The organism is Staphylococcus sp. M0911 (assembly GCF_003491325.1).
GTDB lineage: Bacteria > Bacillota > Bacilli > Staphylococcales > Staphylococcaceae > Staphylococcus > Staphylococcus warneri_A.
In genome coordinates, this window is record NZ_CP022881.1 from 173,014 (window position 1) to 230,684 (window position 57,671).

Below are 57,671 nucleotides of genomic sequence, written 5' to 3' on the forward strand. Positions count from 1 at the left end.
TTGAAAAATTAATTTTAGATAGTTATCAAACTTTAAAAAGAGAAAAAGATTTATCAGCTAAATATGATCATCTATTTGGTAAACAGTTCGAAAAAGTGTCTAACTATATGAATCACTCAGTTTTAGATAATGAAAATCAGTTATCTAAAAAACCAATATTTGATTTTTACAATCACTTTAGAATTTCTAAAGTGAAACTTTTAAATGCTATATATGATGAAAATATTAAGGTTTACATTAATATAGGACGATATGATTATCAAAAAGGACACGATAAATTAATTGAGGCATTCGAAGATTTATATGAAATTAATCAAAATATATTCTTAGTTTTAGTTTGTCCGCATGGTCCACTAAAAAGTAAAACAATTAATAGGGTTAGAAATTCATCGGCTAGGGAAAGCATCGTCATTTTAGGTGGAATGAATAATCCATACCCACTATTATCGAATTGTGATGCATTTGTATTATCATCAAATTACGAGGGATTAGGATTGGTTGTATACGAAGCATTAGCGCTAGAAACAGATGTAATCACTGTAGATCTTCCAGAAACAATACAATACTTAGAAGATGATCAAGCCATTATTGTAGATAACAATGCGAAAGGAATCTATAACGGCTTATATAAACATAGATATAATCAATATGAAATTAAACCGTTTAATTTCGAACCATTTAGACAATCGTCTATTAAGGAATTTGAAGAAGTCTTTAAATAATTCATATAGACGTACAGGCATTGCTAACCATCAATTAGGGAAGATAAATCTCCGATTATCTAGTTCTTGTTACATTAAATGTATCAATATATTTAATGTAAAGGAGATTGAAAATGAAATTAATTCGATGGTCAGGTCTCGTGTTAATTTGTACGTTAACTGTGATACCGATGAATGGTTCAGCACATGCAAATATGTCATCTGTAAATACTGATATCCATGATACTCAGTTTAAACAATCGGGAAATGTCGGTAATCACGCACAATTTTTACTAGATGAATCATTTCTAAAATCACTAGATAAAGGAACTGTTTCATTTAATGGTTACCAAGTTGTATCAAACGATGATGGAAAATCAACGTATAACAAGCATGTGTTTGATCAAGATATCACAGTTATCGATTCCCATTCAGCATCGAGTGTGAGATTTTCAGTAGCAAATCCAAGTGTGTCATTACAACAGATGAAGGACGTATATGATTCATCAAAGCTAAAACATATCCCACATACAAGTAATGATGCACAATATCCTGATGATGGTATTTATGTTTATCAAAGTGATGCTACAAGGTTACAATTTGTAGTTAAAGAAGGCTATGTATCAACTGTAACAGTCGGTCAAGTGAATGCAGAAGGATAAGGTAAGGGTAAGTCTGCGGTTTGTCTAAAGGTAGATTATTATATAAAAAAAGAACTCTAAATGAAGAAACATAAATATAAAATCCTCAACTTGTGGTATGAATAGTATTGAAAAGTGTGAATCAATCATCACTCTATATTCAATGGTGTTCATCCATTTAAGTTGAGGATATTTTTATATTACTCGGCGTCTTTCATGCCTTTTTGCATAGCGACATAAGCATAGTTACCAAAGTCTGCTTGTGCACTTTCAAACGGAGCGCCATTAACACTCACTACTTCATGATTTTTATCTTTATCATACTTAACAGGTGAGAAATTAAAATAAGCTAAATAGTTAGAATCGTCTTTTTCCTTTTCACCTTTAACTAAGATTGACACATTAGTAACTGGAAGTGCTTCATAATTCATTTGAGCTACACTATATGGTACAGGTTTTGATTGGTTAAGTTTTAATAATTGGTTTAAATTTTTAACTTTAGTGAAATCTTTATTTTCTACAGCATCACTGAAACTTACATGATATAGACCTGGTTCAACAGAAGCATAAATAAGTTTACCGTCTTTATACTTAGTCATGATTTCAGTATAATATTCTGGGTAATTAGTGTTGCCGACTTTTTTACCAGAGCCAGTGACATACCAATAATTAACTTGCTTAATACCATCTTCGCCTGCATCCATTTTTTGACGTTTTACATCTTTTTTATCTTTGAAAAATGCATCAACATCGTCTAATGAAGAACCCTTAGATTCTTTAGTATATTTATAATCAGCAAGCTTTACTTTATCCATTAATTTCTTATAATCTTTCCAACCTTGCATTCCTTTTTGATTAGTAAAAGTTTTATCTGTCATTATTGGATCTAATTTATTAAGCATAGAGATTGGTTTTTGTTTATTATACTTTTTCTTAGCTTCTTCATACGCTTCACTATTGTCATCGTATTCTTTAAAACGTTCACTTTTACTTTTAGCTTTAGATTCTGATTTTTTCTCATCATTTTTATGTGAATCTTTATCATTATTACTATTGCTACAACCTGCTAAACATAATACTAAGGCTAAAATAAATACACTAATTAATTTTTTCATAATAAATTCTCCTTTAACTATGTTTTAAGTTAATGCATTATTATATTTTTCATAAGCCATCCCTTTGTCTTCAAGAACATGACGATAAAAAGGATTTTGACCGATAATTTTAATGTGATCAGCTAATACTTCAACCTCATCTAAATGATGTGTGGTCATAATAATTAAACATTGAGATTTTAATTGTTCTAATAAATGATGGATATCATATCTAGATTCGAGATCGATACCGACAGTTGGTTCGTCTAGAATTAAAATCTTAGGTTGGCTAAGTAGTCCGATTAATATATTGATTTTTCTTTTATTACCACCAGATAGCTTCGAAACTTTAGCTTTAGTGTCATCAAAATTGAGTTGTTTTAAATAACTTTGAATCGTATCTTCTGAAATAGGGTGCTCACAAAGTGATTTAAAAAAGTTAATATTTTCAATAACTGTCATATGTTCAAATAATGCGATGTCTTGTGGTACATAACCCACTAATTGTCTGATTTGACGTTTAGTTAATGCCATTCCAAAATATTGAATGCTACCTGCATCGACCTTTTCAATACCAGCAATTAAGCGTAATAACGTAGACTTACCTGCACCATTTTCACCTAATAGAATCGTGATGAGATTGTTCTGAAATGACATATTTAGTGAATCGAAAATGTGCTTCTTCTTATAATGTTTCGCTACGTTTTGAACGTCTATCATATTTATCACACTCCTTCATAATTGAATCCATATATAAACCACACTTAATATGATGGCATACACAATCGCCATAAATAGACGATGACTTAAGACATTTACTTTAAATAGAAGTAATGCCATACCGAACTCGTAAACTACTAATATAATGATTGATTTCAAGTAAAACCATATACTCAAAGGTTGGTGCATGCCTATACTAATGAGTAATAATACAGCTAATAAAATCAGAACGTGCGTGATGATATAGGTACTGTAGAGTTTGTGCTGACTATTGTTAGTCAGGAATAGTCGATGAAGTGGTGCATCTTGCTTAAGACGTTGATGTAATAGAATTTGAATCACACTGACCCATATCACAACGGCAAATACAATGCCGATAGAGATAGATTGATTGGCATTATGATTGATTGCATGCGTAGTCATTTGTGATTTGGGCGTGTCTTTGTTGTATTGCTTTTGAATGTCTGACATTGTTTTAGATTGTTTTATATCACTTAAATGTTCATATATAATATTTGGAATTTGCTGTTCATATAAGGAACGACTTATGATTTCAATGGCGATACTACCTATGAAATCATCACGTCCATATAACGGCAAGGCAGCTTTTAAATTGTTGTCTTTAAGTTTGCGATCAAAGTCTTTAGGAATTTGTAGGCTTGCCATGACTTCCTTTTTCTTTACTAAATCATCGATATAAAAGTCGTCTTCAGATAATTGACGCACATCAACATATTTACTTTGATTAATTTGATGTATGAGTTGCTTAGATGATTGGGTATGACTCATATCTTGTACTGCTATTGGAATTTTAAACGTTTGGTTTGCAGATTTTTGACCTAACCATAAGGCAGTTAATGTTAAGACAATCGTCAATATCAAGATCAAATAAGCTAGCCATTGTTTTTTAATCACAAGTTGAATATAAGGTTTCATCGGCGATACCTCCAAACAAGTACAAGTATTAACATCACAATCAATACAACCAAACTAGAATAAAAAGCAGGGTGTGTATCTAAAATGTAATTATTTAATGTAATTTCTAGCATCTGATTAGTGACTAAACTAAATGGTTGACTGACTATCATATTATTAAATATATGTTGGAAGAAAATGGTTGGGACAGTGATACCAGAAAATCCAATAATTATGATGCTTAAACCGACTTTTAATAGTAGATTCAACCATGATTTAGCTAATAAATCGATTATGATTAAGCATAAGATCATCATTGTTACAAAGTATAGTAATTCAATAGTTACTGTAGGCCAATTGTAATTTCTAAAGGGACTATCTAGTGTATGATGAATCCAAATAAATCCTATAGCTGACCATAGTAACGTGTAAAACCAAGCGATAAACCCACGGACAAGTGTGAGTTTCTCATAGGAAAAGTGAAACATTTGTAATCGCTCTTTTAATGCAGATTCTTGGTTCATTTTAAGTACAGTATAGAGTGAGAGACATAGGATATATATTGAAAGTAAATAACCAGTCACCACATAATAACTACCAGTATCATAGATATTGATAGGTTCATAATCGAAGGCACCAGTACGATTGAGACCTGTAAATAGCATGTCAGTCATCGTCATTAATGTCTCATTGTCAGAAGGCTTATCCGCAAGATGAGTGAAACTTAGAATGCCTCCCATTGACAACATTAAGCGGTCATACACAGAATGAGTGAGTTGGTTAATGACTACACTTTTAGTGGACTGTTTGTCATATGTATAAACTGAAATAGGAAGACTGCCGTTTTTATAAAAAGCCTTAGTCATACCTTTATCAAAGACAAAATAGCCTTGTAATTTCTGTTGTTGTAATAATTGATGTGCTTGATGTTCGTCATGCTTTTTGAGAGAGACATTTTTACCTAAGTGACTCCCTTTACCGACAGACCCTAAAATAAGTTGAGTTTCTTTGGAATGATCTTTGTCGACGATGCCTATCTTGAAAGATGACTGATCTTGGTTAAGTTGTTGTAGAATTGTTAGTGTCGTGATTAAAGCCATAATCATCAGTAATAAATATAAAAATAAATACCACTTCTTCAATAAAAAAGAGTGGTAGATGTGAAACAATTTTAATGCTTTCATATACCCACTCCTATTAAATGATATGAAAAATGGGGTGGAAATTATGTCCCACCCCGTATGGTTGTATTGGCTACGATATCCTATATTGAAATGGATAGGGGTATGAGCCAATCAATAGTTTGAAAATGCATTTGATATATCATTCTCTAGCTACTTAATCTTCTAATTTTTTAGTTATTTTTTTGAAATTATCTTTATAACTTTTATTGATTTCTTTGGCTAGTTTTTCTTTGTCTTTTTCAGATAAATCATTAAAATCTTTAGCACCTTTTGTATCAAAGTCAATTTTTTTCTTTTAATTTGGTATCTGCATTTAAAATGATGTTAATAGGTTCATTTTCTATTTTAAACTCTACATTAAGCTTCTGTTTTTGTTGATTATTCTTTGTATCAGTATCTAAATTATTTTCATAGTCAATATCATAGTTATCTGTACCATCATCTATAGTTACAGTACCAGCATCTTTACGTTTTGAATCACTTTGGGTCTCTTTATTGTCGATATCAAGTGTATAGCGATCATAGTCAATACTGCTTGTTAATGTGTATTTATCTTTGTAAGTATCATCTTTTTTCTTAGATGTACCTTTAATTTCAAAAGTATTATCATTACCAGACACTTTGTAATCCACTTTTAAATCATCATCAATTTTATTTGTACCTTTGATAGTGATTTTTTTGTCATCTGAATCAGTAATAGTAATATCTCGTTTTAATATTTGGTGCTTTTCTTGATAAATTTTAGATTCGATTTTAGGGAAATCTTTATCTTGAGCATCCTGTGCATCTTTGAGTGCATCTTTTATTGATTTGTTATACTCTTTTTCATTCATGTTTGAAAGTCGTAAAAGTTCTTTGTCATTCTTTGCTTTTTTTAATGCGGCTACTGTTATTTTCTTAGCTTTTTCTCTACTAATAGTTAAAGTAACAGGTTTGATTTTCTTAGTTTCCCCATCAATTTTCACTTTTTCTTTATCGCCTTTTTTAAAGTCATCATCATCTAGCTTATCCGCGATTAAATCTGTATAGCGTTTAGTTATTTTGTCAACATCATCTTGTCGAGTTTGCAATACACCCAGTTGATTATTCAGGTTGAAATTAACATTTGAATAGCCTTTATCTTTAAGTTCGGATGCATCAACATCTTGTAATTCAGCTAATCCATCAATGATTTCGGAGTTTTTGATACTATAAGTATCTTTGAAGAACGGTGATTGATAATATTGATTTTTATCATCAGCACTAGTTTGGAATTTACCGATTTCTTCATCAACGATTGTAGGTGACAAACTGACAGTACTTTTCTTACTTTTAGGATCATGACCAACGGTACCTTTAAGTTTTGTACCATCTACTACAGATTTAGGTAATCCAAGATCTTCGATAAAATCTTTAGAGGCATCTGCAGTAACCTCGAATTTAGATAAGAATGAATTATCGTTATATTTTTCTTGGAATTTCATTTCATTTTCGAAACGATCATTTACATATGAATTTAAGTTCTTAGCTGTTTTCTTTTCACTTAATAAATATGTATTCTTGGGTGTATTAGTAATAAAAGCATATACGCCCCAAGCTATTCCCAGTACAAGTAATAATCCGACCACGATAGGTAAGATGATTTTAAGTTTCTTCGACATATCGTATCCTCCCAAAATTTGCTGTTATCCCCAATTAGAATTGATTTATTTAACAAAAGTGGCCAAATAATTGCGAACAATCTATCCAGCCACTTTACTTGTATTATTTTAACTTGATTTCCTTTTTAGCAAGATTATCGTTGCTATAATCGTTAGGATCTTTAACCTTTAGTGTTACAGGTGTTTTAGTATCTTTTAATTTGTAGAATTTAACTGCTTTAACTTTACCGCCTTTATTAATTTCGTCAGTATCGTTATCGCCGTATTTTTTATCTAATTCACTATCGTAAGCATCCCCAGATCTTAATTCTCTTTTAACATCTTTAGAATCTTGGTAAGCTTCAAAGCTTAGATCGAATGCTGATGATGCCGTTACATCTTCTTTATCAGTTTTCTTTTTAACACCATAAACAATAGCAATATTTGGTTTGTCATCTTCTGCATATTTACTTGCATCAACGATTTCAGTATCTAAAATTTCAATGTCAAAATCTTTACTCGTTAATTTATCATTTTCGAATTTAGAGTCAGATTTCTTTTTATCATCGTCAGAAGAATCAACTTTAACAGAATCAGTATTACCAGAATCTTTCTTGCTTTCAGATGATTTGTTTGATGAATCACTATCTGATGAATCCTTAGAAGAATCATCTTTGCTACCACAAGCGCCTAAGATTAAAACTGACGCAAATAGTAAAGCTAATAATTTTTTCATAGTCACAACCTCCAAAATTTTATAAAAGTAAAAGTATGTAATAAAACATTCAAGTTTTAATATTAAATGTATATTAAAATAATGAATATTTATGGTAAATAGTATAGCATTTATTAGATATAATAGTAATACTTTTATTTGAAAATATTTAGTTTAAAATATATAGATAAACAGTATATTTACATGGATTATGATTAATTAAATTTTTGTATAGTTGTAATACCAAATTGTTTTAAAAGCACAATTATCTAATAGAGTTAAATTGAATTTTGTCTAATAATATTAAGAGTTAGTAAAAAAATAAAAAGTAATGCAGAGGAGAAGCAATGGAAAATATAAAGAAAATCAATAAGCTATTTTTATCTTTTGAAATTATTCCGTTTATAATGACAGTGTTTGCACCGATGTTAGCAGAATTAATGAATAATCGCTTGCAGTACGGTTGGGATTTTAGTGATAAAGTTGCTTTATATTCTTATATTTCAATTATGAGTGTATATGTTATTACCATATTGTTAGAAATTATTTTTTATTTTAAAATACTGAAAAATTATCAATATGATCAAACAAATGTTGAATTAGCTAATAGAGTTAAAGTCACAAAGGTATTGTCAATTCTATATATGATTCCAGGTTTATATGCGATTCCATTTTATTTTAGATTTTTACATGTTCGCTCATTTAGAGAAAATAAAAAGTCGGGACAACCTGCTTATCATTTTTGGGAATACTTTATAAAACCTGATAGAAAACCATTTGAGTTGAAAGACATTTTTACCAAAAACCGTTGATTAAGGAGTTAATAATGGAAAAACTAATTTTAGGTGTTTTAGTTATATTGATAAGTATATTGAATAGTGGTTGTAGTGATAATCAAGAGGAAAACAAATATCAAAGTAAAATAAATAAAATTATGGAAATTCAGCAAGAAACACATAAAGAAATGGTAAAAAAAGATGATGAATTCATACCAGAATTTGATAAAGATAAAGTAAACACATACGTATTTGATGAAGGTAAACTTATTATAATAAGTTATAAAGCATTCAAAAATAGTGGTAATCTATTTTTTATACCTTATGTATTTAAAGATGATAAAATATACTATAAAGAGCATTTCGACGCAGAAACATATGTTAAAGAACATAAAGCTGATTATAAAGATATCAAAGTAAACTGAATTATAGGAGAGAGAAAATGGAAAAATTAATTAAAGTGACGTCTTTAATTGGCGTTATCATTCAAAGCTTTTTAACATTATTGTTTTTATTATTTTTAATTTTATCAGCTACAGGCATTATACAACCGGATTTAACTACAACAGTTAATGGAAAGGAAACATTACAAAGTCCAGAAACAGCTCAAGCAACATTCGTTACGGTATTTGCCGTTTTATTTGTTATTTCTTTAGTTTCAGATTTATTAGGTATTTTCGCTATGAAAAAGTTATTTGTGAATAATAAAATGAGTGGTATTTTGCATATTATTGGAGCAGTGATCAGTGCTAATCTATTAACATTTATTGTTTGGTTAATCAGTGGTATTTCTATCTTAAGTTATAACAAAACGAGAAAAGAAGTGTCGTAGTATGAAATATACTTGGTGGATACTTTTAACAATTGCAGGTATTTTAAGTTTAATAAGTGATTATGGATTTATTCTATGTGTAGGCAGCTTTGGAATGGTAGCACTGAATGTTATGTGGTTATTTGTCTACACACCACATAAAAATTCAAAAGCACTTGAATCTGTTTCAAAACCAACAATATATTTGTCAATCATTGGAACATACGCTGTGATAACGTTGATGTCCATTCTATTTTACTTTGTAATGAAAACTGATTTTAATGATATAGGAACAAAATTATACGGTGAAACTTTTAATACGTTAGGATTACCATTATTTATCATTGGCATTATTTTATTTACTATTGGTACATGGTTTGTATATAAAATACAACAATCACGATTAAGACAATAAAACGAATAGAATGTAGTTTAGGACGGGGTGATGAGAATACTGTCCTATTGGTTTATATATATGTGTTAGAAAGCGACATATACACGAAATAAAGGGGATGAATTAATGGAAGAAAGTTTAAAAAAGTTACGTAAACCAAGTGTTCAAGTGATGAATGTACTTTCATTAGTAACGATATTAATGGCAGGTGTGCAGTACTTTTTTAGTCTAACTATCGAAAGTACACCAATTTATTTATTAATTACTACAGTAATAGAAATTATAATAATATTTTTGGGGTTCATCCAATTATTTGAAAAGAGTGAAAACATTAAATTAAAGACAGCCAAACGTTATCTTATAGTAGGGTGTTTAACTGCCTATTCTACTTTTTTATCTTTTTATAATGTATATTTTTTTATGGCAGAAGAAAATCATATTAAACTTACTAACTTTTGGGTTGTTGGTTTCCTGTTTTTCATAGTTTGTGCAAGTGCGCATATTTGTAGTCTCTTATTAATGAGTAGTACCCCTGTTTGGCTAAAAGGTGATAAATCAATTTGGATTTTAACTTTAAAGATTATAGCATCAACTATTTATATTCAAAAAATTGTAGAATATATATTAATCCCCGATGTTGCCGAATCACACTTTTTAATTATTTTTAATATGATGATGATGTTTGTTAGTAATCTTTTAGTCACTCAATATTTTTTACTCTTTGGTCGAATTTATACCGGCTTAGTAAAAAATAATTATAAAGGAGAATAGTTAATGAGACTTTCTATTCTTTCAAACTATTCAAAAGAAGAATTTCACCATATTATCATATCATAAATGAAATAGATGATTTGAATTGGGTTGATGTAAAGGTCAAAGTGATGGAGGTCTCTAACACATAATGGATATTATACTTGTGATTATCGTGTTTGGTTTATTTTATTTGGTGCATTTTACATCAGTAATGCATTCGGGCGGTCTTAAAGTATTGCCAATAATGACATATATTTTAGCTCTTATTTTATATTTAATACCTGTGATTTTTATAAAAGAAGAAAGTGCAAATCAGTTTGAAAACTTGATGCTCATATTAAATATAGGTGTGTTGTTGTATGGAATTATGGGTGTAAGGGGGTTGTGGTCTAGGCCTTTGAAAGTAAAGATTCAAGAGCTAACAAAGTCATCAGATAAAATGATTACACAACATAAATATGACAAAATTGAAAGTATGAAAATTAATTTAGAAATAGCTAAATATAAGGGCATAATATCATTATTGATCTCATTTATATTTATGATCACAATGTCAATCAAAGCATCATCACAGTATAAAGAAGATTTTACATTTGGAAACATTATCATAATATATATTTTTATCGTAATATTTGTGATTTACATTATTATAGATATCATTTTCAGAATGACAAAAGGACGATGGAGACTCATATCAATAAGACCATTATTAATGGCAATTTGGCTATTTATTTTCATAGTGATATTACTAATACAAAGATAGGTGGATAAATACAGTGAAAAAATTGTTATATATATTAATTGTAATGAGTTGTTGTCTAGTTGGATGTAGTCACAATTCTCAAGATGACTTACCGAAATCAGTGAAGAAGAATGTAGATGAACAAGTTAAATTAGCTAAACAGCAAGGTGACAAGTATACAATCAAAGAAGATTCTGTTAAATATGATAAAAAAAGCAAAACGTTGAAAATGGAAATCGACTGGAAACTAAACATTGATGTACCTGATAGAATTGGTGAAGGTTCTACATACAAATTTGCACATAATGATTTAATTCAAAAAGTGGAATATAAATATGATTATAAAGGAAAAGAACAAAAGCATTTAATGAAGAAAAATAAAGAAGATGAATTTAAATTTGTTAAATAGAAAAATGTAGCGTGAAATATAAAAAATATGATGAAGCCAAAGGTGTTAAATTACTACAAATTTCAATAATTGTAGCAGTTATTATTTTTGTTCTTAATTTATTACCTGTACTTGGATTAAGATGATTTTTTACTATAAACAATAATATATAAGAATGGAGTAGATGAGTTTAAAAGGATTCATCTACTCCATTTTTTGTTATGAAATTCCGAATATCTATATAGAATATTCAACGTAGTTTCACACCAAATCATCAAGTGACACACACACCAAAAGATAGTATGGTAAAGAGTGAAGGTAGTCGAATAAAAGATAGCGTAAACAAACCAAAAAATTCTCCAAATCCAACTAAATGGCAAAAAAGGGTGGGGAAATTAAGATAGATGAGAATGGAACTTGGATTTATACCAATAAGGATGGTATTAAAGTTGCGTATAAAAATGGATATCCAGATTTTAAAAGAGCAGGTCTTGTAGAGCAAGAAGTTGATATTAATAGTTTTAATGACTATTACACCGATTTTAAAAAAGCGGATGCATTTGCTGAACGAAAGAAAAGAATTGAAAATACTTGGCACCATCATGAAGATGGAAAAACAATGCAAGAAGTAAATAAAAAAATTCATCGAGAATTCACCCATAGAGGTGGAATGTCACTAAAAAGAAAAAATTAAAATATTAGAAGGTGAAGTTAATGAAATTTAAAAATTTTGGAGAAATATCTAAAGAAAACATTAAATGGTTAGAACAAAAATATAGCGTTACTTTACCGAACGATTACAAGCAATTTTTGTTGGAGAATAATGGTGCTTTTTTCGATATTGAAAACATGAACAAAATACAAATAGATGAATTAAATGATAATATATATACGGAAGTATTATATGGATTCGATACACCTTATGATGTTACGAACGTCGAATATTGGATGGATGAATATGAATCGGAATTAATTGAAGAATCAATTATAATAGGTAATGATTTGTCACAAGGATTTATAGTATTGATTTTATTAGAAGGATATGAAGGAATATATTTCTGGGATGATGGACATAATTTCGAATCATCCAATGACGAAGAAAACACTTATTTTATAGCTGAGTCATTTACAAAATTCATAGAGAAAATACAATATAAATAAAATATATTTTATGAAAATATAGTGGGAATCACAAATAACTTTGATACTGTGTATAAATAAGCGTAGAAGAACGTTTGTATTCAATAGATAATATTTAAAAAGTGAGAAAATGAGTCTCTCTGCCAAATAAAACTGTTATGTTAATTTATGGAAGTTAGGTAAACAAATTACTTAGCTTCTTTTTTTAACATCGCATAAACAGTATTCATTATCAAGAAGACCCAAAACTTACAAAGGTTGAGTATGGTGACAATTATGAAAAAAGATTTATGAAACCTAAAAAATTGAAAGCTAACATCGAATATACAACACCACATGGACATGTGTATCGAACGGATCACAAAGGTCGTATTAAAGAAGTATATGCAGAAGACCTAACACCTCATGATGGCGGACGTAATCCATACGCGCAACGAACAGTTGGCAGAGAAGACCGATTACCAGATGATGACGGTGGTCATTTAATAGCGCGCGCATTCGGAGGTTCTAAAGATATAGACAACCTCGTGCCCCAAAGTAAATACATCAACCGACCATTTAAAGAGAATGGGCAATGGTATAAGATGGAGAAAGAATGGCGATCAACAATAGAAAAAGGTGGAACTATTAAAAATATAAAAATGGAAATTAGATATGACGATGTTAGTCATAGACCATTGAAGTTTGAAGTGTCTTATGAACAAGATGGAAAACTAATAGAAAAAATAATTGAAAATAGATAGGAGTTTAAATATGAACTTTGAAGATAAGCTTAATAATATTTATCAAGAAATTGCGAATAATGCCAATCAAATAATTCCAGATGAATGGAAGAATATCTTTATGGAAAGTGAAGTAACAGAGGACGGAGGTAGTGTATATTTCTTTTATACATTAAAAAAAGAGGAAGGTTTTTTTATTCTCATGATATTCCGATAAAATTTAACGTTTCAAAACGTATTTATAAAGACATTCTAAATGAATTATATGAATGCTTTAAGGAATTGAGAAAAGAATTTATAAAGAATAATCAAGAAGTATGGACTACATGTACATTTATTTTAAATGATGAAGGAAAAGCGGATATTTCATTTGGTTATATTAACTGGTTAGATAATGATTTTACGTTAGGAACTCGAATAGATTATTTTAAATACAAGTGTTTTGGTGAACTTCCAGAGCAACAACGATTAATAGACGAAGTAAAGCAATTAGAACAGTTCATTAAAGAACAAGAAGAGTAAAATGAATAGAAGATTGAAATAAATTACAGGGGTATTAATCAAAGACCTACAGAGTTTTAAGTAAAATATTGAGGAGTGAGAAAAATGGCATTTGAAGAAAACTTAAATAATATGTATCAAGAAATTGCGAATAAAATCAGTGATATGATTCCTGCGGAGTGGGAACAGGTATATACAAAGGCATATATAGATGAAGAAGGAGCAGAAGTATTTTTTAATTACACTACTCCTGGTAGTGCCGACTTACATTATTATACTGATATTCCTAAAGATTATAATGTTTCTGAAGAAATTTTTGACGAGTTATCAGATGGGCTTTATGATTTATTTGAAAGCCTTAGAGGGATCTTTAAAGAAAATAATCAAGAGCCATGGACATCATGTGAATTTGATTTCACTAATGAAGGTAAATTAAACGTGTCATTTGATTATATCGATTGGAAAAACTCAGAATTTGGGCCTTTAGCTAGAGAATATTATTATGAATATAAAAAATTTGGTATTCTACCTGAAAAAGAATATGCCATAAATAAAGTGAAAAAAGTAGAACAGTTCATTAAAGAACAAGAAGAAGAGTCATTCTTTTGATTACAAAGAATATCCAATTTTTTAATGAAAAGATGGCAATATATATTAAAAATGAGAATAATTAATAATATGTTATAGAAAGTTGAGGATTTATGAATATATCTAAAAAATGGTTGATAGTCATCACAATATTTATTAGCACTGTAATCATTATTATAGGTGTATAGTACTCAATGAAACTTAAAAAAATGAAATTAAAGAAAGCTTTTCAAAAACATTAAAAACTTAAACGATATTTTTAGTCGTCATACAATAAGAACGCCAACTACCACAATAAATCAATGATAGTTGGCTTTTTTGATATTTAACAATAGTAATTAAGACATGTTTCTCAATGATATTATGGCATGGGAGTAAGTTATGTTGCTTTATTTCATTCTATGATGATGTGACGTCGCTGTTAAAGAAGTCGAATAGGTTTTTAGGTTGATCTGTGTTATCGACATTGCCTTCTAAGAAGTCTGAACCTGGTCCGTATGCGTATGTGTTAACGTCTTCGCCAGTATGACCGTATGTTGTCCAACCTGTTCTTGATTTGTCGTTAATTGGTTTTTGGATAGCGTCTTGTAGTTTGCCTTGTTGTTTTTCGATTTTTGGATCGTCTTCGTTTTTGGCTTTATCTTTTACATCTTTTAATTTATCTGCTTCGTCTTTGATTTTATCTATTTGTTTAGACTTCACGTCAAAGCCATATCCGTTCTTGATGACTTTTTCTACATCTTCACCCTCTGCAATTTGTTCTGTCATATGTGCACCTGATTTGTTCATTTTATGAATAGCATCAGGATTCCATTTATATTCTTCCCCACTACCAATTGTCATACCACCAGTTGAATGGTCTGCCGTTGCGATAACTAAAGTATCATCACGATTTTCAGCGTATGACATTGCATTTTCAAATGCTTTGTTGAAACCGTCCATTTCTGACATGACACCTGTGACATCATTAGCGTGGGCTGTTTTATCGATTGAAGCACCTTCTATCATTAAGAAGAAGCCGTTATTATTTTTCTCAAGTTTATTTAATGCACTTTGTTGCATATCAGCTAACATTGGATTTTTCTTAGGTGCATCAATTTGTAGCGGCATGTTCTCTTCCGCAAATAAACCTAATACTTGGTCGCTTTTAGAATTAGCTAATTCATTTTTATTTGATACAACGTCATAACCGTCTTTTTTGAATTTTTTATCTAGGTTTCCATTTTCTTTACCAAAGTATTTAGAGCCACCACCAAGAAGTACATCTACTTTATGTTGGCCGTTGATTTTATCATTGTAAAATTGTTTAGCAATTTCATCTTTTTTATCACGGTCGTCAACATGTGCAGCATATGCAGCGGGTGTAGCGTCAGTAATTTCCGCAGTCGAAACTAATCCCGTAGACTTACCGCTTTCTTTTGCTTGTTCTAATACTGTTTTTTGAGCTTGTTTGTTATTATCTACACCGATAGCACCGTTAAATGTTTTCTTACCAGTACTAAGTGCTGTACCAGCAGCTGCTGAGTCAGTAATATTTTCTTTATCATCATCGTTATGTACGCGCATTGTTCCTTTAAGATAGTTGTCGAAAGCTGTTTTATCCATCTCTTTAGTTTTAGGATTATCAGCGTAGTAACGGTAGGCTGTATTAAATGATGGTCCCATGCCATCCCCAATTAAGAAGATTACATTCTTAGGATTTTTAGTATTACCCATGGCAATGGCTTCGCTATTGTTAGCATTTTGACTATCTGGTGCTTGACCACCTGCTGAAGCTAGTGTTGGATGACTTGTGCTAAATAAAGTCGTCGTTAAAATTGAACCTGCAATAGTCATCTTTCCCCATTTTGAATTTAAAAACATATAAACGTTCCTCCCAATATTATATATAATTGTTACATTAATAGGATAAAATAATTAAATTGATTTGAAGTAATTATTAAGTTAATGTTTTGTAAATTTATATTAAATTCCAGGAGTGTAAATATACATTTGTATTAATGCATCATTTTATATTTGATGATTTTATAAAGAATTTCAATCGTTATAAATATGATTAGACCAATAATATGGATTACTATCATTTAGTAAAGTATTGAAAATTAAACCTACCCAATTATTCGCGTTATCATTGGGTAAGCGTTATAATTCATTTGATTTAAATATAAATGTAGTTTGAGGTGTTTTATATCTCTTGCTTTAAGTAGGCTTTTTTTATGACTCAACCTAAACCAGTCATTGCTGTTGAAGAACATTTTGTTATAGAGGAGTTAGATTCTTTTAAAGATGAAGATCCTAATGGTCCACATGCGAAAGCGGTAGCACCTATCATGAACCGTTTGAAGAACTTAGGTGACAACCGTATTGCTGAAATGGATGAAGCGGGAGTGGCAAAGCAAATTGTGTCTCTAACTGCACCTGGCACACAACAATTAGAGAGAGATGAGGCAATCCAACTGTCTACTAAGGCAAATAATTTACTTGGTGAAGCAGTTCAAAAGCATCCTGAAAGACTTGCTGGATTCGCAACGCTACCCACCATTGAGCCAGAATTAGCCGCACAAGAATTAGAGCGTACTGTGAATGAATTTGGATTTAAAGGTGCGATTATAAATGGTCATACGTTAGGAGAATATTTAGACCATCCTAAATTTGAAATAATCTTTGAAAAGGCTGAACAATTAAATGTACCTATCTATTTACATCCAGCCATTCCGCCTGACAATGTAATCGATACGTATTACAAAGGTAATTATTCAAGTGATGTTGCAATGCAATTTGCTTCTGCTGGATGGGGTTGGCATATCGAAACAGCTATTCACTTAATTCGCATCGTGTTGAGTGGTACATTTGATAAGTATCCCGACTTAAAAATAGTGACAGGACATAATGGGGAAGGTGTATTATACGCACTTCAAAGATTGGATACTTTAATTCCACCACAATTGTCTCATCTAAAGAAAAAAGTCAGTGATTATCTTAAAGAGAATATTTATTATTCAATTTCTGGTTATACTTATGCACCACCATTTATGCAAATGTATGAACAAGTAGGTGCTGATCATATTTTATATTCTAGTGACTATCCATATGTTTCTATGAAAGATACATTAGATTTTGTTGATCAATTAGATATCAGTGAGGAAGATAAAGATAAGATTTTATACAAAAATGCACAGCAATTATTTAATTTATAGAGGAGTATGATATTAATGGATAATCAATTAGAACCACTTAATCCTAAAAAAGTAGCATTTATAGCTGTAGATTTACAGAAAGATTTACCGATGACGTATCATCCCTATCCATATGCTACAATCACTGAAAATGTGGGTAAATTAGCACGTGCATTTGAACAAGCAGGTGCATTGAATGTCTTTTTCAAAGTTGGTACTACAGATGGTAAGGATATGTTAAATCCGATTGCCGATAGAAGTATGGTGGCTAAAGGAGCTGCTGATATGGGTGACCGTCAAAAATTTGATCAGTTAACACCTGAATTAGATTGTATTAAGCACGCGCTCCGTATTACAAAACATCAATGGGGTAGCTTTTATGGTACGGAATTAGATTTACAATTAAGACGTCGTGGTATAGATACTATTGTCTTAAGTGGTGTTGCGACAGGCTTTGGTGTAGATACAACAGCTAGAGAAGCGTATCAACATGGGTATCATATTATTTTTGCTGAAGATGCGATGGGCGCATTGTCAGAACAAGAATATGAGTATGAAGTAAACTATATATTCCCATTCATGGGGCGTGTACGTAAAACAGACGATATTATTAACGCAGGTTGGTCAGAATAACGTCAGTCTAAAATAGAATAATAGAATCAAAAAAAAGTCATTTTTAGTTTTATAGCTAAAGATGGCTTTTATGTGTTTAGTGGAAAATGGCTATCGGGTAGTATGAATGAATAGATGATTCAAATACTAAGGAGAATGATTAATGAAACAAGCACAAGACTTAAAAAAGACATTATTTCAATTAGATGGTCAAAAGTACGGTGCTTATAAACGTATTAAAAATGTCTATGATTTTAATGACTTTCAATTAGCCATTGATCATATACAAGTGGATCCATATGCGCCCCCATCTAAAATAAGATTAATCATTGATAGAGATATTGTAGGGATACCAGATAAATATTTAGATTCTGAAGATAAGCGTGTAGCTGTTGCTGACTTTTTAACAAGAAATGTCGCACAAATATTGAAATCGTTACTTTCTAAATCAAAGGGACAACACAAACTATTGATCGATCGTTGCGGTCAAGAAATGTTGAAAAGAACATCAGTAGTAATTAACAACAATAATATAGAGGTGCGTCTTGAGGTAGGTCTTCCAGCTGCAGGACGCAAAATATTAGGCAAAGCTGCAGCAACAACACTGACCGAACTATTACCTCAACTTGTATCTCAAGCACTTAACTATCAACAAATTGATCAAGTATCGTTAAAACAACAGGTTGAATTAAAATTAAATCAAACTTATATTAGAGCGCAACTTGAGCAACAGGGACTTATCGCATTTGTAGCTAATGGTGCCATATTACCGAGGAAAAGTGGTATATCTGATGGACCAATGTCCAAAGCCAAATCATTTATAAGTCCTAAGTCATTTGAGACGACTATGCATGTGCCGTTTGGTGAAGCGGTGAAGGGTATGGGAATACCTAAAGGCATTACCCTTATTGTGGGTGGTGGCTATCATGGTAAGTCAACATTATTACAAGCGTTAGAGAGAGGTGTCTATGACCATATTGCAGGTGATGGACGAGAATATGTTATTACCAACGACAGTGCCATGAAGATTCGTGCAGAAGACGGTCGTAGTGTTGAAAAAGTGAATATACAGCCATTTATTGATCACTTACCAGGGAAAAAGGATACAAGTCAATTTTCAACGGATGATGCCAGTGGTAGTACATCACAAGCTACAAATGTCATGGAAGCACTTGAAGCACAATCAAAAGTAATGTTAATTGACGAAGATACCTCGGCTACGAATTTTATGATTCGTGATGGCCGTATGCAAAAGTTAATATCGCCCGAGAAAGAACCCATTACACCATTTTCAAATAAAGTGAAACCATTATATGATGACTATGATGTATCGACTATTTTAATTGTAGGTGGATCAGGCGATTACTTTGAAGTTGCTGATCAAGTACTGATGATGGATGAATATATACTCAAAGATGTCACTGAAGAAGCTAAGGCAATAGCGCATTCCACTGGATATGAACGAGATATGATTTCACAACAATCATTTGGTAACATCCCGTCAAGAGTACCACTTACGTCAAGTTTTACTAAAAAGGGTAAAGACGGTCGATTAAAAGCAAAAGGCCAACATGCAGTGATGTATGGTAAAGAAGCGATTGATATATCTGGGTTAGAACAATTAGTAGATGATAGTCAGACTAACTGTTTGGCAATGATGTTAGATTATTTGCAACGTCATAAGGTGAATAACGAGCAGACGATTGTAGAGATAGTCGATGCAGTTTATCAATTGATTGACGAACAAGGGTTAGAGGCGATGTCACATCATCAAGGTCATCCAGGTAATTTAGCTTTACCACGTAAACAAGAACTGATAGGTACGTTGAATCGCTATAGAGGGTTGCATGTGAAATGATATAAATGTAATGATGAATACAGGGATGAATGAAGTATTTTTAAATTTTAACGAAAGGACGGAATAACACGTTGAAATTTTTGAGTATTTTCTTTCCTGTTATTATTTATGTCATCATTTTAGCGTTGCAATATTTTTTATCTCGAACAGGTAGTAAAATATTAGGTTTAATTATGCCAGTTGTATTAGTTGTAGGTGTCTCATATGGTTATATGATGAATTATTTTGAATTAGGATTAATGCCTATCATCTTCTTAACAATTATGGGATTATTTATGTTATTAGGAGAATGGCAACGTGCACAACAAGCTAGAAAATCAAAAATGAAAGAATAATGAGATGCGCATGTATCTAGGAGAACGTGAAGTACTTAGATAACATGCGCATTAATGTATGATAGAAGTTATTTAATAAAAGGTTTGTTGTCATTATATTCTGCTTCAGTCATCAATCTACTTTTTCGTTGGATACCGTAATCTTCTTTGAAACAGTGCTCTCCTACTTTTAAATAGGGTACTACAGTTGCTCTGAATTTTACTTTTTTATAAAGAAGTGAAAAACCAATGTCATAATATTTTTGCCTCTCAAACAACCATATATGGTCAATCATAGCGCCATTAATTTGGACATCTTTTAATAAGATTTTGACATTGCGCAAATATGGAATATCGCGATTCAATTTGTTTTTATAGCCCACATATTCAACTCTACCAGTGACTACGACATTTTTATTACGAAATGGTCTTAATTGTTCCCTAATCATCTATGTTCCCCTTAAAATATCACTTATTAATGAAATAATATCACAAAATTATAAAAAGTGACTAAATATCATTTGGTATAAATAAAAAAGTAGTGCTATTGAAGTGATTTGTGCTATTGATTACATTTGATGTTGTAGGGAATATTAAATTAATTAAAAAAACCTTCATCGGATAAGTTGATGAAGGTCAGTGCGTTGTTATTTTCGAATTAAAGCTAGAATACCAGCAACTAAAATTAAAATACCTGATAAGATACCAAAGAAACCGATAAAGATGAAGTTTAAAAGGCCACCAATAACTAATAAAACACCCATTAAAACTCTTTTCTTATTGATGATACAACTTAAGATTAAAGTGATAATACATGTAAGGATGACAGCGACACCTAGTCCGAAAACTTGTCCGCTATCTGAAGCTTCAAATTCATTACCGATACTACCCACCATAATCGCAAATAATCCACCAAGCATACCGAAAATACTTCCCATAATACCTAGAATCATTTCCGCTACTCGGTTTGTTGGTCTTTCAAACTGATAATTATCCATTATGTCACCTCGTTATTTTTCATAACTTAAATATATACTATTAAACAAATTAAATAAATAGTTTTGTAACAATCTTTTAAATATTAAATACTTAATTTCAACAAAAACATTCAAATCACAAAAAGAAGTTGAACGCATTTTAATAATGTGTCCAACTTTATTTGAAAAACGATTCGTTTTAACTATGATTGTCTTTAAACGCTCTAACAAAATAATAAATACTAATACATGCGATAATAAGAAATGGAATAAATACAGATAAACTAAAACCATGGATAATATTCCAAACAATCATGACAATAGCTAATAAACAGACAATCACACACGCTAACATTTCAATTTTACGTAGCATGATGTATAACCTCCAATGTATTTAAAACATGGTATTGTAAATATATAATGATTCTAATAGTTTAATTATAAAGTAATTTATAATGTTGTTAAAATAATTAAATATGAAAGATTACTCATTAAAAAGTTATAAGGAAAAGGTAGGTCTTAATATGTCATATAACGCATTAATCGTTGAAGATGATATAGATATAGCACATATTTTATCTTTAACTCTTACAAAGATGACGGTACATACAACTATTAATTATTCAGGTCAAGAAGCGCTTCAAACATTAAAAAATAATCAGTTTGATTTAGTGATTTTAGATTTGATGTTACCAGAATTAAGTGGTGAAGAATTGCTCCCATATATAAAAGAAAATACATATAGCAAAGTTATAGTTATATCTGCTAAGACTGATGTAGAAGAAAAAGTAAAACTATTAGATTTAGGTGCAGATGATTATATGACTAAGCCATTCGATGCTAAAGAAGTAACAGCTCGTGTTTCAGTTCAACTGAGAAATTTAGATAACAAACCTCAAATGGAGCAACTTAAATGGAAAAATCTTACTTTGGACATTAGTAAGTATCAAATGTTCTATAAAGATACTGAAATTAATTTAACTAATTCAGAGTTCGAGATTATGAAGTTGTTAATGCAATATCCTGAGAAGGCATTTTCAAAGCAAAAGATTTATGAATCCATACAAGGTATTTATTTAGGTGATGACAATACCATCAATGTACATATATCTAATATTAGAAAGAAGATAGCGCTGCATACAACTGAAACATATATACAAACAGTGTGGGGGATTGGGTTTATGTTGATCTAAAATCTTTATGATTTCTTAATATTTTACTTAAAGGAACTTAAGGAATATTTCGTTATGTTAAGTGTAAGAATAGCGAAGGAGATGATTAAATGAATCCAGTCTTACAAACAAAGCAATTATCTAAAAAGTTTAAACATGACTATGGGTTACAACCTACCGATTTCAATCTTTATGAAGGAGAAATATGCGCGATTATCGGACGAAATGGCGCAGGTAAATCGACGTTATTTAAATTAATTGCGAATCAAATTCATCCTACGAGTGGTAGTATCAAATTGTTTGGAGAAGATGGCTATAATATTAATAATCAGGGGCGAAAAAGAGTGGGATTTATGATTGAAACACCAGAATTTATATCTAATTTTACTGCTTATCAAAATCTATACTATTTTAGTATTCAACGTGGTGTTACGAACAATGAAAAAATAGAAGAAGTATTAACGCTAGTGGGTTTGAAGAATGCCACTAAAAAGGTAAAGCAATATTCATTAGGAATGAAGCAAAGGCTTGGTATAGCTTTGGCTTTATTGACAGGGCCAGATATATTAGTACTAGATGAACCGATTAATGGATTAGATGCACAAGGTATTAAACGTTTTCGAGATTTAATTTTAAAATTAAACGAAGAAAATGGAATTACAATATTAATATCTAGCCATATTTTAAATGAACTACAACAGCTTGCGTATCGATTTGTATTCATTGAAAAGGGTGAAATTATTGAAGATATAAGCAAAGAACAAATGCTCAGTAAAGGGAAGCGTCAATTGATAATAAAAGTTGATAAACCTGAAAGCGCAGTAAGAATATTAGAAGAACATATTGAAAATATTAAATATAAAGTATTGCATAATAAAGAAATTGTTGTAGAACCACCCAATATAGAAAGTAGTGATATTAATCAGTTACTACTTAATAATAATATCGCAGTTGAAGAATTCAAGATTGAAACAACGAATTTGGAAGATTATTTCTTGAATAAGGGAGTGGAAAAATAGCATGATTAATTATATGAAAAGTGAGCTTTATAGAATATTTCATAGTAAAGGATTATATATATACTTAATTGTTTGTAATGTTCTAATGATACTTGCGGCACTCACATTATGTTATTTTGATAAAACGGAAAATAATTTTCCTTATGGTAATGCTAAGTTTTTCTATACTAATGTGATTACAGCTGGATTACTCATCTTGGTTATTGGTGCATCCATGAACATGTTAGTGAATAGTAAGCAAAACAAAGCTTTAAATAAAATTTCAATTTCTTTTGATACAGCAGTTTCATCAATTTATTGGGGCAAATTTATAGTTTATATCCTGAGTTTCTCAGTTTTATCTCTTATTAGTACTGCTGTAACAGTTATATTAGGTATCACATTATTTGATTTTGATCAAACAGCACTCACGAATTATTTAATAGCGTTAGTTAATATGGCCCCTATTGTATTTGGTGGTCTCGCTCTAGCCCATGCTATTAATAGTTTTAAAGCTAATCTTGCAATAGTTATCATTATTATTAGTATTTTTTACTATCAATCTGCAATGATATTACAAGTATTGACGATGATCAGTCATAAATTTGATGTTATTTATGATAATTCTCCAACAGAGCTATTTAATCAAAACTTTAAAGCATTTATGCAGGAGTCAAGTCAGTTTGGGATTCATTATTGGTTAATAGGTGTATTATTAGGATTGATGTTTTTAATGGTAGGTTATTTAATTTATAGAAATAAAGAGTTTATAGACTAATTTAAGGAAGTTATTAAATGATAATCAGTATGATATTAGCACTCATTCTTGTTGTTATAATTTATAAATATTTATTGTTGAAATATGATATGACTCAATTAACGAAACAATTAAAATATATAAAACATCATATTAATTCGAATCAAATTATTCGAACTAATACTCATCATAAACACTCAGTTAACCTGATTAATGAAATCAATGACGTGTTAAATGCAAAGAGAAAAGAAGTTGTGAAATATAAGCAACAGGAATTACTGTTAAATCAAGAGATTACCAATATATCTCATGATATTCGAACACCTTTAACAGCTATTAAAGGATATGCTAACTTAATGCAAGAGATTGAAACGATAGATGAAATCAATCGTTATGCTAAGGTGATTAATAGTAAAACAGATAACCTTATCAATATGGTGGATCTATTTCATGAAATGACTAAATTAAATTCAGGAGATTATGCTTTAAATATACAAGAAATTAATATTGATGAATGTTTAAAAGAACAATTTTTATCGTATTTCAACCAATTTGATAACAAGTCTATTAATGTATTATTTAATGAGGATGGTACGCACTTAGTCAAAGCTGATCGAGTATGTTTAGAACGGATTATCAATAATTTAATATCAAATATTCTTAAATATGGTAAGACATATGCGAAAATTAAAGTTTTCGATAACAAAGACAGGGTGCTTATTGAAATACAAAATGATACTGATGAACCATTAAGTGATGGTGATCAAACTAACTTATTCAAAAGATCTCAAACACTTGATGCCAGTAGACATAATGGTAGTACGGGATTAGGTTTATACATGGTTAAGCGATTAGTAGAAGTACAGAATGGTAGAATTACAGCTGCTTACCAAAATAATCAGTTCAATATATCTATTGAATTGCCAAGAGTAAATAGACAAAAATAATGATAAGATGTCAAAATAAATTAAAACCTGTTCTCAACAATGTCGTTGGGAACAGGTTTGTTATTGTTTAAATAATTTTTTCTTTATCCATGTATTCATGTACTTTGTTGATTTGTTCAAAAAATGAGCCATCAAATCTGTTATCGAAGAAAGCACTACCTATAGTGAAGGACCATGGTGACGCATTTTTAATAAGATCTAATTTATCGTAATTATCAATACTACCAGCTACGCATACAGGTCCGTTTACATTTTTAACAAACGTTGTAATTAATTCATCAGCATCACCAATATATCGATAACCTAATAAATCTATGCCATATACACCTTTGTTTAAATAGTCATTGGCTTCTTGTACCATATCATCAATGTCTCCCTCTAATAGGGAAGGTCTGCCACTAATTTTTCCAACGAATGGCATATATTTTAAATTATTTAATTTACAGAAATTATGAATAGAATCAAAATATGTTGTCCCCATTAAAATGTCGCAACCACATTCAGCTGCAATCTGCGCCCCTTGTAATCCCTTTTCTTCATCGTATTCTACAACTTCTAAAAATGTAGTCTTACCATATGATTTCATATAAGCATAAAGTTGTTTCATTTCGTCTTTAGGTATGCCTTGTTCTTTAAATCCCCAAAATTTAGCTTGTGAATATTTACATGATTCAAAAATATCTGATGCATTTTTTACTGTAAAATCATTATGAGTCAACATAACTGTAAGTTCGCTTCTATTCATTTTATTTCTCCCACCATTTATTTATTAACTATATTAATATTTGTTATTTTAATGTTAATTCTAGGAAATAAAAAGTATTATTTTTAATAAAAAACAATATTTACATATAATATTAGATTGACTTACAAAAGAGTGTCGATTATCATTTGTTGTGTTATTATTAAAATGTATTGCAATATAAAAATGAAATAATTATTAGTGAGGTTGAAAATATTGAATCTTTTATTTCCATCAGTATATTTAGATAGTGTTTATGCGATAGATTATGAAAAAGTTAAAGAATTGGGCTATAAAGCTATTATTTTTGACATAGACAGTACTTTAGTCCCTCATGGTGATGACACAACTGACCAAGTAGATGAATTATTTGCACACATTCACGATGTAGGATTAAAAACATTGTTATTATCTAACAATAGCGATGAACGAATTGCGCTTTTTAACAGAAATATTCAAACTTTATATATCCCTATGGCGAATAAACCTCACAAACCTAATTTTTTAAAAGCTATTGATATGTTAGGTGTTAATCGCTCTGAAGTTTTACTTGTTGGTGATCAAATATTTACAGATGTTTTAGGGGCAAATTTATGTGGCATTGACAATGTATTGGTTAAATTCTTAAAACATAAAGAAGATATCAATATAGGGAAAAAACGCCAAGTAGAAAAACTCATTTTACAAGTTTATACACTTTTATATAAAAAGAGAAAGCATAGACTATCAGATATAGTAGTAGGAGATTATAGAAAAATGGATAAAAAGAAAAAATTGTTCTGTGAAATTCATCCCGCTTTTTATGCGATTTCAGTACGCAAAGGTATATTGAAAAGACACGTTGATAATCTAAGACAAAAAACAAAGTTTGCTCGTACATTTAAAAAAGAACAATTGCCAAATGTGGTTCATAGTTATTCGACACACTTGATTAAAAAAGGTAAAGATATTGATCCTGAATTACAATACAATAAAGCATATAATATTCAACTAGCCTCTTCTAAAATGGATGGGATTACAATAAAACCCGGGGAAGAATTTTCATTTTGGAAGCTAGTGGGTAAGATTAATAAGAAAAATGGTTATAAAGATGGCAGAGTCATTATAAATAACAAAGTACAACCAGGTATGGGGGGGACTTTGTAATTTAGCCAATTCAATCAATTTACTTATACAACATAGTCCATTAGAAGTTACGGAATTACATACACATTCCGATGCTTTATCACCGGATCATGGCAAGCGAATACCATTCGGAACAGGCACGTCTATTACGTATAACTACATTGATTATCGTTTTAAAAATACAACGGATCAAACGGTTCAGATTAATTTATGGGTTGAAAACGAAACCTCTTATGCTGAGCTAAGAAGTGAAAAGCCGTTTCCAGTCAAATTCAATTTGATTGAAAGAGATCATCATTTTACTAAAGTAGATGGTAAATTTTATCGTAAGTCTAATATCTATAAAGAAACAATTGATAAGAAAACGAATAAAGTCATAAAAGAAGAGTTAGTATATAAGAACAATTCTGAAGTATTGTTTGATTATGATTTAATACCGAAAGATTTAGTAGTATAAATTAAACAAAATAAAACCTGTTCTCAACAGCGTCGTTGGGAACAGGTTTGTTATTGTTATTGAGCTTGCAACACACCGTCTTGCATGTGATAGACTTTGTCGCAGAATTGGGTTAATCGCTCGTCGTGGGTAACGATAATGCATGTTTTGTTTCGTTGCTTTGTTTGATGTTCTAAGATTTTCATAACGGCCATCGCGTTGTCTGTATCTAACGAAGCAGTGGGTTCATCGGCCAATATGATTGATGGGTTAGTATAGATTGCTTTGGCAATGGCAACACGTTGCTTTTGACCACCTGATATTTCACTAGGGAGTTGGTTCTCTATTTCGGTGAGGCCTAATTGATTAAGTAAATCTTTATATTCATCTTTATTGAGTACATCTTTTTTATACTTTTTAAGTAACTGAAATTGTTGTTTAACCGTTAAAAATGGTACTAAATTAGTGGATTGTAGAATAAATCCAATTTCTTGAATTCTAATACGGGCAAGGGCCTTTTGTTTTAATTGGGTAATATTTTGTTGATTAATCCATATGTCACCCGTAGTAGGTGTTTGTAATGCACCTGCCATTGTTAAAAAAGTGCTTTTCCCAGAACCAGATGGCCCTACAATGGCGATGAGTTCGCCTTGATTAAACGACAAATCAGTTGATTTAACAGCTTCTATCGTTTGGTTACCATCTTTAAATGATTTTGTGACAGCTTTAAATTGTAACATCTGCATACTCCTTTCTATCCAATTGCTTTCAATGGATCAATTTTTCTAATAGATAAGACTGAAAATAGACTTCCTAATAATGAAATAATGATGAGTACTACACCAAATATAAGTAGTGTAATCATATTAAACTGTATTGGAACAGCATCAGGCAGGATAGTGCTTGTTAATAATGTTAGTATCAGTCCAATTGCCGTACCAATCAGTGACAATATAAAGGTTTGTGCTAATACCATTTTAGCTAGATAGGTATTGGTGAAGCCTTGTGCTTTTAAGACGCCGAATAGATTTGTCTTTTGTAGCGTCATGACATATAAGAACACACCGATAACCGTTGCTGAAATCACAAATAGGAAAGAAATCATAAAGTTTAAAGTTAGATTTTGAGCTTTATAACCCGGTAAATTTTCAATAAATGCATTGATAGATACGCCTTCTAAATCACTATCGAGTTTATGATCTTTCCAATTTTTATCTTTCACGACAATGGCATTGGTTTTATCTTTTGATAGCGCTGGATTGATCTTTTCAATCGTTTTGTTATTAGAAAAAATCACTGGTGATGCATTGTACTTCGCACTTTCTGTAATACCTACGACCTTCAATTTTTCGTCTGATTGTGACAATGATAATGTATCGCCAACTTTAAATCCTTTATCTTTAAGGGTTTGGTCAATCACCACTTCATTAGTCTTTTTTACTTGATGCCCGTCAACTAATTTTGGCACTAAAAATGAATGAGATGTCACACCGAAGAGTAAGGCATTTTCTTCTTTTTGTTTATTAGAAACGATGACACCTTGTTGTTTCAATGGTGTTGCTTGTTTGAAGTCGTCTTTCACTTTGGATTGATCAAATACAGATTGTTCTACAGTTTGATTGGCATCCTTATTTAAAATAATAGCGTCAGCATGCCACTTTTCAAGGCCTTCTGTATTCATTTTGATTAACCCATTTGCCAGTCCAGATAATAAAAATAGTAAATAGCTGATGAGTACTAAAATCCCAATAATTAAACTGAACTTAAGTTTGTTTCTTTTTATTTCATTCCAGGCTAAGAACATTAGGTTGTATCCTCCTTTGTAAATAGATAAGGCCGTTGTATAGCTTATCGTGATTAGATTACTTTAAGATACCATTTTTTACGCTTATTTCATAAAATTTTGGTTGATTTAAAATAATAACAAAACATTGGTAATATTCATATAATTAGTTGAATGTCATATAACCTGTTATAATCAAAGCTCAAATAAGTTAACCTGAGGAGGTTAAATATGAATGAACAAGTCTTGGTCACAGGTGGTAGCGGGTTCTTAGGAATGCGTATCATTAGTGAACTATTAAAAGATGGCTATGAGGTACGTACGACGTTACGTTCTTTAGATAAAAAGAAACAAGTAATTAAAACATTAAATGATCATCACATAAAAACTGAAAAGTTATCATTTGTAGAAGCGGATTTATCAAAGGATGAACATTGGAATGAAGCGATGAAAGATTGTAAATATGTATTGAGTGTCGCTTCACCAGTATTCTTTGATATTCCAGAAGATGAAACGGAAGTCATTAGACCAGCGATTGAAGGTATTCAACGAATTTTGAGAGCAGCGGAGAAAGCGAATGTGAAACGTGTAGTGATGACGTCAAACTTTGGTGCTGTTGGTTTTAGTAATAAAGACCAATCTAGTATCACTACCGAAGAAAACTGGACAAACCAAGATGAACCGGGATTGTCAGCTTATGAAAAATCTAAGTTATTAGCAGAGAAGGCGGCATGGGACTTTGTTAAGAATAAGGATAATGATTTAGAATTTGCGACGATTAATCCTGTAGCAATGTTAGGCCCATCATTAGATAGCCACGTATCGGGAAGTTTTAATATTATTAAAAATTTAGTCGACGGGTCATTAAAACGTGTGCCTAATATCCCATTAAATGTAGTTGATGTCAGAGATGTGGCGCGTTTACACATTTTAGCGATGACTACACCTGAGGCCAATAACCAACGATTTATCGCCACGGCAGACGGACAAATTTCAATGCCAGAAATTGCCCAATTAATTAAACATCAACGTCCTGAATTAGCTACTCAAACATCTTCAAAGAAATTGCCTAATTTTGTATTAGGTTTAGGTGCGAAGTTTAATAAAGAGGCTAAAGAAGGTAAATTGTTACTTGATATGAATAGAAATGTAAGTAACGAACACGCTAAATCAATACTTGGTTGGCGCCCAATTGGAACACAAGAAGAGGCAATTCTAGAAGCGCTTGATAGTATGGCTAAATATAACTTGATTAAATAAATTAAAAAAGCAGTAGTAGGTCAGTGTTTAAAATGACTTACTACTGCTTTTATGTTGTATATCTATTTTCCTAATAATTTAACAACACGACGTTGTTGTTCTTTACCCGTTGGATCAGCCTGTGTTTTGAGTTCGGTAAATGCTTCAGACCAGTCTGATGTACGAGTACGAATAGGTGGTTCTTCCATTTCTAACGTATTAAGTATGACGATAGCGACTTCTTCAGAAGTTTGAGATGACCCCGCGCCATAATTCTCTTTCAGACCACCTAAGTATGAATCAAGTATTGGCTTGTAATCATCATCTTTAAGACCACCCGTAGACTGTAGTTGTGCCATCACATTATTTGTGAATTCTGATTGAATGCCACCTGGTTCGATGAGAGTGAATTTAATATTGAATTCTGGTTGAACGTAACTAGCCATCGCTTCCGTATAACCTTCTACACCGAATTTAGTTGCACAATAAATTTCGTTAAATGGTTGGCCTACAAGACCGCCAACAGAAGATATATTAATGATACGTCCGTCTCTTTGATTTCTCATATATGGTAAGACTGCTTTTGTCATACGAATGACGCCCATTAAGTTTAAATTCAATTGCCACATGATTTCATCATCTGATGCGAGTTCCGTTGTTTTAACAAAGCCAGCACCTGCGTTATTAATAAGGATATCAATACGACCTTCAGTATTGATAATGTCAGTAACGACTTGATTGATATGATCTAAATTTGTAACATCTAGTTGTTTGACTTCTAAGTCTATACCGTCTTGCTGTGATAATTGTATGAGTGCATCTTGCTTTTCTAAATGACGCATCGTTGCGTATACTTTATATCCATTTTTAGCCAGTAGTGAAGCAGTTTCTAAGCCTAAGCCTGTTGAAGACCCAGTAATTAATGCGATTTTTTTATTCATGAACGAATACCCCGATTATTTTTATTTAATTGATTAGTTGCGCTAAGTTTACGTGGTTATCAATGGAATAGCAAAGATTTAAGACCAACGTTGCTCAACTTTTCCGAATTTCCAAATCAGTGTTGAAATCAACCATGTGATTAAGAACAAACCAACCAAAATATAACCTAAATAGTCAAATTGAATGGATTGAATTAGTGACCAAAAGCCACCAGATAACGCCAATTTATCAGCCATAATTTGTAACAACTCTATTAGGCCAATTATTAAAGCTGCGATAACTGAAATGGTTGTAATTGTAATGTTGTAATAGATTTTACGAATAGGATTAAAGAATGCCCAGTTGTAGGCAGATTTCATCACTACACCATCTAAGGTATCTAATAAACTCATACCTGCCGCAAATAAAATAGGTAATGATAAGATACCTATAAATGAAATAGCTTGTTGAGAAGCACCGGATGACAACGCGAGCAATGCAATTTCGCTTGCTGTATCAAACCCTAAACCAAAGAGGAAACCTAATGGTAATACATGCCAACTTTTACTGATGACTTTGAAGTAAGGTCCTACAAATCGAGTGATAAAGCCTCTAGATTCTAATAGCTCATTCACTTCCTCATCATCAATGCCCTTTTGTTTACGTAATTTCATAAATAATTGAACTAGAGATACTAGAATAATTAAATTTAAGATACCAATTAGAACTAAGAAAAATCCGGAAACTAACGTGCCAATCGTACCACCTATGTCTTGGAAATGTGGTAATTCACTTTTAGCCCATTTGACTGAGATACCTAGTAATACAGCCATTAAAAATACGACTGTAGAGTGACCGATTGAAAAGTAGAAACCGACACCTACAGGATCGCGACGTTGTTGTAATAACTTTCTAACTGTATTATCGATAGCAGCGATATGATCGGCATCGAAAGCATGACGTAAACCTAACGTATATGCCAATATACCCATGCCAAATAAAATATGATGATCTTTACCTGCAAACCATAAAAAGCTAAATCCAATAATGTGTAGTAAGATGACAATGCTTATGTATGGTAACCAACTTAATGATTGTCGTTGCATTGATTTCAAAATAATACCCTCTTTCTGATAAACATAATAATTAATCATACTCCGATTAATGATAAACGCATAGAAAATTTTATTAGTGTAACAAAAATGTTATGCCGAAAATAAATTAGTTTTAATTATTATTTAATTGATATTACAACGAAATAAGGTTAATAGATTAAACGTTTGAATGATTATATTGTCAGGTATAGATTAATGACAAGTTTTTAAATAAAGGGGGGGGATGACAAATGGTTGAACATCAAGGGTGTGTTAAATGCGGACATACTGAAGTCGAAGAGGGCACACTTTCTGCAACTGGTTCAGGGCTCTCAAAAGTTTTCGATTTACAACATAATAATTTTATAACGATTACTTGTAAAAATTGTGGTTATACGGAATTTTATAAAGATGATAAGAATAGAAAATCAGATATCATTGATCTCTTTTTCGGGGGCTAATGACTGACTATGAGTCCATAAATAAAATATCTTGAATTATTAATAACGAGTATATGAATAAACATCTCAATTGTTGAATGAAACATTCAATATGTTGGGATGTATTTTTATAAACAAACTATTGTTTTTCTGATTCATTTATTAGTAGACTGATATTATTATAACGATTGAGACGTGTGAAGGGAGGACTTTGATGAATAATGAATATAAAAAAGGCATATTTTTCGCACTAGGTGCATATGTTTTATGGGGCATTTTGCCTATATATTGGGAACTGATTCATCATATTGGTGCATTTGAAATTTTAGCCTTTAGAATTATCTTTTCAGCGATATTCATGATTGTTATTTTAATCATTGGCAAGAATCAGAGGCAAGCATTTATTCGAGATGTGAATCAATTGGTGACACATCCTATACAACTTGTAGCCATCGTCGTTGCTGGTTATGTGATAACGATTAACTGGGGAACGTTTATATGGGCAGTGACGAATGGACATGTATTACAATCTAGTTTAGGTTATTATATTAATCCGTTAGTGAGTATCTTATTAGCGCTCATTTTCCTAAAAGAACGATTTAATAAATTTGAATGGTTAGCGATTCTATTTGCATTTATTGGCGTACTTTACATGACATTGAAAGTAGGAGAATTCCCAATCGTGTCTCTCATGTTGGCATTTTCATTTGGGATTTATGGATTATTGAAAAAGGTTGTCCATATCGATGCGATTAGTAGTATTACAGTAGAATGTATTGTCACGGCTCCTGCAGGATTAATCTATGTTGGTTATTTATGGCAACAACACCAACTTAGCTTTGGTATGAACATGTCATCGTTCTGGTTATTATTCTCTGGTGCGATTACAGCGATTCCTTTAATACTATTCTCAGCGGGCGCAAAACGTATTCCATTATCTTTAACAGGGTTCATCCAATATGTTGGACCAACCATTATGTTTGTTTTAGGTATCTTCTTATTTGACGAACCGTTTGATATCAATCAGTTGATAACGTTTATCTTTATCTGGATAGGTATTGTGTTATACAGTACATCTCAATATTTAAAAATGAAAAGAAAACCAATTACAGAATAAGAAAAATCATCACCCTTATCCAAGCATATGTAGTATAGGTGATGATTTTTTTGATATTGAATTGATTAAAATATACCGATTAATTTCATCCATAATGAGCCTAAGCCAATCCAGATGATAAAGTAGACGAATCCTAATACGATATTCATTGTCCACCAACGTTTTTGTGTGATGTAGCCTGAGCCATAAAGAATAGGCGCTGGACCACTACTATAGTGTGTTGTTGACGCTAATAAGTTACCGAAGAACCCAAGGATTAAAGCGCTGAATAATGGAGGTGCTCCGGCTGCGACTGCCACACCTAATAATGCGGCGTACATAGCACTAACATGCGCAGTTGCACTTGCGAATAAATAATGTGAATAGAAGAAAAATAGTATAAGTAGCACAATGACAATTGGCCAACTTAAACCATGTAAGCTATGTGCAATCAATTGACTCAACCATGGAATAAATCCTAGTTGGTTTAACTGATCTGCCATGAGTACAAGTACTGAGAACCAAACTAATGTATTCCATGCACCTGTTTCATTTAAAATATCTTTCCATGTTAAGACACCTGTAAGTAACAGTAATGCTAACGCGATAAATGCTGTTAATGTTGCATCAACATGGATAAGGCTACCTGTTACCCATAATGCTAATGCCACAATAAAGATACCTGTCATGAATTTTTCAGCAATGGATATAGGTCCCATATTGGCTAATTCATTTTCAGCCCACTGTTTGGCATTGGGTGTTTCCTTTACAGTAGGTGGATACATTTTATAAATAATAAATGGTACGACGATTAAGGATACTAGCCCAGGTACAAGTGCAGCTAAAAACCAATTCATCCACGTAATATGTACATGCGCAGTTTTTTCGGCTAAGTTTTGAGCTAGTGGATTACCTGCCATTGCAGTTAAGAACATTGCTGCTGTAATGAGGTTACCTTGGAATTCAGTGAAGATGAGAAAGGCACCCATTTTACGTTCTGTACCATCTTTAGGACTTGAACCAAATGATTCAGACAGTGATTTAATAATAGGGAACATAATACCACCGGCACGTGCAGTATTACTTGGTGTTGCAGGTGCTAATATTAAATCGACACCCACTAATGAATAAGCTAAGCCCAAGGTCTTTTTACCGAACAGTTTGACGAATTGCAGTGCGATTCGACGACCTAAACCCGTTTTAACAAAGCCTCTTGAAATGAAGAATGCCATAGCAATAAGCCATATACTATTATTTCCGAATCCTTGGACAGCGGCCTTAATATCTACAACACCAACCAATACGGTTAACGTAAATCCAATAATAGATACGGCGCCAATGGGCATAGGTTGTGTGATACAAGCGATGATTGTAGCGACAAATATCGCAAACATATACCATGCTTGAGTATCTAGTGCATCTGGTTTGAAGGGGGTTAATGCCCATATGAGTAAACCAACTACAATAGGAAGAATAAACTTTTTGTATTTTACATTATTTTCCAAGATGAGTTTCCTTCTTTCTTTCTATTAGGAGATTCATTAATACACCACTAGGATAATCCTATTTATAGTGAATGTACAGAGGGTTTGAGTAATTAATTGAGAATCATTTTCGGTGATTTAGGACATAAAAAAGGACCTCACTTTACAAGTGAAATCCTTTAAATATTGATAGCCTGAGATACTGTTTTAACAACCAGACCATCAAAAAGCATTGTTGAATTATTGTTGTTTTATGACACGTGCCATTTCTTCAATTTTACCAGCGTGAAGCGGGATATGAATGGCATTTAACATTAAAAGACCTTCCACTGTGGAGAATCCTGCAATGGGTTGATCTAACGATTGCGCCAATTGTTCATCTGTTAATTGTCTTGCACGTTTAGGAATAGTTTGAATATCTTTTAAAATCTCATCGATACTCGGCACACCACCTTCAATTTGAGGCCAGTCAGCTGGTTTAGATCCAGGCGCAAATAGTTGTCTATAGCGTTCTAAATCAACTACATGTTGATTGCCTTTAGATAATGCATTTTCAAAAACAGTTAATACATGACCGAATTGCCAATGTATATTATTAGGAAATACATCACTATCTTGATCTAAAATATCTTCAACTTTCCAGCTATCATACATATTTACTAAATAATGAACACCCGTATCTATAACATCATAAACCGTATTCGTCATCATCCATCTCTCCTCTGTATAAAAAATATACTTAATCGTTCTAATTGTGTTTACCCAGAATCATCATATCTTAGACATTACAAAATGAGTGTGATTGATAGTGAATATTATGAAATGACTATCTTTTATTGTAAGATAGTTGACAAGAATAGATTTATTGACTATCTTATATTATAAGATAGTAGTCGGAGGCGTTGATGATGTCAGTATCAAATCAAATGATGAAAGGACTGCTAGATGGTGCAATATTAGGACTAATAGCTAAAGGTGAAACATATGGTTATGAAATATTAGAAAAATTGCATGCCCATCAATTTCCTGAAATTAGTGATGGAAGTATTTATCCTGTACTCTTACGTTTGAGTAAAAAAGGATACGTAGAAACAACAGTTCGTAAATCTGATAATGGTGGGCCTAAAAGAAAATATTATACGATTACAGAAAGCGGCAAAGTAGAGTTAGCAGCATTTCAAGAGAAGTGGAAGTATTTAAACTCAGGTATGAATAATTTATTCGGGAGTGAATAGTTATGTTGAGTAAAGAATCGGAAAATTTCTTGGACAAATTAAGAGTCGAACTTCTTTTTAGAGGAAAAGACGAAGATGAAGTGAACGAGATAGACGATGAATTGCGAGATCATTTACTGACTGCTGAACAAAATGGTGAAGATGTACGTCCTATTATTGAGACGCCTGTAAAATCATATGCAGATCGTTTTGCTAAAGAAATGAAATTGACACAGGGACTATATAAATATGTGATGTACTTTATAGTATTCTTATTGGCCATTTTTATGATACCTAGAATGCTTGATCAAGGTACGTTTGATGTGTCAGTATCACTCCTGCTTTATATTATAGGTGTATTCATTTTAGGTGTGGTTGTACAACTCGTAGTGATGAGGAAAGCGTTAGTTCGATGGGGAGATAAGAAAGAATCTTACATTGTGATCATAGGATTTGGTATAGGTGTTTATTTATTGATGATAGCTGGCGAATATTTATTAAGGCATTATCCAATCTATACTATGATTAAATTATCTAATATACAAAGTTTAGCGATTGGAATCATTTTACTCATTTTGACAATGATTGGTTGCTTTATAGTTAAACAGAAGATTTTCGCATTTATTATTTTAATAGTGTCTGCACCTAACTTAATTGCGCACCTTTTCACTGGAAGTATGAGTGGTAATCGTGAAACATTTATTATTATTTCCTCGGTGATACTGTTAATGATTAGTTGGGGATTCATAGGTTATTATATTTATAAGCTCTGGAAATTAAGAAAAGAAGATAAACGTGAATAATTCTATTAAAAGAGGTGGCAGTAGGATGTATAAGTATAAAAAGAGGAATCCTTTTTCTACCCAATCATCTCCAGTTTATGATGAAGGGAACCAACATATTATTGATATACAGAAAGTTTTTCGTAATCCATTTCAAAGAATCGTAAGTATAGTCACATTATCTTTAAGATTTAGAAGATATGAATTGAGGAATTCAGCAGGAGAAATCGTTGTCGAAGCTAGTGCAAAGTCTGTGTTAGAGGGTAAACATTTTGAGTTGTATTATCATGACAAGGGCAGCACACAAAAGGTTTTATTTGATAAGAAAAGTAGTGGAACAAAGGATACGTATGGCATTATTAAATTAGATAATCGAATTTTAAATATATATGCTGATGAAAATAATCAGACGCACATGAAAGATGCTAAATTAGATCGTGATATTGCATATTGGAAACAAGTTGGAGACTACGCAGAAATACGTGGTGGAGAAGATCGGTTTTTTGAAGATCATAAGATCTTGTGCATTGCGATACTTCATATCTTTGCAGTGAATCATGTCTATACACGTCATAAAGGATGGTCAATGATAGGACCGCCTACGATATAAAAATTAGCCAAGAATGATAGTAGTAGGTCATTCTTGGCTATTTTTATATGAATTAATGTGTCTCACCTAAAGCAATTTTGATGTCATCATTTCTGTCAATTGCTTCAATTGCTGCGATTAAACCTTTAACAATTGTGTCCAGTGACAATGAGGGTGATTGAGATGTTGATTCGACTTGTTCTGGAATATAAGGCACATGAATGAATCCAAATAGCAGGTTAGGAAAGCGTGTAGCATTTAAGTAACCGAGTTGATATAAAATATGATTACATACAAACGTACCTGCACTGTTTGATAGTTTTGCAGGGATGCCTTGTTGTTTGATATTTTCTGTCATTCGTTTAACAGGTAAATTTGAAAAATAAGCTGGTGCACCCTTAGGTTGTATAGGAATATCGATAGGTTGTTGTCCGTCATTATCAGCTATTCTCGCATCATCTATATTGATCCCGATACGTTCAGGGGTGATTTCTGCACGACCACCGGCTTGACCTACTGCAACTACAGCATCATATTGTTCAGAATCTAACGCTTGTTGTATGACATTCATCACTTTATGAAAGACAGTTGGCACTTCTAACTTTGTAATATCATGCTGTCCGATATGGTCAGGCAATTGCTTAACCGCCTCCCAAGAAGGATTAACTTGATTGCCCTCAAATGGATCAAATCCAGTAACTAGAATCTTCATACGCCCACCTCAATAAATTAACATTTATTAAATCATAACATGATTAAGTATGGTTTAAGAGTATTATAGAATGAGTTAAATCTGATATGCATAATTGCGGATTTGAATATGAAAAGAATTTCACATCTAACTCTAAAAGAAATCGCTTACAATATAGACAGGAGGATTAAATATTGTTAAGTAACAGACAAACTAAAATTTTGTATTTCTTGTTGAAAACAGAATCATTTGTATCAATTGCCAGGTTAGCTGAAATGTTTGATATCTCACAACGTTCTATACAATATGATTTACAAAATATTGAAAGTTTTCAAGACAATAAACAATTCGTATTAATGAGGCATAAGTCATTAGGCGTAAAAGCTAAAACATTGGATCAAAAAATTTATGATTCGGAACTTGATAATTTATCAGAAATAGTTCATTTAACTAAAAACGAACGTAAGACAAATATACTGATTACACTTTTTGAAGCGACACAACCATTGTCATCTAATCATTTAGCAGAATTAATGAAAGTATCGAGACGAACGATTGTGAATGACCTTAAATTAGTACAACAATGGTTGGCATCTTACCATTTAGAAATGAAGTATATTCAAAACAAAGGATTTATTATCAATGGAGAAGAAGAAGCATTAAGACAAGCTTATGCAAATATAGTTAAAAATTATTTCAAAATGACTGTACCTTATTTTCAAGATAACTTATTTTCTGAAGAAGAGTTAGCGATTGTGAGAAAAACGGTCATAGAAACGTTAAATGAAGAAGATTATCGACTCGTTCAATCTGCAGTAGATGGTTTAGTTTATCATATTATCATTGCTATACACAGATTGAAATTAAATTACTCAATCGATGTTCCAAAAGAAGAATATGAAAAAGTATGTGATACGGTTCAATATCGTATTTCACAAAAATTGAAAAAGAATTTAGAAATTAAATTTGATATTCAATTCTCTGAATCGGAAGCTATTTTTATAACATTACATTTGTTGAGTTCCAAAATTTCTAGTATCAAGGAAAATAATATAAATACTGGAGAACTAGAACAATTTTTAAATGAACTTATTAAACAAGTTAGCGTAGAAATAGGTGTAGATTTAAGAGAAAACAGCAAATTATTAAATGGTTTGATTGTTCATATACAACCTGCAATTCATAGAATGAAATTTAATCTGGTTGAGAAGAATCCTTTGAAAGAAGATATTAAAAAACAATACAAAAATGTTTATGACATAGTGAAGAGAAATATCCATATCATTGAAGAAGCCTATGACATATCATTTACAGAAGATGAAATTGCATATATGACAGTGCACTTTGTATCAAGTATAGAACGCATTTCCACACAAAAAAGTAGTTATATCAAAGTAGTATTACTTTGTGGCTCTGGCATTGGAACCTCTCAATTACTGAAAAGTAAATTAGGCAATTTGTATCCTGAATTTGACGTGATTGATGCATATTCGATTTATCAAATTGATGAAGAAGAATTGTTGAAAAAGGGTGTCGACTACATTATTTCTACAGTAGATTGTCATTTTGATGAAATACCAGTTGTTACGGTTGATACCTTTCTTAATAAAAGTTCAAGAGATCAATTGAACCAAATTGTGAATCAATATAGAGAATCTAAAGTCGTTCAATTAGAACAAATAGGAGAAAACCTTAGAGAACTATTACCAGAACACAGAATAACTAAAACTGAACATATGATTAATAAAGATAGGGCGATATATCAAGTGTCTGATTTATTATTACAAGATAATATTATTGAAAGTAGATATGCAGATGCGATTATAAAGCAAATGGAATCGTTTGGACCTTATATGGTAATTAGTCCTCATATAGCATTATTACATTCTGATACCACTTATGTTCAAAAAGGTGCTGGATTTGCAATGACATATGTAGACAACGGTATTCCATTCGGTCATCAGAAATATGACCCAGTTAAGGTGATTATTGTCCTAGCAACGAAAAAACCACATTTACATCTCAAAGCATTAGGACAATTGAGCCAACTATTAACGGATGATATTAAAAAGAAAGCTTTTTTAGAAGGCAATATACAAATGATAAATCAATATATAAATGAAATTTCAGAAGAAAGGATGAATTGAGTGACTTTAGATATTTTGACAGAGGACAAAATAGTTATAAAGGAAAAAGTATCGACTTGGTCCGAAGCTATAGAAATAGCAGCACAACCTTTATTAGATAATCATAGTATTAATAATAATTATGTAAGTGCAATGATAGAAAGTGTGAATGAAATGGGACCATATATTGTTATTGCACCAGAGATAGCTATTGCACATGCAAGGCCTGATAATAATGTAAAAGAAGTTGGATTAAGTCTTTTGAAACTTCATCAACACATTAATTTTGCTGAAGATAGTCATTATGCTTCACTCATTTTTGTCTTGAGTGCAATTGATAATACATCACATTTAACTATATTACAAAGTCTAGCAAGCGTATTAGGAAACCAAGCAATTGTAAATCAATTAGTGCAAGCTGAAAACAAGGAAGACATTTTAAAATTATTAAAGGAGAATGATTAATATGAAAATTTTAGTAGTATGCGGACACGGTTTAGGAAGTAGTTTTATGGTTGAAATGAATGCACAAGAAGCTTTGAAGAATTTAAATGCACCTTCGGATATTGAAGTCGAACATAGTGATATTATGACTGCTAGTCCAGAAATGGCAGACTTATTTATATGTGGTAGAGATTTGGAAGAAAATGCAGAACGTTTAGGTGATGTATTAGTTCTAGATAATATTTTAGATAAAGAAGAATTACAAAATAAATTGGAAAGTAAATTGAATGATTTAAATATGATTTAGGGAGGTGGACATATGAAAGCCATATTAGATTTTATAGTAGATATTTTAAGTCAACCAGCTATATTAGTAGCGCTTATAGCATTTGTTGGATTATTAGTTCAAAAGAAATCTGCTTCAGCAATTACTTCTGGTACGATTAAGACAATGTTAGGTTTCTTAATTTTAAGCGCAGGAGCTGAAGTTGTTTCTAAATCTCTTGAACCTTTTGGGAAAATATTCCAACATGCATTTGGTGTTCAAGGAATCGTACCCAATAATGAAGCTATTATTTCGTTAGCTTTAAAAGATTATGGAACTACTGCAGTGCTTATCATGGTATTTGGTATGATTTTAAATATATTAATTGCTCGTGTTACAAATCTTAAGTATATATTCTTAACAGGACATCATACGTTTTATATGGCAGCATTTTTAGCTATTTTATTAACTGTAGGTCATATAAAAGGATCTTTAACTGTAGTGATAGGATCAATAATTTTAGGATTAATTATGGCTATATTACCAGCGCTTGCTCAACCAACAATGAGAAAAATAACTGGCAATGATCAAGTCGCATTAGGTCATTTTGGTACTATTAGTTATTGGGCTGCTGGTGAAGTTGGTAAATTATTCAAAGGGAAATCTAAATCTACAGAAGATATTAAATTTCCTAAAGGTTTGAGTTTTTTAAGAGAAAGTACAATAAGTATTTCCATTACAATGGCATTGTTATATTTTATTGCTTCTTTATTTGCTGGAGTAAACTATGTAAATAAAATAAGTGATGGACAAAATTTTATAGTGTTTTCTGTAATACAAGGTGTTACATTCGCTGCAGGCGTATTTATTATTTTAACAGGAGTAAGGTTGATACTAGCAGAGATTGTACCAGCATTTAAAGGGATTTCTGAAAAAATTGTGCCTAACTCTAAACCTGCATTAGATTGCCCTATTGTTTTTCCTTACGCACAAAATGCAGTATTAATTGGATTCTTTGTAAGCTTTATTACTGGTGTTATCGGTATGTTTGTATTGTTTTTATTTGGTGGTGTAGTTATTTTACCTGGAGTAGTTGCACATTTCTTTTTAGGTGCTGCTTCAGCAGTATTTGGCAATGCAAGAGGTGGTATAAAAGGTGCAATTGCAGGGTCAGCTTTAAATGGTTTGTTAATAACATTTTTACCATTATTATTCTTACCTTTCTTAGGAGATCTTGGACTTGCATCAACAACATTCTCTGATACCGACTTTTTAGCTGTTGGAATTGTATTTGGTAACATCGTCAAGTTTACTGGTATCATTGGGGCTATTATCTTTATCGTTGTTATTGCTACAGTAGCTATATTATTAAAAGGGAAATCAGATAAAAGAGTAGAACAGTTATAAACCCAATGACTCAATAAAAAAACAGGTCGTAAAACGTATCGTTTTACGGCCTGTTTTTTATATTTTAATTATGCGTGTGCATGTTCTGGAACGTCTTTGAAGTTTTCTAAACGACGTTCCCATTCTTCATCACTAATATCATGTGTTGCAACGTAACGGTTGCGTTCATGTTTTGCACAGTCGTATGAGCATGCGCCTAAATATTTTTCTTCATTTTCTTCTGAAACAAGGATTTGTTTGTTACATTCTGGGTTGGCACAATTGATATAACGTTCGCAAGGTGTGCCGTCGAAATGTTCTTTACCAACCACTGTTTTCTCAACTTGGTTAACATCTACGCTAATACGTTCATCGAAGACATACATTTTACCATCCCAGTATTGGCCTTTGGTTTCTGGGTCTTTACCATAAGTTGCGATACCGCCGTGTAATTGACCAACGTTTTCGAAGCCTTCTTTAACTAACCAGCCTGAGAATTTTTCACAACGAATACCACCTGTACAATATGTGACAATGTTTTTACCGTCTAATTTGTCTTTGTTGTCGCGGATCCAATCTGGCAAGTCTCTGAAACGTGTAATGTCTGGACGCACAGCACCACGGAAATGACCTAAATCAAATTCGTAATCATTTCTAGCATCTAAGATGACTGTATTTTCATCTTCAAGTGCTTCTTTGAATTCTTTTGGTGAGTAGTATTTACCAGTTGTTTCACGTGGATCTACATCTTCTTCTAAATCAAGTGCAACGATTTCTTTTCTTGGACGTACGTGCATTTTTTTGAATGTGTGACCTTCAGCTTCGTCAATTTTGAATGTCATATCTTTAAAACGTTCGTCTGCATGCATATGTTCAATATATTTATCTGTATCTTCTTTAGTACCTGATAGTGTACCGTTGATACCTTCTGTTGATACTAAGATACGTCCTTTTAAGTTATTCTCTTTACAGAATGCTAAGTGTTCTGCGGCAAATGTTTCGGGGTCTTCAATCGTTGTATATTTGTAATATAAAAGTACTCTATAATCCATTTTCTATTCTCCTCTAATCTCTTAATCTATGTGTTTTACATCATTATTTATGCATTGTTAAACGTTTCATTAATGTCTACGTATTTTTACACCATTATAATATTGTACCAAAATTAGCAAATGATTCAATATCTCAGCTTATAAATCATTCAAGTGACTGAGTATTTAAATGTATTTTACTAAGATATAAAACTGACAAAATAAGGCAATAATGATTTGAAAATGTTCTTATGTCACAGTATCAGTAAATGGGTTATATCCCTCAATGACTTTAAATTTAATTTCAGATAAAATAGTGATGATATCATTATATATGAAAGAAGGGGTATGAAAATGGAAAATAACGGTTTACCAACATTAAAGTATGAAGGACTATCGGCTAGTGTGGCGCCGATTGTTTCGGAAAGTGAATTGCAAACAATAACAGCGGAACCATGGGTGGAAATCTCGGATAAAGGATTGCAACTTGAGGGCTTAAACTTTGATCGTGATGGGCAATTATTCTTACTCGATGTCTTTGAAGGTAATATCTTTAAAGTTAATCCTGATACTAAAGAAGTGACACGTCCATTTAAATCGAAAAAAGAAAATCCAGCAGCCATCAAAATTCATAAAGACGGTCGATTATTTATATGTTATCTAGGGGATTTCAAATCGACAGGTGGCATATTTGCTACAACTGACAAAGGAGAACAATTTGAAGAGATTATTTCAGAATTAAATACGGAATATTGTATTGACGATATGGTATTTGATCGTAAAGGTGGCTTTTATTTTACTGATTTTAGAGGTTATTCAACTCATCCGCAAGGCGGTGTGTATTATGTATCACCAGATTTTCAAAAGGTGATACCTGTGATTCAAAATATTAGTGTCGCAAATGGTGTAGCCTTAAGTACAGATGAACGTGTGCTTTGGGTGACAGAAACGACTACGAACCGATTACACCGTATTGAATTAGAGGAAGATGGTGTGACAATTGCACCATTCGGCGCGACGATTCCTTATTATTTTACTGGCCATGAAGGTCCAGATTCTTGTTGTATTGATAGTGATGATAATTTGTATGTTGCGATGTATGGACAAGGAAGAGTCTTAGTATTCAATAAAAAAGGCTATCCTATTGGACAAATTTTAATTCCAGGTCGAGATGAAGGTCATATGCTACGCTCTACGCATCCACAAATTATTCCTGGTACAAACCAACTTATTATTTGTTCAAATGATATTGAAATGGGTGGCGGATCGATGTTATACACGGTAAATGGATTTGCGAAAGGTCATCATAGTTTTCAATTTCATTAAATAAGAGTATGAAAAAAAACGGTTTTCTACGTATATGTAGAAAACCGCTTTTTAATATATATTAGTCTTGAATTGAAAATTCTGCTGAAACTTCGAATTTTACTTCTCTACCTAACATTACGCCACCAGTTTCTAATGCTTGGTTAAAGCTAATGCCATATTTTTCTCTATCGATTTTACCAGTTACGATGAAACCAGTTACTTGTTCACCGTTCATAGGATTTTTACTTACGCCATTATATTCAACGTCGAATTTTTCTTCGTGTGTTTCGCCTTTGATTGTTAAGTCGCCAATAACACTATTTTCACTTACTTCTTTAGATACGAAAGTGATTTTGTCGAATTCATCAGTACCAAAGAAATCGCCTGTTTTTAAGTGGTTGTCACGGTCTTCGTTACCAGTATTGATTGAAGCAGGATCAATTGTTGCAGTTGCTTTTAAAGTACTTAAATCGTTAATATCGCCTTCAACGTTAACGTCGAATTTTTCGAATGCACCTTTCACCTTTGAAACCATTAAATGTTTGATTTGGAAATCTAATGCACTGTGTACGCTATCGAATGTAAATTGAGTCATAATTAACTCCTCCGTTTTCTCTTTTTAAATATATCATTTATATTTGATATAAAGAATATACCATGTTGGTTATAGAAAAGCAAACTTTTTATGATTAAATCTTCAAAATGGCATACCTTTACTACTCTCGAGTATATTTAACTCTTAAATGTGTCGAATGAAAGCATAATGGGAAAAATTATAAAAAATGGAAAATTATTATAAACAGGGGTGTTATCGAAGATGAGCATCACAAGAGGTATCAATCATATTGGGTTAACAGTTCCAGACATTGAAGTAGCGACAGAATTTTTCAAACAAGGATTAGACGGGAAAGTGGCTTATGACAGTCAAACACAAAATGATAGCCCTAGAGAGGGTGAGTTTGTTGAAGAGGTGTTAGGTCTTAAGAAAGGTGCCAAAATTATTAAAAAAAGAATGATGGTTTTTGGTAATGGTCCAAATATTGAACTATTTGAATTTAAAGATGCATTACAACAACAAGCCGTATCTTTACAAGACATAGGTTTTACTCATCTTTCATTCTATGTAGATCACTTTGATAAAGCTTTGTCACAAATCAAACGTGCAGGTGGACAACCTATATCTGAACCTCATCTAAATACACGTTATGAAGATACGAAAGATAATCAAACGGTTTATGTTAAGACACCGTGGGGAAGCTTAATTGAGTTACAAACGATACCAAATGGTTATTATTATCCTCCTGATAGTGAAGCTGATGTATTTATTCCGAATAAAATTGATGATTGATGTCATTATTGTTCGAAAGTGGGTATAAGTGGACTAAAGGGGGATGACAATGAATTATATTAAATACATTCAATCAGCAGATGGTACTAACCTATATGCGAAGGTCAACGAGGTATCGGAACCAAAGGCCAATATCATTGTTGTTCACGGTTTAGCTGAACACCTTGAACGTTATGATCATATCACGTCATTTTTAAATGATAATCAATTTAACGTCATTCGTTACGATCAACGTGGACACGGTCGTTCAGAAGGAAAACCTGTATATTATAGTAATAAAGATGAAATTGTGGAAGATTTAGATGCAATGATTCAATTTGTGAAAGAAACATATAAAGGTAATGTTTATCTTATTGGACATAGTATGGGCGGATACACAGTTACATTATATGGTACAAAACACCCTGGGCTTGTCGATGGTATTGTCACTTCAGGTGCATTAACACGTTATAACCTGAAATTATTTGGAGAACCTGACCGTAGTCAACCAGAAGATAAATATTTACCGAATGAACTTGGTGATGGTGTATGTTCAGATGAAGATACGATTCGAAAGTATGAATTGGACGATTTAGTAGCTAAAGATATCTCTTTTGGATTAATTTATACATTACTTGATGGCGTCAAATTATTAAAAGCACAAGCAGCATCGTTTACTGATCCTATATTAATATTACATGGCAAGGAAGATGGACTTGTGAGTTATCAAGATTCTCTTGAATTGTTTAATGATATTAGTTCCGAACATAAATCAATGCATATTTATGATGGACTAAAACATGAAATATTTAATGAATCATCATATAATCAAAGTATTTTCCAGGAAATAGTAGACTGGTTAAACCATCATGTATCACAATAGAATGAAACCGGGATAGTGCTATGAGGGCACACATCCCGGTTATTTTTATATTAAATCGATTAATGTAATAAAACTTGTGCGACTAACATGCCACCACCAAATACAAGTACAAAGACGACAACAGGCCATACAAAACGGAACCAATGAGAATAACGCATATTGAGCATTTGTAATGTTGCCATGACTAAACCTGTTGGTGCTAAGAATAGCATTGCATATTGTCCAAATTGATAGGCAGATACAATAGTATATCTAGGAATACCAACTGTATCAGCTAGTGGTGCGAAAATAGGCATCGCTAACACCGCTAATCCAGATGATGATGGAATAATGAATCCTAGGAAGAAGAAGATAAATAATAAAGCGATAATAAATAATGGACCTTGAATATGTTCTACGAGTGAAGAAGAAAAATGTAAAATCGTATCTGAAATGCGACCATTATTTAATACTAAGTTAATGCCACGTGCTAATCCGATAATGAGTGATACCCCAACTAAACTGGAAGCACCTTTGACAAATTCATCTACGACACCTTGTTCACCTAAACCATTAGGACCAGTTGCAGTGAGTAGCATGATAATAATGGTAAAGATAAGGAATGCAGAAGCCATTGTTGGGAACCACCAACCTTGTGACATCACACCCCATACCATGACTGGGAAAGGTATCACAAAGAGTAGTAAAATTAATTTTTTACGCATTGTAAATGATTGTTGTGTGGTATCGTGCTGCATCACAGACCATTGTTGATCAAATTCGTCTTTGTCTTCGTAACTATAAGACGCGGTAGGATCTTTTTTAATTTTTTTACTATACCAATAGAGGTAACCAATAACAAATAGTGCTCCGATAATACAACCAGCAATACGCCAATACAAACCTTCAGTAAATGTCGTGCCGGCCGCATTAGATGCGATGACGACTGAGAATGGATTAATCGTAGAGAAGGTCGAGCCCATCGAACTTGCTAAAAAGATAGCCCCAACACAAACAATAGAGTCATAACCCATAGCTAAAAAGATAGGGACAAGTATAGGATAGAAAGCCACAGCCTCCTCCTCAATACCACATAAAGTACCACCTAGTACCATTAATATAGATACAAAGAAGATTAATAAAAATTCTCTGCCTTTAGTCTTTTTAGTTAGTGCTAGTAAGCCAGATTCAAATGCACCACTAGCTTGAACGACACCAATTAAACCACCGAGTACTAAGATGAATACCATAATATCAGCAGCTTCAATCGTACCATTTACCATACTACTCGTAATATCAGACAAATGAGCAGGGTGTTGATCTAAGCGCTCATATGTATTGGGAATGGATACAGGTTTATTAATTGCACCCGAAGTAAATTGGTCAATATCAATTTTGACACCCATTTTATCTAGTTCTTGCTGTGTAGCTTTGTGTGTTTCAACTTTACCTTGCGGACTTTCGACCTTTAATACATGATCATCATAAGATAATTTAGAATAAGAGCCTGCTGGAATCATCCAAGTTGCTAAAACAGCTAAAATCGTTAAGATGAATAAAATTGCAAATGCACCAGGCATTTTTAACTTAAACTTTCTTTTTGGTGAAGATGTATGACCATCGTTCATCGTGTGTTCCGTTTCCATTAAATCTCCTCCCTATACATACTTTGTTAGTGAATAATTATAAATAAATATACATATAATTTCAAACAAATTAAGCATAACATTAATTATGAAAAATAATGAGGAAAAATTAACATTTACAAAGAAAAAATAATTAAGAATTAATGAAACTCAATCCCTCTGACTAAGCTATTATTAAATCAAGTTGCCTAAAAATAACCAGTACGTTTTTGTCTTCACGTACTGGTTTCGTCTGCCGTTGATATACTATTGTTCGATATATCTTCTTAGATGTTTAGCGGTTACAGATTGTTTCACATCAAGTAAGCCTTGTGGTTCGCCGCTATAAAGGAGTTGTCCGCCTTTATCACCTGCATATGGACCGATATCGATAAACCAATCCGCTTGTGTCATCATCGTTAAGTTATGCTCGATTAGGATTACTGTGTTACCTTGATCAATCAAATGGTTGAAACATTCGATGAGTATGGGAAGATCGTCTTCATGAAGACCTGTCGTAGGCTCATCAAAAATAAATATGGCATCATGTACCGTTTCTGTTAAATATTTACTCAATTTAACACGTTGTATTTCCCCACCAGAAAGCGTATCAAGAGATTGTCCTAGTGTCATATAATTTAAGCCAGTATTTGCTAAAGCTTGTAATGGTTGAACAATGTGCTTATCATTTTTGAATTTTTCGATGGCTTCTTGGACAGTTAATGATAAAATATCAGCAATTGAGTAGCCATCAACTTTGGCTTCAAGTACTTCGGGACGATACCTTGTACCACCGCACATTTCACATGTTTGAGAGAAGTCAGGCATAAATGCCAACTCCGTTTTAATAATGCCCTTACCGTGACATTCGGGGCAGGCACCTTCAGAATTATAACTGAACATACTTTTCTTAAGGCCAGTTTGTTGACTGAAGAACGCGCGCACGTCATCAAAGATATTTAAATAAGTTAGCAAGTTTGAACGGTTTGATGCGTGGGCAGGTTTTTGGTCTATGAAAATCGCATGGCTATCTTTTTCAAATGCTGATGTAATTAATGAACTTTTACCTGAACCTGCTACACCAGTTACGACAGTCATTGCATGTTTAGGCAATTGCGTTGTGATATGTTGCAAATTATTTTTAGAAATATCATTAATCTCTAACATATCATTGTTTGATCTAATGTCATCTTTTAAAGTATGTGTACGATGAAGTGCTTGGCCGGTACTCGTTTGAGATTTGAGTAAATCTCTATAAGTGCCTTCAAATGTAATCTCACCACCATCTTTACCAGCTAATGGTCCAATATCTATAACATGATCGGCGGTCTTTATAACATCAGGGTCATGTTCTACAACAAGTACTGTATTACCTTTATCTTTTAAAGATTGTATTAAGTCGTTAATACGTTGAATATCCTCAGGATGAAGTCCAACACTTGGTTCATCGATAATATAGACAAGGTCACTGAGTGGACTGTTCAAATGTCTGATGAGCTTAATTCGCTGTGATTCACCACCAGATAAGGATGTCGTTTCTCGTGATAAAGTTAGGTAGTTAAGACCAACATAGCTCAATGATTTAAGTTGTTGTTTGAGTGGTTCGATAATAACTTGTGCTTTGGTCGATTCAATCGTTTCTAAAAACGCTAAAGCATCATCAATTTGTAAATCGGTAAAATCAGCGATATTCATACCATTGATTTTACAACTTAATACTTTGTCATTAAGTCGTTTGCCTTGGCATGACGGACAAGCATGTTGACTTACAACACGTTCAATATCTTTCGCAAAGCGCTTCTTTTCAAAGTTATCATTTAATAAAAAGGAACGTCTAAATCTATGAATTAATCCTTCAAACTTTGCAGTTCTAGGCCAATTAGCTGGCGGATTTTTAAGTTTTGTTGGTTCCGTGTATAAGAACGTGTCCAATTCTTCTTTAGTATAATCTTTTAATTTTTTATCATTATCAAATAAACCTGTATATAAATAACGTTTTCCTCTCCAACTGTCAGGACGAAATGATGGAAAGTTAATCGCATCTTCATTTAAAGATTTATCAAAATCAAGCAGTTCATTTAAATCAATATCTTCGACATAGCCTAAGCCTGAACATGTTTCGCACATGCCTCGTGTATTATTAAATGAAAAGACATCTGAGTACCCGACAAATGGTTCGCCAATACGCGACCATAATAAACGTACAGAAGCATAAATATCTGAAATTGTACCTACTGTAGAACGCGAATTTCCACCTAAGCGTTTCTGATTAATAATCATTGCAACGGGTAGATGTTGAATTTGATCAACTTCCGGTTTGGAATATTGGCTTAATTGATGTTGGATATAACTCGAATAAGTTTCATTAAGTAAACGTTCAGATTCGGCAGCTAATGTATTAAATACTAGGGAAGACTTACCTGAGCCGGAACGCCCTGTAAATACAGTTAATTGATGTTTAGGAATGGTGACATTGATATTTTTTAAATTATTTTGTCTGGCACCAATGACTTTGATATCTGACATGTGTTTCACCTCTTAATACGATATTACCCTAATATGTATTTTCAATTCGTTATGGATATGTATTCAAACACATTCATTTATCATTAGATCAAGTGTGTATAGTTACAAAAAGATAAAATTTGTATAGAATTGGATTTGATTATTGACTTTTCAGACAAATTTTCGTAACATTTTAATCAATTATTAGTTAAAGTAAGTGTAAGTGATGATGTCGAAATTTTTTATTTTAATATTATTGTAAGCGCTTACCAATAAATGAAAGGATGGTTCTTATGAAAGCTTGGTTTACAAAATTAATTGAGTTTTTACCACGTGCAATTGTCAATTTATTCATCTAGTTATTTAGGATTGGTTTAAAAATTAAATAAAATAGAGGTGCCGAATATGAAAAATAGAGAAAATAAATATAGTATTCGTAAATTTAGTGTAGGAACATCTTCCATTTTAATCGCAGCATTATTATTTATTGGTGGAGGTTCTGCTCAAGCAGCTGAAAATCAAGATAAGGGAAATGTTGATTCAGAAGCACTACAAGCACAATCTATTGGGGAACAACAGGGAAATGATGTTAAAAATGAACAAACAAATCAATCTAGTGAATTAAAAAAACAAAACGATAGCGTTGAAGCACAAAATGACAATCAACAAGATGTAACACCAACAAGCTTACATAAAGAAACATCTGAGAAAGATACTACACAAACGTCACAAGACAATACTGAAGAGAAACAACCAAAAGATGCAACAGTAGAAAGTGATCAATCAGTTGACCAAGTACAACAAGATGTTAAAACAGCACCTAAAGAAAAAACAACAGAAGATCAAGCAACAAAGTCTGTTGAAAAACCAGATACTACAACGCCAAATCAAAAAGACAAAGCTAATGGTAAAGCAGTAAAAGAAGAAACGCCAACGCCTAGTCCAAAGGCGCAAGATAAAGCATCATCAACTCAAACACATCAACATGATGTAGATCCAGAATTTAATAGCAGACATAAAGCTTCACAAGTGGATCCAGATTTTAGTCATAAGCAAGCGCAAAAGAAAGCTGATGTAGATTCAGAGTTCAATAAAAATCATAAAGCGCAACAAGTAGATCCGGATTTCTCTCGTCGTCATGCTACAGAAAAAGCGACTCATGCTACTGTGAATAAGGAAAAATCGGATGCCACAATTAATCAAAAAGATCAACATAAAGTGACAGCACAATCAGTTGATCAAACAGCAACAGCTCCGAATCAAACTGATTCATCTCAAAAATCAAAACAAAAGCAATCTGTCTCTCTTGATCAATTAGAAAAAGATTCACCATTATTATCAAAAGATAATCCAAGTAAAAAAGATAAAGAACAAAATGACGGTTTACAAGCACTGAAATCAAACTCAGTTGCTACATTAAATAATCAGTCTAAAAATAAAGTAGCTGTAGCAGATAAAGATCAAACAAATAAGAAAGCCAAACAACAACAGTATAAAAATCATGATCCAATCATTCTCGTTCATGGATTTAATGGATTCACTGATGATATCAACCCAGCTGTCTTATCACATTATTGGGGCGGCGATAAAATGAACATTCGCCAAGATTTAGAAGAAAACGGCTACAAATCATATGAAGCAAGTATCAGTGCCTTTGGTAGTAACTATGACAGAGCGGTAGAACTCTACTACTATATCAAAGGTGGTCGTGTAGATTACGGTGCGGCACATGCTGCGAAATATGGACATGAACGATATGGTAAAACATATGAAGGTGTATATAAAGACTGGAAACCAGGACAAAAAGTACATTTAGTTGGTCATAGTATGGGTGGACAAACGATTCGCCAACTTGAAGAACTTTTAAGAAATGGTAACCAAGAGGAAATTGAGTATCAGAAGAAACATGGTGGTACAATTTCACCATTATTCAAAGGCAATAATGATAATATGGTTTCTTCAATTACAACACTTGGTACACCACATAATGGTACACATGCTTCAGATTTATTAGGTAATGAAGCGGTTGTAAGACAGGTTGTTTATGATATTGGTAAAGCCTTTGGTAATAAAGATTCAAGAGTCGACTTTGGTTTATCTCAATGGGGCTTAAAACAAAAACCAAATGAATCATATATCGATTATGCTAAACGCGTGAAAAATTCTAATTTATGGAAATCACAAGACAATGGTTTCTATGATTTAACTCGAGATGGTGCAACAGACTTAAACCGTAAAACATCATTAAATCCCAATATTGTTTATAAAACATATACTGGTGAGGCAACGCATCCATCACTATTTGGTAGACAAAAAGCAGATTTAAACATGTTCTTACCATTTATTTTAACTGGCAATGTGATTGGTAAAGCAAACGAAAAAGAATGGCGAGAAAATGATGGACTTGTATCTGTGATTTCTTCACAACATCCATTTAATCAAAAATATACACAAGCAACAGATAAAAATCAAAAAGGTATTTGGCAAGTAACACCAACGAAACATGATTGGGATCATGTTGACTTTGTTGGACAAGATAGTTCTGATACAGTAAGAACTAGAGAAGAGTTACAACAATTCTGGCATGGTCTAGCAGATGATTTAGTACAAAGTGAAAAGCTAACATCTGAGCAAAAAGCACAAGCATAAACAAAAACGCTATACGTTAAATAGAGAAAGGAGCATACGCTATGACTGCAGATTTCTTCCAATTAATCGGTTCATTCTTCAAAGTATTAAAAGAATTATTTAAGTAATATATGAGTAAAGTACCTAACATGCTTTATGAGCATGTTAGGTACTTTTTTAATGTAAAAAGCAATTGAATTTAAATATCTAAATTAAAAAAAGTAAAAAATATGTAAAGAAATATAAAAATAAATGATTTGATTTTGAAAAGTTGTATGATAAAGATGTGTCAATAATTCACTTTTGGAAGGAGATTTTAAAAATGAAAAAAATGACAATGTTAGTAGGTTCGGTACTAGCAGGTACACTCGCAGTTGCAAGATGTATCTGGTGTGGCAGATGCAAGCTCAGTACATAAAACTGCCAAACATCAACAACAAACAACTCAAGGTGACCGTCCTTATGGTGGTATTGCTCCTAAAGGTGTGTCAGAGAAACAATATGAAGAATTAGAAAAGAGATTACCGAAAGCAAGTGAAGTATCAACTAAAGAATATAATCAATTACTTGATAAAGAAACACAACGCATTGCAGATAAATATAATGTGACGATTCATGCACCACAAAAAACATTCCATCCACATTAATAATTCATAAATAATAAGGCGTCTCGCACAATGCGAGACGCCTTTATTGGTAAATAAAAAAGAGCTGAGACATAAAGAAATGCCTCAGGTTACAATAATATACTCAGTAGCGGAGGGAGAAGGATTTGAACCAACGCGAGCACGAAGCTCCTACCAATCATAAATGATTGGCCTCTTAAGCCAGACTTGAGTATCCCTCCAAATCGATTAACAATGAACAGTATATAACTATCTATAGTAAATGTAAAGATAAATGGATTAAAATATTAAATATTTGTAGAAACGTGCAATATTCTATAAGAATCAATTTAATTTTATAGTTAAATCAATCCTTTAACTATACGAATCAAGCCATAAATGAGTTCAGGTATATTTTGAAATAGAATTTCATAGGTTGTCTCTTTTAGAATGTCCGCTTTTCTTCTTTTACCATTTTTATTTTTTGTTGCCAAAATCTATCCCTCCAGTTAAGCATCATCATAATAAAAGTTAAATGCACACTTTAAAACAATGAACGAATTAGACGCATAAGACCACCTACCATTTCAGGTAAAAAGTTAAACATGTCTGCCCAAAATGAGCGTTTAGTTTGTTTTTCATCTTCTGCAATTACTTTTTCGTCTTTCTGGTCTTGTTGAGATGTCATTGTAGTTACCCCCATATTCATCGTCTTATTGCTTCCATTTCATTATAACGTTCATTTAGCATCTATCATAATAAGATGGGGTTATATGGGCTGGTCCAATCCATTTCATATTTGTCACATGATTGTCGAAATTTAATCATATACATGATGATGTATAGAGATTCAATTTACAATGAAAGGATATTAAGACGATAGTGCTTTAGAATGCCTAATCCCAAATTGTCTTAATCTTAATATAATGAAAATGAAATGAAAGCTTATGAAATCTTGTATTGAAGAATTCGAGAAATTTCTATATACCTCTTCACGTTGTTCAAAATCTTTTGTAGTATAGCACTCATGTTGATTTTTTGAACGAAACGAAAAGGGGGAAGCAGTGATGAGAGAAAATAAAATGATGTTTTTTATTTTTATGTTAGGTACGTTTACTGTTGGTATGGCTGAATATGTTGTCACAGGATTGCTTACACAAATATCTGATGACATGCATGTATCTATTTCAAGTGCGGGACTGCTTGTGAGTGTTTATGCGATTAGTGTGGCAGTGATTGGTCCATTCATGCGTATATTTACGATGAAAGTCCATGCGCATCGCCTGTTACCTGTGCTTGTAGCTATATTTATCGTGAGTAACTTAGTAGGAATGTTAGCGCCTAATTTTAATGTGCTTTTATTATCAAGATTAATGTCTGCAGCTATGCATGCACCGTTCTTTGGCGTTTGTATGAGTGTAGCAGCGGCTGTTGCACCACCAGCTAAGAAACCGCAAGCAATTGCCTTAGTTCAAGCGGGTCTAACGATAGCAGTCATGATTGGTGTGCCGTTCGGATCATTTTTAGGTGGCTTGGCTAATTGGAGAGTTGTATTTGGTATCATGATTATCTTAGCAGTGATAACGATGTTAGGTATGATGAAGTTTACACCACACGTTTCATTAAGCGCAGAAGCCAATATTTCTAAAGAATTAACCGTATTTAAGAACCCACACATTTTAATTGTGATTTCTATCATCGTATTTGGTTATTCAGGTGTGTTTACAACTTATACGTTTATGGAACCAATGATTCATGAGTATGCACCTTTTAAAATAATTGGATTAACCGTATGTTTATTCTTATTTGGACTAGGTGGTGTAATTGGTAATTTAGTTACAGGTAGTGTACCAGAACACGCTTTAACTAAATATTTATTCTATACGTTCTTCTTATTATTTATAACCATTATCTTATTCGTTACTTTTGTTCATTATGCAGTATTAGCATTACTCATTTGCTTCTTGTTTGGTTTTGGAACATTTGGTACGACACCACTATTAAATAGTAAAATTATTTTAAGTGCACATGAAGCACCATTACTAGCAAGTACGCTTGCTGCTTCCATATTTAACGTAGCTAACTTTATTGGTGCTATACTTGGTTCAATATTATTATCAATCGGATTACCATATATGACGATTACGTTCATATCTGGTGGCATTATTATATTAGGTATCATACTCAATACTGTAAATAATGTTTACGAGAAAAAGCACATATCATTTCATAACTAATTGAAAACCCTGTTCGACACATGATCGAGCAGGGTTTTCTCATATTTTATCATTACGTTTCAACTTTAAAATTGACGACCTCAGGAATATGAGAATTTGAATGTTCTTGAAGGTAATCGATAATTAATTGTGCACCGTCAATTTGGATATCTTTAACAACTGGTGCGTTGGTGTACATATCATATTGACCACCACCCACTGAACGATAGTTATTCACACAAATTGTATAGGTCTTATCAAAGTCTAATGGTTCACCATTGAATTGAATATGTGCTACACGTTGTCCTCGGGGTTGACCAGCATGAATCGTGTAGCTTACACCAGCGAATATATCATAATTAAAATGTTGGGGTTTCGGTTCCATAAAATCTTTACTGATAGTGATTTCTTCATGAATAACATCAAAATATTCAGCAGAGCGTTCTATTGCAGCTTTAATATCTGCACCGCTAACACGTAATACTTTAAATG

The 57,671-nt window shown here is 32.2% G+C and carries 61 protein-coding genes, 1 tRNA gene and 5 pseudogenes (2 of these 67 only partly in view); 41 read left to right on the top strand and 26 right to left on the bottom strand.

Going from position 1 to position 57,671, the window contains the following annotated elements:
* Positions 1–722, top strand: partial view of a CDP-glycerol glycerophosphotransferase family protein gene (locus ssp1_RS00745; protein ID WP_118828069.1) — the final stretch only. The gene continues 2,278 nt to the left of window position 1, outside the view; only the last 722 of its 3,000 coding nucleotides appear in the window; its start codon lies off the left edge, out of view; it ends in the stop codon at positions 720–722.
* A 113-nt stretch (positions 723–835) separates the two neighbouring features.
* Complete coding sequence (gene isaB, locus ssp1_RS00750) at positions 836–1,363, top strand: immunodominant staphylococcal antigen IsaB family protein (RefSeq protein WP_075778322.1); 528 nt, start codon at positions 836–838, stop codon at positions 1,361–1,363.
* A gap of 179 nt (positions 1,364–1,542) precedes the next feature.
* On the opposite strand, the gene ssp1_RS00755 is transcribed toward isaB, so the two are convergent.
* From ssp1_RS00755 to ssp1_RS00780, 6 genes and pseudogenes are all read right to left on the bottom strand, one after another.
* Positions 1,543–2,457: a hypothetical protein gene (locus ssp1_RS00755; protein WP_075778321.1), complete on the bottom strand. Its 915-nt coding sequence runs from the start codon at positions 2,455–2,457 to the stop codon at positions 1,543–1,545.
* A 24-nt stretch (positions 2,458–2,481) separates the two neighbouring features.
* The gene (locus tag ssp1_RS00760; RefSeq protein WP_075778320.1) at positions 2,482–3,156 is read right to left on the bottom strand and encodes an ABC transporter ATP-binding protein; all 675 of its coding nucleotides are present in this window, start codon (positions 3,154–3,156) and stop codon (positions 2,482–2,484) included.
* Between the two features lie 15 nt (positions 3,157–3,171).
* Positions 3,172–4,092: an ABC transporter permease gene (locus tag ssp1_RS00765; RefSeq protein ID WP_075778319.1), complete on the bottom strand. Its 921-nt coding sequence runs from the start codon at positions 4,090–4,092 to the stop codon at positions 3,172–3,174.
* The gene (locus tag ssp1_RS00770; protein ID WP_075778318.1) at positions 4,089–5,255 is read right to left on the bottom strand and encodes an ABC transporter permease; all 1,167 of its coding nucleotides are present in this window, start codon (positions 5,253–5,255) and stop codon (positions 4,089–4,091) included. Before ssp1_RS00770 ends, ssp1_RS00765 begins: the two co-directional genes overlap by 4 nt.
* 154 nt (positions 5,256–5,409) lie before the next feature.
* Positions 5,410–6,895 (bottom strand): annotated as a pseudogene (locus ssp1_RS00775) (DUF6583 family protein).
* A 103-nt stretch (positions 6,896–6,998) separates the two neighbouring features.
* Complete coding sequence (locus tag ssp1_RS00780) at positions 6,999–7,610, bottom strand: DUF5067 domain-containing protein (protein WP_075778316.1); 612 nt, start codon at positions 7,608–7,610, stop codon at positions 6,999–7,001.
* 326 nt (positions 7,611–7,936) lie between these two features.
* Between ssp1_RS00780 and ssp1_RS00785 the strand changes: the two genes are divergently transcribed.
* From ssp1_RS00785 to ssp1_RS00845, 13 genes and pseudogenes are all read left to right on the top strand, one after another.
* The gene (locus tag ssp1_RS00785; RefSeq protein WP_118828071.1) at positions 7,937–8,401 is read left to right on the top strand and encodes a DUF5083 family protein; all 465 of its coding nucleotides are present in this window, start codon (positions 7,937–7,939) and stop codon (positions 8,399–8,401) included.
* A gap of 14 nt (positions 8,402–8,415) precedes the next feature.
* Positions 8,416–8,790 (top strand): cystatin-like fold lipoprotein, encoded by a 375-nt coding sequence (locus ssp1_RS00790; RefSeq protein ID WP_002451416.1) that lies wholly within the window; start codon positions 8,416–8,418, stop codon positions 8,788–8,790.
* A 17-nt stretch (positions 8,791–8,807) separates the two neighbouring features.
* The gene (locus ssp1_RS00795) at positions 8,808–9,197 is read left to right on the top strand and encodes a DUF4064 domain-containing protein (protein ID WP_075778315.1); all 390 of its coding nucleotides are present in this window, start codon (positions 8,808–8,810) and stop codon (positions 9,195–9,197) included.
* A 1-nt stretch (position 9,198) separates the two neighbouring features.
* Positions 9,199–9,591: a DUF5084 family protein gene (locus ssp1_RS00800; RefSeq protein ID WP_075778314.1), complete on the top strand. Its 393-nt coding sequence runs from the start codon at positions 9,199–9,201 to the stop codon at positions 9,589–9,591.
* Positions 9,592–9,696: 105 nt separating this feature from the next.
* The gene (locus tag ssp1_RS00805) at positions 9,697–10,341 is read left to right on the top strand and encodes a DUF5079 family protein (RefSeq protein ID WP_049425576.1); all 645 of its coding nucleotides are present in this window, start codon (positions 9,697–9,699) and stop codon (positions 10,339–10,341) included.
* 130 nt (positions 10,342–10,471) lie between these two features.
* Positions 10,472–11,086 carry a DUF5080 family protein gene (locus ssp1_RS00815; RefSeq protein WP_118828073.1) on the top strand — a complete coding sequence of 205 codons (615 nt, stop codon included), beginning with the start codon at positions 10,472–10,474 and terminating at the stop codon, positions 11,084–11,086.
* A 13-nt stretch (positions 11,087–11,099) separates the two neighbouring features.
* Positions 11,100–11,474: a hypothetical protein gene (locus ssp1_RS00820; protein ID WP_107532628.1), complete on the top strand. Its 375-nt coding sequence runs from the start codon at positions 11,100–11,102 to the stop codon at positions 11,472–11,474.
* Between the two features lie 5 nt (positions 11,475–11,479).
* Positions 11,480–11,599, top strand: a pseudogene (locus tag ssp1_RS11980) (hypothetical protein); the annotation flags it as partial.
* 227 nt (positions 11,600–11,826) lie between these two features.
* Complete coding sequence (locus ssp1_RS00825; RefSeq protein WP_228077282.1) at positions 11,827–12,147, top strand: HNH endonuclease; 321 nt, start codon at positions 11,827–11,829, stop codon at positions 12,145–12,147.
* 20 nt (positions 12,148–12,167) lie between these two features.
* Positions 12,168–12,614 carry an SMI1/KNR4 family protein gene (locus ssp1_RS00830; protein ID WP_075778311.1) on the top strand — a complete coding sequence of 149 codons (447 nt, stop codon included), beginning with the start codon at positions 12,168–12,170 and terminating at the stop codon, positions 12,612–12,614.
* Between the two features lie 188 nt (positions 12,615–12,802).
* Positions 12,803–13,336 (top strand): annotated as a pseudogene (locus tag ssp1_RS00835) (DNA/RNA non-specific endonuclease); the annotation flags it as partial.
* 10 nt (positions 13,337–13,346) lie between these two features.
* Positions 13,347–13,837: pseudogene (locus ssp1_RS00840) on the top strand (TIGR01741 family protein).
* 84 nt (positions 13,838–13,921) lie between these two features.
* The gene (locus tag ssp1_RS00845; RefSeq protein WP_075778308.1) at positions 13,922–14,425 is read left to right on the top strand and encodes a TIGR01741 family protein; all 504 of its coding nucleotides are present in this window, start codon (positions 13,922–13,924) and stop codon (positions 14,423–14,425) included.
* Between the two features lie 378 nt (positions 14,426–14,803).
* Here the strand turns inward: ssp1_RS00845 and ssp1_RS00850 are convergent, their stop codons facing one another.
* On the bottom strand, positions 14,804–16,267 hold the full coding sequence (locus ssp1_RS00850) for an alkaline phosphatase (RefSeq protein ID WP_075778307.1): 1,464 nt from the start codon (positions 16,265–16,267) through the stop codon (positions 14,804–14,806).
* A gap of 353 nt (positions 16,268–16,620) precedes the next feature.
* Here ssp1_RS00850 and ssp1_RS00855 point away from each other — a divergent pair, with 353 nt between their 5' ends.
* The 4 genes from ssp1_RS00855 to ssp1_RS00870 all read left to right on the top strand — a co-directional run bounded on the left by ssp1_RS00855 (position 16,621) and on the right by ssp1_RS00870 (position 20,385).
* The gene (locus ssp1_RS00855; protein ID WP_107536225.1) at positions 16,621–17,601 is read left to right on the top strand and encodes an amidohydrolase family protein; all 981 of its coding nucleotides are present in this window, start codon (positions 16,621–16,623) and stop codon (positions 17,599–17,601) included.
* Positions 17,602–17,616: 15 nt separating this feature from the next.
* Entirely contained in the window at positions 17,617–18,213 is a 597-nt protein-coding gene (locus tag ssp1_RS00860; RefSeq protein WP_075778305.1) for an isochorismatase family protein, read from the top strand.
* 142 nt (positions 18,214–18,355) lie between these two features.
* Complete coding sequence (locus tag ssp1_RS00865) at positions 18,356–20,050, top strand: ABC-ATPase domain-containing protein (RefSeq protein WP_107536226.1); 1,695 nt, start codon at positions 18,356–18,358, stop codon at positions 20,048–20,050.
* Positions 20,051–20,121: 71 nt separating this feature from the next.
* Positions 20,122–20,385: a hypothetical protein gene (locus ssp1_RS00870; protein WP_075778304.1), complete on the top strand. Its 264-nt coding sequence runs from the start codon at positions 20,122–20,124 to the stop codon at positions 20,383–20,385.
* A gap of 68 nt (positions 20,386–20,453) precedes the next feature.
* Here ssp1_RS00870 and ssp1_RS00875 read toward each other — a convergent pair whose 3' ends face one another.
* The 3 genes from ssp1_RS00875 to ssp1_RS11860 all read right to left on the bottom strand — a co-directional run bounded on the left by ssp1_RS00875 (position 20,454) and on the right by ssp1_RS11860 (position 21,714).
* Entirely contained in the window at positions 20,454–20,813 is a 360-nt protein-coding gene (locus tag ssp1_RS00875; RefSeq protein WP_047211278.1) for a hypothetical protein, read from the bottom strand.
* A gap of 198 nt (positions 20,814–21,011) precedes the next feature.
* The gene (locus ssp1_RS00880) at positions 21,012–21,362 is read right to left on the bottom strand and encodes a DUF4064 domain-containing protein (protein ID WP_002451397.1); all 351 of its coding nucleotides are present in this window, start codon (positions 21,360–21,362) and stop codon (positions 21,012–21,014) included.
* A gap of 178 nt (positions 21,363–21,540) precedes the next feature.
* A complete protein-coding gene (locus tag ssp1_RS11860) occupies positions 21,541–21,714 on the bottom strand; it encodes a hypothetical protein (protein ID WP_002451396.1) in 174 nt (57 codons plus the stop codon).
* Positions 21,715–21,865: 151 nt separating this feature from the next.
* Between ssp1_RS11860 and ssp1_RS00885 the strand changes: the two genes are divergently transcribed.
* The 4 genes from ssp1_RS00885 (at position 21,866) to ssp1_RS00900 (ending at position 25,215) form a co-directional block, all read left to right on the top strand.
* Positions 21,866–22,534 (top strand): response regulator transcription factor, encoded by a 669-nt coding sequence (locus tag ssp1_RS00885; RefSeq protein WP_037552215.1) that lies wholly within the window; start codon positions 21,866–21,868, stop codon positions 22,532–22,534.
* Positions 22,535–22,623: 89 nt separating this feature from the next.
* Positions 22,624–23,532 (top strand): ABC transporter ATP-binding protein, encoded by a 909-nt coding sequence (locus ssp1_RS00890; RefSeq protein ID WP_118828075.1) that lies wholly within the window; start codon positions 22,624–22,626, stop codon positions 23,530–23,532.
* Position 23,533: 1 nt separating this feature from the next.
* On the top strand, positions 23,534–24,289 hold the full coding sequence (locus ssp1_RS00895; protein ID WP_075778302.1) for a hypothetical protein: 756 nt from the start codon (positions 23,534–23,536) through the stop codon (positions 24,287–24,289).
* Between the two features lie 17 nt (positions 24,290–24,306).
* The gene (locus ssp1_RS00900) at positions 24,307–25,215 is read left to right on the top strand and encodes a sensor histidine kinase (protein WP_075778301.1); all 909 of its coding nucleotides are present in this window, start codon (positions 24,307–24,309) and stop codon (positions 25,213–25,215) included.
* Between the two features lie 67 nt (positions 25,216–25,282).
* On the opposite strand, the gene ssp1_RS00905 is transcribed toward ssp1_RS00900, so the two are convergent.
* Positions 25,283–25,960, bottom strand: coding sequence for a hypothetical protein (locus ssp1_RS00905; RefSeq protein WP_049423764.1), 678 nt, complete (start codon positions 25,958–25,960; stop codon positions 25,283–25,285).
* 198 nt (positions 25,961–26,158) lie between these two features.
* Between ssp1_RS00905 and ssp1_RS00910 the strand changes: the two are divergent.
* A pseudogene (locus ssp1_RS00910) lies at positions 26,159–27,263 on the top strand (YqeG family HAD IIIA-type phosphatase); the annotation flags it as partial.
* Positions 27,264–27,359: 96 nt separating this feature from the next.
* Positions 27,360–27,539: a hypothetical protein gene (locus tag ssp1_RS11985; protein WP_227701718.1), complete on the top strand. Its 180-nt coding sequence runs from the start codon at positions 27,360–27,362 to the stop codon at positions 27,537–27,539.
* Positions 27,540–27,595: 56 nt separating this feature from the next.
* Here the strand turns inward: ssp1_RS11985 and ssp1_RS00915 are convergent, their stop codons facing one another.
* Together ssp1_RS00915 and ssp1_RS00920 are read right to left on the bottom strand one after the other, a co-directional pair.
* Positions 27,596–28,258: an ABC transporter ATP-binding protein gene (locus ssp1_RS00915; RefSeq protein ID WP_002451391.1), complete on the bottom strand. Its 663-nt coding sequence runs from the start codon at positions 28,256–28,258 to the stop codon at positions 27,596–27,598.
* Between the two features lie 14 nt (positions 28,259–28,272).
* Complete coding sequence (locus tag ssp1_RS00920; RefSeq protein WP_075778299.1) at positions 28,273–29,322, bottom strand: ABC transporter permease; 1,050 nt, start codon at positions 29,320–29,322, stop codon at positions 28,273–28,275.
* Positions 29,323–29,532: 210 nt separating this feature from the next.
* On the opposite strand from ssp1_RS00920, the gene ssp1_RS00925 reads away from it, so the two are divergent.
* Positions 29,533–30,561 carry an SDR family oxidoreductase gene (locus ssp1_RS00925; protein ID WP_075778298.1) on the top strand — a complete coding sequence of 343 codons (1,029 nt, stop codon included), beginning with the start codon at positions 29,533–29,535 and terminating at the stop codon, positions 30,559–30,561.
* A 62-nt stretch (positions 30,562–30,623) separates the two neighbouring features.
* Here the strand turns inward: ssp1_RS00925 and ssp1_RS00930 are convergent, their stop codons facing one another.
* Both ssp1_RS00930 and ssp1_RS00935 read right to left on the bottom strand, forming a co-directional pair.
* Complete coding sequence (locus ssp1_RS00930; protein WP_075778297.1) at positions 30,624–31,481, bottom strand: SDR family oxidoreductase; 858 nt, start codon at positions 31,479–31,481, stop codon at positions 30,624–30,626.
* A 78-nt stretch (positions 31,482–31,559) separates the two neighbouring features.
* A complete protein-coding gene (locus ssp1_RS00935) occupies positions 31,560–32,615 on the bottom strand; it encodes a HoxN/HupN/NixA family nickel/cobalt transporter (RefSeq protein ID WP_075778296.1) in 1,056 nt (351 codons plus the stop codon).
* Between the two features lie 191 nt (positions 32,616–32,806).
* On the opposite strand from ssp1_RS00935, the gene ssp1_RS00940 reads away from it, so the two are divergent.
* Both ssp1_RS00940 and rarD read left to right on the top strand, forming a co-directional pair.
* The gene (locus ssp1_RS00940; protein ID WP_002466596.1) at positions 32,807–33,016 is read left to right on the top strand and encodes a zinc ribbon domain-containing protein; all 210 of its coding nucleotides are present in this window, start codon (positions 32,807–32,809) and stop codon (positions 33,014–33,016) included.
* 193 nt (positions 33,017–33,209) lie between these two features.
* Entirely contained in the window at positions 33,210–34,112 is a 903-nt protein-coding gene (gene rarD / locus ssp1_RS00945; RefSeq protein ID WP_075778295.1) for an EamA family transporter RarD, read from the top strand.
* A 65-nt stretch (positions 34,113–34,177) separates the two neighbouring features.
* On the opposite strand, the gene ssp1_RS00950 is transcribed toward rarD, so the two are convergent.
* Both ssp1_RS00950 and ssp1_RS00955 read right to left on the bottom strand, forming a co-directional pair.
* Positions 34,178–35,596, bottom strand: coding sequence for an anion permease (locus ssp1_RS00950; RefSeq protein ID WP_118828077.1), 1,419 nt, complete (start codon positions 35,594–35,596; stop codon positions 34,178–34,180).
* Between the two features lie 219 nt (positions 35,597–35,815).
* Positions 35,816–36,286 carry a DinB family protein gene (locus tag ssp1_RS00955; protein ID WP_118828078.1) on the bottom strand — a complete coding sequence of 157 codons (471 nt, stop codon included), beginning with the start codon at positions 36,284–36,286 and terminating at the stop codon, positions 35,816–35,818.
* A 197-nt stretch (positions 36,287–36,483) separates the two neighbouring features.
* On the opposite strand from ssp1_RS00955, the gene ssp1_RS00960 reads away from it, so the two are divergent.
* From ssp1_RS00960 to ssp1_RS00970, 3 genes are read left to right on the top strand one after another with little or no spacing between them, the layout of a single operon-like run.
* The gene (locus ssp1_RS00960) at positions 36,484–36,810 is read left to right on the top strand and encodes a PadR family transcriptional regulator (RefSeq protein ID WP_002466587.1); all 327 of its coding nucleotides are present in this window, start codon (positions 36,484–36,486) and stop codon (positions 36,808–36,810) included.
* A 2-nt stretch (positions 36,811–36,812) separates the two neighbouring features.
* On the top strand, positions 36,813–37,592 hold the full coding sequence (locus tag ssp1_RS00965; RefSeq protein WP_075778293.1) for a hypothetical protein: 780 nt from the start codon (positions 36,813–36,815) through the stop codon (positions 37,590–37,592).
* Positions 37,593–37,617: 25 nt separating this feature from the next.
* On the top strand, positions 37,618–38,181 hold the full coding sequence (locus tag ssp1_RS00970) for a tubby C-terminal domain-like protein (protein ID WP_075778292.1): 564 nt from the start codon (positions 37,618–37,620) through the stop codon (positions 38,179–38,181).
* A 52-nt stretch (positions 38,182–38,233) separates the two neighbouring features.
* Here the strand turns inward: ssp1_RS00970 and pcp are convergent, their stop codons facing one another.
* Positions 38,234–38,872 (bottom strand): pyroglutamyl-peptidase I, encoded by a 639-nt coding sequence (pcp, locus tag ssp1_RS00975; protein ID WP_002451378.1) that lies wholly within the window; start codon positions 38,870–38,872, stop codon positions 38,234–38,236.
* A gap of 173 nt (positions 38,873–39,045) precedes the next feature.
* Between pcp and ssp1_RS00980 the strand changes: the two genes are divergently transcribed.
* From ssp1_RS00980 to ssp1_RS00995, 4 genes are read left to right on the top strand one after another with little or no spacing between them, the layout of a single operon-like run.
* Entirely contained in the window at positions 39,046–40,998 is a 1,953-nt protein-coding gene (locus ssp1_RS00980; protein ID WP_075778291.1) for a BglG family transcription antiterminator, read from the top strand.
* Positions 40,999–41,442 carry a PTS sugar transporter subunit IIA gene (locus tag ssp1_RS00985; RefSeq protein WP_047211260.1) on the top strand — a complete coding sequence of 148 codons (444 nt, stop codon included), beginning with the start codon at positions 40,999–41,001 and terminating at the stop codon, positions 41,440–41,442.
* A gap of 1 nt (position 41,443) precedes the next feature.
* Complete coding sequence (locus ssp1_RS00990) at positions 41,444–41,728, top strand: PTS sugar transporter subunit IIB (protein ID WP_047211259.1); 285 nt, start codon at positions 41,444–41,446, stop codon at positions 41,726–41,728.
* A 12-nt stretch (positions 41,729–41,740) separates the two neighbouring features.
* Positions 41,741–43,093 (top strand): PTS ascorbate transporter subunit IIC, encoded by a 1,353-nt coding sequence (locus tag ssp1_RS00995; RefSeq protein WP_075778290.1) that lies wholly within the window; start codon positions 41,741–41,743, stop codon positions 43,091–43,093.
* 68 nt (positions 43,094–43,161) lie between these two features.
* On the opposite strand, the gene trhO is transcribed toward ssp1_RS00995, so the two are convergent.
* On the bottom strand, positions 43,162–44,124 hold the full coding sequence (trhO, locus tag ssp1_RS01000) for an oxygen-dependent tRNA uridine(34) hydroxylase TrhO (protein WP_002466585.1): 963 nt from the start codon (positions 44,122–44,124) through the stop codon (positions 43,162–43,164).
* 333 nt (positions 44,125–44,457) lie between these two features.
* Between trhO and ssp1_RS01005 the strand changes: the two genes are divergently transcribed.
* Complete coding sequence (locus tag ssp1_RS01005) at positions 44,458–45,429, top strand: SMP-30/gluconolactonase/LRE family protein (RefSeq protein ID WP_075778289.1); 972 nt, start codon at positions 44,458–44,460, stop codon at positions 45,427–45,429.
* 61 nt (positions 45,430–45,490) lie between these two features.
* Here the strand turns inward: ssp1_RS01005 and ssp1_RS01010 are convergent, their stop codons facing one another.
* Positions 45,491–46,006, bottom strand: coding sequence for a YceI family protein (locus ssp1_RS01010; RefSeq protein WP_075778288.1), 516 nt, complete (start codon positions 46,004–46,006; stop codon positions 45,491–45,493).
* A 222-nt stretch (positions 46,007–46,228) separates the two neighbouring features.
* Between ssp1_RS01010 and ssp1_RS01015 the strand changes: the two genes are divergently transcribed.
* Positions 46,229–46,759: a VOC family protein gene (locus ssp1_RS01015; protein ID WP_107536120.1), complete on the top strand. Its 531-nt coding sequence runs from the start codon at positions 46,229–46,231 to the stop codon at positions 46,757–46,759.
* A gap of 49 nt (positions 46,760–46,808) precedes the next feature.
* On the top strand, positions 46,809–47,621 hold the full coding sequence (locus ssp1_RS01020) for an alpha/beta hydrolase (RefSeq protein ID WP_075778287.1): 813 nt from the start codon (positions 46,809–46,811) through the stop codon (positions 47,619–47,621).
* A gap of 59 nt (positions 47,622–47,680) precedes the next feature.
* Here ssp1_RS01020 and ssp1_RS01025 read toward each other — a convergent pair whose 3' ends face one another.
* Positions 47,681–49,246 (bottom strand): YfcC family protein, encoded by a 1,566-nt coding sequence (locus ssp1_RS01025; protein ID WP_075778286.1) that lies wholly within the window; start codon positions 49,244–49,246, stop codon positions 47,681–47,683.
* Positions 49,247–49,492: 246 nt separating this feature from the next.
* On the bottom strand, positions 49,493–51,751 hold the full coding sequence (locus tag ssp1_RS01030; protein ID WP_075778285.1) for an ATP-binding cassette domain-containing protein: 2,259 nt from the start codon (positions 51,749–51,751) through the stop codon (positions 49,493–49,495).
* A 384-nt stretch (positions 51,752–52,135) separates the two neighbouring features.
* Between ssp1_RS01030 and lip the strand changes: the two genes are divergently transcribed.
* A complete protein-coding gene (lip, locus tag ssp1_RS01035; RefSeq protein ID WP_107536014.1) occupies positions 52,136–54,379 on the top strand; it encodes a YSIRK-targeted triacylglycerol lipase in 2,244 nt (747 codons plus the stop codon).
* Positions 54,380–54,732: 353 nt separating this feature from the next.
* A complete protein-coding gene (locus tag ssp1_RS01040; RefSeq protein WP_228077281.1) occupies positions 54,733–55,005 on the top strand; it encodes a cell surface protein in 273 nt (90 codons plus the stop codon).
* A gap of 110 nt (positions 55,006–55,115) precedes the next feature.
* Here ssp1_RS01040 and ssp1_RS01045 read toward each other — a convergent pair.
* From ssp1_RS01045 to ssp1_RS11865, 3 genes are all read right to left on the bottom strand, one after another.
* Positions 55,116–55,205, bottom strand: a tRNA-Ile gene (locus ssp1_RS01045).
* 120 nt (positions 55,206–55,325) lie between these two features.
* The gene (locus ssp1_RS12100; RefSeq protein ID WP_275896841.1) at positions 55,326–55,457 is read right to left on the bottom strand and encodes a hypothetical protein; all 132 of its coding nucleotides are present in this window, start codon (positions 55,455–55,457) and stop codon (positions 55,326–55,328) included.
* A 50-nt stretch (positions 55,458–55,507) separates the two neighbouring features.
* Positions 55,508–55,651 (bottom strand): hypothetical protein, encoded by a 144-nt coding sequence (locus ssp1_RS11865; RefSeq protein ID WP_162886108.1) that lies wholly within the window; start codon positions 55,649–55,651, stop codon positions 55,508–55,510.
* 379 nt (positions 55,652–56,030) lie between these two features.
* On the opposite strand from ssp1_RS11865, the gene ssp1_RS01050 reads away from it, so the two are divergent.
* Positions 56,031–57,200, top strand: coding sequence for an MFS transporter (locus tag ssp1_RS01050; RefSeq protein ID WP_107546413.1), 1,170 nt, complete (start codon positions 56,031–56,033; stop codon positions 57,198–57,200).
* Between the two features lie 52 nt (positions 57,201–57,252).
* Here the strand turns inward: ssp1_RS01050 and ssp1_RS01055 are convergent, their stop codons facing one another.
* Positions 57,253–57,671, bottom strand: the 3' portion of a protein-coding gene (locus ssp1_RS01055; protein ID WP_075778283.1) for a bifunctional metallophosphatase/5'-nucleotidase. The gene runs 1,117 nt beyond the window's last position; only the last 419 of its 1,536 coding nucleotides appear in the window; the start codon falls outside the window, past its right edge; the stop codon is at positions 57,253–57,255.

What these genes read in the sequence shown, in the direction of transcription:
- isaB (WP_075778322.1), top strand. Translation starts at nt 836, where the DNA reads ATGAAATTAATTCGATGGTCAGGTCTCGTGTTAATTTGTACGTTAACT.
- ssp1_RS00755 (WP_075778321.1), bottom strand. Translation starts at nt 2,457, where the DNA reads ATGAAAAAATTAATTAGTGTATTTATTTTAGCCTTAGTATTATGTTTA.
- ssp1_RS00760 (WP_075778320.1), bottom strand. Translation starts at nt 3,156, where the DNA reads ATGATAGACGTTCAAAACGTAGCGAAACATTATAAGAAGAAGCACATT.
- ssp1_RS00765 (WP_075778319.1), bottom strand. Translation starts at nt 4,092, where the DNA reads ATGAAACCTTATATTCAACTTGTGATTAAAAAACAATGGCTAGCTTAT.
- ssp1_RS00770 (WP_075778318.1), bottom strand. Translation starts at nt 5,255, where the DNA reads ATGAAAGCATTAAAATTGTTTCACATCTACCACTCTTTTTTATTGAAG.
- ssp1_RS00780 (WP_075778316.1), bottom strand. Translation starts at nt 7,610, where the DNA reads ATGAAAAAATTATTAGCTTTACTATTTGCGTCAGTTTTAATCTTAGGC.
- ssp1_RS00785 (WP_118828071.1), top strand. Translation starts at nt 7,937, where the DNA reads ATGGAAAATATAAAGAAAATCAATAAGCTATTTTTATCTTTTGAAATT.
- ssp1_RS00790 (WP_002451416.1), top strand. Translation starts at nt 8,416, where the DNA reads ATGGAAAAACTAATTTTAGGTGTTTTAGTTATATTGATAAGTATATTG.
- ssp1_RS00795 (WP_075778315.1), top strand. Translation starts at nt 8,808, where the DNA reads ATGGAAAAATTAATTAAAGTGACGTCTTTAATTGGCGTTATCATTCAA.
- ssp1_RS00800 (WP_075778314.1), top strand. Translation starts at nt 9,199, where the DNA reads ATGAAATATACTTGGTGGATACTTTTAACAATTGCAGGTATTTTAAGT.
- ssp1_RS00805 (WP_049425576.1), top strand. Translation starts at nt 9,697, where the DNA reads ATGGAAGAAAGTTTAAAAAAGTTACGTAAACCAAGTGTTCAAGTGATG.
- ssp1_RS00815 (WP_118828073.1), top strand. Translation starts at nt 10,472, where the DNA reads ATGGATATTATACTTGTGATTATCGTGTTTGGTTTATTTTATTTGGTG.
- ssp1_RS00825 (WP_228077282.1), top strand. Translation starts at nt 11,827, where the DNA reads ATGGCAAAAAAGGGTGGGGAAATTAAGATAGATGAGAATGGAACTTGG.
- ssp1_RS00830 (WP_075778311.1), top strand. Translation starts at nt 12,168, where the DNA reads ATGAAATTTAAAAATTTTGGAGAAATATCTAAAGAAAACATTAAATGG.
- ssp1_RS00845 (WP_075778308.1), top strand. Translation starts at nt 13,922, where the DNA reads ATGGCATTTGAAGAAAACTTAAATAATATGTATCAAGAAATTGCGAAT.
- ssp1_RS00850 (WP_075778307.1), bottom strand. Translation starts at nt 16,267, where the DNA reads ATGTTTTTAAATTCAAAATGGGGAAAGATGACTATTGCAGGTTCAATT.
- ssp1_RS00855 (WP_107536225.1), top strand. Translation starts at nt 16,621, where the DNA reads ATGACTCAACCTAAACCAGTCATTGCTGTTGAAGAACATTTTGTTATA.
- ssp1_RS00860 (WP_075778305.1), top strand. Translation starts at nt 17,617, where the DNA reads ATGGATAATCAATTAGAACCACTTAATCCTAAAAAAGTAGCATTTATA.
- ssp1_RS00865 (WP_107536226.1), top strand. Translation starts at nt 18,356, where the DNA reads ATGAAACAAGCACAAGACTTAAAAAAGACATTATTTCAATTAGATGGT.
- ssp1_RS00875 (WP_047211278.1), bottom strand. Translation starts at nt 20,813, where the DNA reads ATGATTAGGGAACAATTAAGACCATTTCGTAATAAAAATGTCGTAGTC.
- ssp1_RS00880 (WP_002451397.1), bottom strand. Translation starts at nt 21,362, where the DNA reads ATGGATAATTATCAGTTTGAAAGACCAACAAACCGAGTAGCGGAAATG.
- ssp1_RS11860 (WP_002451396.1), bottom strand. Translation starts at nt 21,714, where the DNA reads ATGCTACGTAAAATTGAAATGTTAGCGTGTGTGATTGTCTGTTTATTA.
- ssp1_RS00885 (WP_037552215.1), top strand. Translation starts at nt 21,866, where the DNA reads ATGTCATATAACGCATTAATCGTTGAAGATGATATAGATATAGCACAT.
- ssp1_RS00890 (WP_118828075.1), top strand. Translation starts at nt 22,624, where the DNA reads ATGAATCCAGTCTTACAAACAAAGCAATTATCTAAAAAGTTTAAACAT.
- ssp1_RS00895 (WP_075778302.1), top strand. Translation starts at nt 23,534, where the DNA reads ATGATTAATTATATGAAAAGTGAGCTTTATAGAATATTTCATAGTAAA.
- ssp1_RS00900 (WP_075778301.1), top strand. Translation starts at nt 24,307, where the DNA reads ATGATAATCAGTATGATATTAGCACTCATTCTTGTTGTTATAATTTAT.
- ssp1_RS00905 (WP_049423764.1), bottom strand. Translation starts at nt 25,960, where the DNA reads ATGAATAGAAGCGAACTTACAGTTATGTTGACTCATAATGATTTTACA.
- ssp1_RS00915 (WP_002451391.1), bottom strand. Translation starts at nt 28,258, where the DNA reads ATGTTACAATTTAAAGCTGTCACAAAATCATTTAAAGATGGTAACCAA.
- ssp1_RS00920 (WP_075778299.1), bottom strand. Translation starts at nt 29,322, where the DNA reads ATGTTCTTAGCCTGGAATGAAATAAAAAGAAACAAACTTAAGTTCAGT.
- ssp1_RS00925 (WP_075778298.1), top strand. Translation starts at nt 29,533, where the DNA reads ATGAATGAACAAGTCTTGGTCACAGGTGGTAGCGGGTTCTTAGGAATG.
- ssp1_RS00930 (WP_075778297.1), bottom strand. Translation starts at nt 31,481, where the DNA reads ATGAATAAAAAAATCGCATTAATTACTGGGTCTTCAACAGGCTTAGGC.
- ssp1_RS00935 (WP_075778296.1), bottom strand. Translation starts at nt 32,615, where the DNA reads ATGATTAATTATTATGTTTATCAGAAAGAGGGTATTATTTTGAAATCA.
- ssp1_RS00940 (WP_002466596.1), top strand. Translation starts at nt 32,807, where the DNA reads ATGGTTGAACATCAAGGGTGTGTTAAATGCGGACATACTGAAGTCGAA.
- rarD (WP_075778295.1), top strand. Translation starts at nt 33,210, where the DNA reads ATGAATAATGAATATAAAAAAGGCATATTTTTCGCACTAGGTGCATAT.
- ssp1_RS00955 (WP_118828078.1), bottom strand. Translation starts at nt 36,286, where the DNA reads ATGATGACGAATACGGTTTATGATGTTATAGATACGGGTGTTCATTAT.
- ssp1_RS00960 (WP_002466587.1), top strand. Translation starts at nt 36,484, where the DNA reads ATGTCAGTATCAAATCAAATGATGAAAGGACTGCTAGATGGTGCAATA.
- ssp1_RS00965 (WP_075778293.1), top strand. Translation starts at nt 36,813, where the DNA reads ATGTTGAGTAAAGAATCGGAAAATTTCTTGGACAAATTAAGAGTCGAA.
- ssp1_RS00970 (WP_075778292.1), top strand. Translation starts at nt 37,618, where the DNA reads ATGTATAAGTATAAAAAGAGGAATCCTTTTTCTACCCAATCATCTCCA.
- pcp (WP_002451378.1), bottom strand. Translation starts at nt 38,872, where the DNA reads ATGAAGATTCTAGTTACTGGATTTGATCCATTTGAGGGCAATCAAGTT.
- ssp1_RS00990 (WP_047211259.1), top strand. Translation starts at nt 41,444, where the DNA reads ATGAAAATTTTAGTAGTATGCGGACACGGTTTAGGAAGTAGTTTTATG.
- ssp1_RS00995 (WP_075778290.1), top strand. Translation starts at nt 41,741, where the DNA reads ATGAAAGCCATATTAGATTTTATAGTAGATATTTTAAGTCAACCAGCT.
- trhO (WP_002466585.1), bottom strand. Translation starts at nt 44,124, where the DNA reads ATGGATTATAGAGTACTTTTATATTACAAATATACAACGATTGAAGAC.
- ssp1_RS01005 (WP_075778289.1), top strand. Translation starts at nt 44,458, where the DNA reads ATGGAAAATAACGGTTTACCAACATTAAAGTATGAAGGACTATCGGCT.
- ssp1_RS01010 (WP_075778288.1), bottom strand. Translation starts at nt 46,006, where the DNA reads ATGACTCAATTTACATTCGATAGCGTACACAGTGCATTAGATTTCCAA.
- ssp1_RS01015 (WP_107536120.1), top strand. Translation starts at nt 46,229, where the DNA reads ATGAGCATCACAAGAGGTATCAATCATATTGGGTTAACAGTTCCAGAC.
- ssp1_RS01020 (WP_075778287.1), top strand. Translation starts at nt 46,809, where the DNA reads ATGAATTATATTAAATACATTCAATCAGCAGATGGTACTAACCTATAT.
- ssp1_RS01025 (WP_075778286.1), bottom strand. Translation starts at nt 49,246, where the DNA reads ATGGAAACGGAACACACGATGAACGATGGTCATACATCTTCACCAAAA.
- ssp1_RS01030 (WP_075778285.1), bottom strand. Translation starts at nt 51,751, where the DNA reads ATGTCAGATATCAAAGTCATTGGTGCCAGACAAAATAATTTAAAAAAT.
- lip (WP_107536014.1), top strand. Translation starts at nt 52,136, where the DNA reads ATGAAAAATAGAGAAAATAAATATAGTATTCGTAAATTTAGTGTAGGA.
- ssp1_RS11865 (WP_162886108.1), bottom strand. Translation starts at nt 55,651, where the DNA reads ATGACATCTCAACAAGACCAGAAAGACGAAAAAGTAATTGCAGAAGAT.
- ssp1_RS01050 (WP_107546413.1), top strand. Translation starts at nt 56,031, where the DNA reads ATGAGAGAAAATAAAATGATGTTTTTTATTTTTATGTTAGGTACGTTT.